The organism is Faecalicatena contorta, assembly GCF_003149105.1.
GTDB lineage: Bacteria > Bacillota > Clostridia > Lachnospirales > Lachnospiraceae > Muricomes > Muricomes contortus_C.
The window spans coordinates 1-57,671 of sequence record NZ_QGDS01000018.1; the positions used below are offsets into that span (position 1 = coordinate 1).

55 protein-coding genes, 1 tRNA gene and 1 pseudogene (1 of these 57 running past the window's edge) are annotated in these 57,671 nt (G+C 42.3%); 51 read left to right on the forward strand and 6 right to left on the reverse strand.

What is annotated here, in order from left to right:
- The 3 genes and pseudogenes from A8805_RS23045 to A8805_RS19045 form a co-directional block, all read left to right on the forward strand.
- Window positions 1–130 (forward strand): annotated as a pseudogene (locus A8805_RS23045) (glycine reductase); the annotation flags it as partial.
- 163 nt (window positions 131–293) lie between these two features.
- The gene (locus A8805_RS19040) at window positions 294–860 is read left to right on the forward strand and encodes a DUF3841 domain-containing protein (RefSeq protein ID WP_109714120.1); all 567 of its coding nucleotides are present in this window, start codon (window positions 294–296) and stop codon (window positions 858–860) included.
- Entirely contained in the window at window positions 850–1,413 is a 564-nt protein-coding gene (locus A8805_RS19045) for a DUF3841 domain-containing protein (protein WP_109714122.1), read from the forward strand. The genes A8805_RS19040 and A8805_RS19045 overlap by 11 nt, the downstream gene beginning before the upstream one ends.
- A gap of 100 nt (window positions 1,414–1,513) precedes the next feature.
- On the opposite strand, the gene A8805_RS19050 is transcribed toward A8805_RS19045, so the two are convergent.
- Together A8805_RS19050 and A8805_RS19055 are read right to left on the reverse strand one after the other, a co-directional pair.
- Entirely contained in the window at window positions 1,514–2,305 is a 792-nt protein-coding gene (locus A8805_RS19050) for a triose-phosphate isomerase (protein ID WP_109714124.1), read from the reverse strand.
- 85 nt (window positions 2,306–2,390) lie between these two features.
- A complete protein-coding gene (locus A8805_RS19055; RefSeq protein WP_109714126.1) occupies window positions 2,391–2,864 on the reverse strand; it encodes a glutathione peroxidase in 474 nt (157 codons plus the stop codon).
- A 263-nt stretch (window positions 2,865–3,127) separates the two neighbouring features.
- On the opposite strand from A8805_RS19055, the gene A8805_RS19060 reads away from it, so the two are divergent.
- The 12 genes from A8805_RS19060 to A8805_RS19115 all read left to right on the forward strand — a co-directional run bounded on the left by A8805_RS19060 (window position 3,128) and on the right by A8805_RS19115 (window position 13,070).
- A complete protein-coding gene (locus tag A8805_RS19060; protein ID WP_109714128.1) occupies window positions 3,128–3,790 on the forward strand; it encodes a ribulose-phosphate 3-epimerase in 663 nt (220 codons plus the stop codon).
- A 29-nt stretch (window positions 3,791–3,819) separates the two neighbouring features.
- The gene (locus tag A8805_RS19065) at window positions 3,820–4,836 is read left to right on the forward strand and encodes a LacI family DNA-binding transcriptional regulator (protein WP_109714130.1); all 1,017 of its coding nucleotides are present in this window, start codon (window positions 3,820–3,822) and stop codon (window positions 4,834–4,836) included.
- 97 nt (window positions 4,837–4,933) lie between these two features.
- Entirely contained in the window at window positions 4,934–5,875 is a 942-nt protein-coding gene (locus A8805_RS19070) for a ribokinase (RefSeq protein WP_109714132.1), read from the forward strand.
- Between the two features lie 65 nt (window positions 5,876–5,940).
- Window positions 5,941–6,585: a 3-hexulose-6-phosphate synthase gene (gene hxlA, locus A8805_RS19075; protein ID WP_109714134.1), complete on the forward strand. Its 645-nt coding sequence runs from the start codon at window positions 5,941–5,943 to the stop codon at window positions 6,583–6,585.
- Window positions 6,586–6,645: 60 nt separating this feature from the next.
- Window positions 6,646–7,206, forward strand: coding sequence for a 6-phospho-3-hexuloisomerase (hxlB, locus tag A8805_RS19080; RefSeq protein ID WP_109714239.1), 561 nt, complete (start codon window positions 6,646–6,648; stop codon window positions 7,204–7,206).
- Window positions 7,207–7,244: 38 nt separating this feature from the next.
- Complete coding sequence (locus A8805_RS19085) at window positions 7,245–7,595, forward strand: RidA family protein (protein WP_207657732.1); 351 nt, start codon at window positions 7,245–7,247, stop codon at window positions 7,593–7,595.
- Between the two features lie 198 nt (window positions 7,596–7,793).
- Window positions 7,794–8,285, forward strand: a complete 492-nt coding sequence (locus A8805_RS19090) for a C-GCAxxG-C-C family protein (protein WP_109714135.1) — start codon at window positions 7,794–7,796, stop codon at window positions 8,283–8,285.
- Between the two features lie 16 nt (window positions 8,286–8,301).
- A complete protein-coding gene (locus tag A8805_RS19095) occupies window positions 8,302–9,219 on the forward strand; it encodes a TDT family transporter (protein WP_109714137.1) in 918 nt (305 codons plus the stop codon).
- A 374-nt stretch (window positions 9,220–9,593) separates the two neighbouring features.
- Window positions 9,594–10,559 (forward strand): aldo/keto reductase, encoded by a 966-nt coding sequence (locus A8805_RS19100; protein ID WP_109714139.1) that lies wholly within the window; start codon window positions 9,594–9,596, stop codon window positions 10,557–10,559.
- 14 nt (window positions 10,560–10,573) lie between these two features.
- Window positions 10,574–11,023, forward strand: a complete 450-nt coding sequence (gene rpiB, locus A8805_RS19105; RefSeq protein WP_109714141.1) for a ribose 5-phosphate isomerase B — start codon at window positions 10,574–10,576, stop codon at window positions 11,021–11,023.
- Between the two features lie 49 nt (window positions 11,024–11,072).
- Window positions 11,073–12,137: an S-methyl-5-thioribose-1-phosphate isomerase gene (gene mtnA / locus A8805_RS19110; RefSeq protein ID WP_109714143.1), complete on the forward strand. Its 1,065-nt coding sequence runs from the start codon at window positions 11,073–11,075 to the stop codon at window positions 12,135–12,137.
- A gap of 171 nt (window positions 12,138–12,308) precedes the next feature.
- Entirely contained in the window at window positions 12,309–13,070 is a 762-nt protein-coding gene (locus tag A8805_RS19115; protein WP_109714145.1) for a DeoR/GlpR family DNA-binding transcription regulator, read from the forward strand.
- An 81-nt stretch (window positions 13,071–13,151) separates the two neighbouring features.
- On the opposite strand, the gene A8805_RS19120 is transcribed toward A8805_RS19115, so the two are convergent.
- Complete coding sequence (locus A8805_RS19120) at window positions 13,152–13,949, reverse strand: HAD family hydrolase (RefSeq protein WP_109714147.1); 798 nt, start codon at window positions 13,947–13,949, stop codon at window positions 13,152–13,154.
- Window positions 13,950–14,281: 332 nt separating this feature from the next.
- Between A8805_RS19120 and A8805_RS19125 the strand changes: the two genes are divergently transcribed.
- Complete coding sequence (locus A8805_RS19125; protein ID WP_109714149.1) at window positions 14,282–15,679, forward strand: NAD(P)/FAD-dependent oxidoreductase; 1,398 nt, start codon at window positions 14,282–14,284, stop codon at window positions 15,677–15,679.
- Between the two features lie 249 nt (window positions 15,680–15,928).
- The gene (gene glmM, locus A8805_RS19130; RefSeq protein WP_109714151.1) at window positions 15,929–17,278 is read left to right on the forward strand and encodes a phosphoglucosamine mutase; all 1,350 of its coding nucleotides are present in this window, start codon (window positions 15,929–15,931) and stop codon (window positions 17,276–17,278) included.
- Between the two features lie 95 nt (window positions 17,279–17,373).
- Here the strand turns inward: glmM and A8805_RS19135 are convergent, their stop codons facing one another.
- Both A8805_RS19135 and A8805_RS19140 read right to left on the reverse strand, forming a co-directional pair.
- Window positions 17,374–19,968: a PEP/pyruvate-binding domain-containing protein gene (locus A8805_RS19135; protein WP_109714153.1), complete on the reverse strand. Its 2,595-nt coding sequence runs from the start codon at window positions 19,966–19,968 to the stop codon at window positions 17,374–17,376.
- A 102-nt stretch (window positions 19,969–20,070) separates the two neighbouring features.
- Entirely contained in the window at window positions 20,071–20,835 is a 765-nt protein-coding gene (locus tag A8805_RS19140; RefSeq protein WP_109714155.1) for an N-acetylmuramoyl-L-alanine amidase, read from the reverse strand.
- A 169-nt stretch (window positions 20,836–21,004) separates the two neighbouring features.
- Between A8805_RS19140 and dapB the strand changes: the two genes are divergently transcribed.
- Window positions 21,005–21,802 carry a 4-hydroxy-tetrahydrodipicolinate reductase gene (gene dapB / locus A8805_RS19145; protein ID WP_109714157.1) on the forward strand — a complete coding sequence of 266 codons (798 nt, stop codon included), beginning with the start codon at window positions 21,005–21,007 and terminating at the stop codon, window positions 21,800–21,802.
- Between the two features lie 83 nt (window positions 21,803–21,885).
- Here dapB and A8805_RS19150 read toward each other — a convergent pair whose 3' ends face one another.
- A complete protein-coding gene (locus A8805_RS19150; RefSeq protein WP_109714159.1) occupies window positions 21,886–23,211 on the reverse strand; it encodes an HlyC/CorC family transporter in 1,326 nt (441 codons plus the stop codon).
- Window positions 23,212–23,397: 186 nt separating this feature from the next.
- Here A8805_RS19150 and murB point away from each other — a divergent pair, with 186 nt between their 5' ends.
- The 33 genes from murB to A8805_RS19315 all read left to right on the forward strand — a co-directional run.
- Window positions 23,398–24,303, forward strand: a complete 906-nt coding sequence (murB, locus tag A8805_RS19155) for a UDP-N-acetylmuramate dehydrogenase (protein ID WP_109714161.1) — start codon at window positions 23,398–23,400, stop codon at window positions 24,301–24,303.
- 1 nt (window position 24,304) lies between these two features.
- Window positions 24,305–25,183 carry an RNase adapter RapZ gene (gene rapZ, locus A8805_RS19160; protein WP_109714163.1) on the forward strand — a complete coding sequence of 293 codons (879 nt, stop codon included), beginning with the start codon at window positions 24,305–24,307 and terminating at the stop codon, window positions 25,181–25,183.
- Window positions 25,184–25,192: 9 nt separating this feature from the next.
- On the forward strand, window positions 25,193–26,152 hold the full coding sequence (whiA, locus tag A8805_RS19165) for a DNA-binding protein WhiA (RefSeq protein WP_109714165.1): 960 nt from the start codon (window positions 25,193–25,195) through the stop codon (window positions 26,150–26,152).
- A complete protein-coding gene (locus tag A8805_RS19170; RefSeq protein WP_109714167.1) occupies window positions 26,149–26,406 on the forward strand; it encodes an HPr family phosphocarrier protein in 258 nt (85 codons plus the stop codon). Before whiA ends, A8805_RS19170 begins: the two co-directional genes overlap by 4 nt.
- 248 nt (window positions 26,407–26,654) lie before the next feature.
- The gene (locus A8805_RS19175; RefSeq protein ID WP_109714169.1) at window positions 26,655–27,599 is read left to right on the forward strand and encodes a diacylglycerol/lipid kinase family protein; all 945 of its coding nucleotides are present in this window, start codon (window positions 26,655–26,657) and stop codon (window positions 27,597–27,599) included.
- 135 nt (window positions 27,600–27,734) lie between these two features.
- Window positions 27,735–27,806: transfer RNA gene (locus A8805_RS19180), tRNA-Glu, on the forward strand.
- 388 nt (window positions 27,807–28,194) lie between these two features.
- Window positions 28,195–29,019, forward strand: a complete 825-nt coding sequence (nifH, locus tag A8805_RS19185; RefSeq protein ID WP_420319482.1) for a nitrogenase iron protein — start codon at window positions 28,195–28,197, stop codon at window positions 29,017–29,019.
- A gap of 18 nt (window positions 29,020–29,037) precedes the next feature.
- Window positions 29,038–29,361 (forward strand): P-II family nitrogen regulator, encoded by a 324-nt coding sequence (locus tag A8805_RS19190; RefSeq protein WP_109714172.1) that lies wholly within the window; start codon window positions 29,038–29,040, stop codon window positions 29,359–29,361.
- A 20-nt stretch (window positions 29,362–29,381) separates the two neighbouring features.
- Window positions 29,382–29,765 (forward strand): P-II family nitrogen regulator, encoded by a 384-nt coding sequence (locus A8805_RS19195; RefSeq protein WP_109714174.1) that lies wholly within the window; start codon window positions 29,382–29,384, stop codon window positions 29,763–29,765.
- Window positions 29,766–29,779: 14 nt separating this feature from the next.
- A complete protein-coding gene (locus tag A8805_RS19200) occupies window positions 29,780–31,372 on the forward strand; it encodes a nitrogenase component I subunit alpha (RefSeq protein ID WP_109714176.1) in 1,593 nt (530 codons plus the stop codon).
- Window positions 31,372–32,745 (forward strand): nitrogenase component 1, encoded by a 1,374-nt coding sequence (locus A8805_RS19205; RefSeq protein WP_109714178.1) that lies wholly within the window; start codon window positions 31,372–31,374, stop codon window positions 32,743–32,745. Before A8805_RS19200 ends, A8805_RS19205 begins: the two co-directional genes overlap by 1 nt.
- Window positions 32,746–32,815: 70 nt before the next feature.
- Entirely contained in the window at window positions 32,816–34,222 is a 1,407-nt protein-coding gene (nifE, locus tag A8805_RS19210) for a nitrogenase iron-molybdenum cofactor biosynthesis protein NifE (protein ID WP_109714180.1), read from the forward strand.
- Window positions 34,173–36,803, forward strand: a complete 2,631-nt coding sequence (locus tag A8805_RS19215; RefSeq protein ID WP_109714182.1) for a nitrogenase component 1 — start codon at window positions 34,173–34,175, stop codon at window positions 36,801–36,803. Before nifE ends, A8805_RS19215 begins: the two co-directional genes overlap by 50 nt.
- A gap of 14 nt (window positions 36,804–36,817) precedes the next feature.
- On the forward strand, window positions 36,818–37,126 hold the full coding sequence (locus A8805_RS19220) for a 2Fe-2S ferredoxin (protein ID WP_109714184.1): 309 nt from the start codon (window positions 36,818–36,820) through the stop codon (window positions 37,124–37,126).
- Window positions 37,127–37,150: 24 nt separating this feature from the next.
- Window positions 37,151–38,140, forward strand: a complete 990-nt coding sequence (locus tag A8805_RS19225; RefSeq protein ID WP_109714187.1) for a hypothetical protein — start codon at window positions 37,151–37,153, stop codon at window positions 38,138–38,140.
- Window positions 38,124–38,942 carry a homocitrate synthase gene (locus tag A8805_RS19230; protein ID WP_109714189.1) on the forward strand — a complete coding sequence of 273 codons (819 nt, stop codon included), beginning with the start codon at window positions 38,124–38,126 and terminating at the stop codon, window positions 38,940–38,942. Before A8805_RS19225 ends, A8805_RS19230 begins: the two co-directional genes overlap by 17 nt.
- 9 nt (window positions 38,943–38,951) lie before the next feature.
- Complete coding sequence (locus A8805_RS19235; protein ID WP_109714191.1) at window positions 38,952–39,242, forward strand: PqqD family protein; 291 nt, start codon at window positions 38,952–38,954, stop codon at window positions 39,240–39,242.
- A gap of 13 nt (window positions 39,243–39,255) precedes the next feature.
- Window positions 39,256–39,885: a Fe-only nitrogenase accessory AnfO family protein gene (locus tag A8805_RS19240; protein WP_109714193.1), complete on the forward strand. Its 630-nt coding sequence runs from the start codon at window positions 39,256–39,258 to the stop codon at window positions 39,883–39,885.
- Window positions 39,882–40,877: a hypothetical protein gene (locus tag A8805_RS19245; protein ID WP_109714195.1), complete on the forward strand. Its 996-nt coding sequence runs from the start codon at window positions 39,882–39,884 to the stop codon at window positions 40,875–40,877. Before A8805_RS19240 ends, A8805_RS19245 begins: the two co-directional genes overlap by 4 nt.
- Before the next feature lie 32 nt (window positions 40,878–40,909).
- A complete protein-coding gene (gene modA / locus A8805_RS19250) occupies window positions 40,910–41,815 on the forward strand; it encodes a molybdate ABC transporter substrate-binding protein (protein ID WP_109714197.1) in 906 nt (301 codons plus the stop codon).
- A 38-nt stretch (window positions 41,816–41,853) separates the two neighbouring features.
- Complete coding sequence (gene modB / locus A8805_RS19255; protein ID WP_109714199.1) at window positions 41,854–42,525, forward strand: molybdate ABC transporter permease subunit; 672 nt, start codon at window positions 41,854–41,856, stop codon at window positions 42,523–42,525.
- A 44-nt stretch (window positions 42,526–42,569) separates the two neighbouring features.
- A complete protein-coding gene (locus A8805_RS19260; protein WP_207657733.1) occupies window positions 42,570–43,565 on the forward strand; it encodes a sulfate/molybdate ABC transporter ATP-binding protein in 996 nt (331 codons plus the stop codon).
- A 244-nt stretch (window positions 43,566–43,809) separates the two neighbouring features.
- On the forward strand, window positions 43,810–44,676 hold the full coding sequence (fba, locus tag A8805_RS19265) for a class II fructose-1,6-bisphosphate aldolase (RefSeq protein ID WP_109714203.1): 867 nt from the start codon (window positions 43,810–43,812) through the stop codon (window positions 44,674–44,676).
- Window positions 44,677–44,924: 248 nt separating this feature from the next.
- Window positions 44,925–47,039 (forward strand): glutamine synthetase III, encoded by a 2,115-nt coding sequence (locus tag A8805_RS19270; RefSeq protein ID WP_109714205.1) that lies wholly within the window; start codon window positions 44,925–44,927, stop codon window positions 47,037–47,039.
- A gap of 70 nt (window positions 47,040–47,109) precedes the next feature.
- Window positions 47,110–47,616: an HD domain-containing protein gene (locus A8805_RS19275; RefSeq protein WP_109714207.1), complete on the forward strand. Its 507-nt coding sequence runs from the start codon at window positions 47,110–47,112 to the stop codon at window positions 47,614–47,616.
- A 125-nt stretch (window positions 47,617–47,741) separates the two neighbouring features.
- Window positions 47,742–48,632 carry a DUF2935 domain-containing protein gene (locus tag A8805_RS19280; protein WP_109714209.1) on the forward strand — a complete coding sequence of 297 codons (891 nt, stop codon included), beginning with the start codon at window positions 47,742–47,744 and terminating at the stop codon, window positions 48,630–48,632.
- 148 nt (window positions 48,633–48,780) lie between these two features.
- Window positions 48,781–50,484: an ABC-ATPase domain-containing protein gene (locus tag A8805_RS19285; RefSeq protein ID WP_109714211.1), complete on the forward strand. Its 1,704-nt coding sequence runs from the start codon at window positions 48,781–48,783 to the stop codon at window positions 50,482–50,484.
- Window positions 50,485–50,497: 13 nt separating this feature from the next.
- The gene (locus tag A8805_RS19290; protein ID WP_109714213.1) at window positions 50,498–51,658 is read left to right on the forward strand and encodes an exonuclease SbcCD subunit D; all 1,161 of its coding nucleotides are present in this window, start codon (window positions 50,498–50,500) and stop codon (window positions 51,656–51,658) included.
- On the forward strand, window positions 51,655–54,291 hold the full coding sequence (locus A8805_RS19295) for an AAA family ATPase (protein WP_109714215.1): 2,637 nt from the start codon (window positions 51,655–51,657) through the stop codon (window positions 54,289–54,291). Before A8805_RS19290 ends, A8805_RS19295 begins: the two co-directional genes overlap by 4 nt.
- 21 nt (window positions 54,292–54,312) lie before the next feature.
- On the forward strand, window positions 54,313–55,368 hold the full coding sequence (locus tag A8805_RS19300; protein WP_242992492.1) for an SGNH/GDSL hydrolase family protein: 1,056 nt from the start codon (window positions 54,313–54,315) through the stop codon (window positions 55,366–55,368).
- Between the two features lie 174 nt (window positions 55,369–55,542).
- A complete protein-coding gene (locus A8805_RS19305; RefSeq protein ID WP_109714217.1) occupies window positions 55,543–56,535 on the forward strand; it encodes an ABC transporter ATP-binding protein in 993 nt (330 codons plus the stop codon).
- Entirely contained in the window at window positions 56,519–57,385 is an 867-nt protein-coding gene (locus A8805_RS19310; RefSeq protein ID WP_109714219.1) for an ABC-2 transporter permease, read from the forward strand. The genes A8805_RS19305 and A8805_RS19310 overlap by 17 nt, the downstream gene beginning before the upstream one ends.
- A gap of 12 nt (window positions 57,386–57,397) precedes the next feature.
- A protein-coding gene (locus tag A8805_RS19315; RefSeq protein ID WP_109714221.1) for a GldG family protein crosses the window boundary here: on the forward strand, window positions 57,398–57,671 show its 5' portion. It continues 1,121 nt past the right edge of the window; the window shows 274 of its 1,395 coding nt (coding positions 1–274); the start codon lies at window positions 57,398–57,400; its stop codon lies beyond the right edge, outside the window.

The window sequence follows — 57,671 nt, forward strand, 5'->3', positions numbered from 1 at the left end:
GAAGGCGCTCTGGAAGACTGGAATTTACGCAGAGAGCGGGATGGGGTGTACCGGACCGATTATTCTTGTGTCTGAGGCAAACTGTGAAAAGGCAGCAGAGAACTTGAAAAAAGCCGGGTATATTCAATAAGGCATTTTGGGTAAGGAAACATCCATGTCACTAAGGAAACAACCATGCTGCTAAGTTCGGAAAAACCTCACTAAGTAGTATAAGCAAGTCGACAGGATGTACTTTGTTGCTAAGGCTTGAAAAGACCAGGCCCAAGTAGCATAAGTAAAAGGAGGGCAGATCATTGATTGGATGGACACGTCAGGTCCCCCAGGTATGGGAAGAAATAGAGCAGACTGGGAACTATAAGGTGAAAGAGGAATATATCAGAATTAAAAATGATACGATTGCCGATTTTTATTTAAAACTGTATGAATGGTATACCCAGAAGAGCAGAGCCTATGTTGAAATTCCAGAAGATGCCCGGTATCCAATCTGGTTTTCCCTTTCAGAAGATTTCAGGCTGCAAAAAGTCCCTGGTACAGTGACTATGAGGGTGGAAATTCCTGAAGAAAATGTACTGGTTATTGATATGGAAAAGTGGGATTACCGAGGAAATCTTATGTATGTTGCTATAGACCAAAAAGACAGGGATGATTTTGAAAGAGAATTGGCCCGGTATGGAATTGGTGATGAGACAGCGTTGGCTGAATCCCCAAAAGGAAATTATTATCCTTTACTGAAAAAGAAGGTTATAGACAGTTGGGAGCGCGTGTTTACAATGCCTCCGGCTCTCCTGGAAAAAGGGTTTGCTACAACCTGGGAGATAAAAAAGGAATGGGTAAAGGAGGTAGTGTCCAATGACGAGTGAAGGGAATATCATGATGTGGACCGGGCAGACAGAGATTGTAATGCAGACTTTGAATGAGACTGGACGATATGTGGTAAAACGAAGCTATGTAGAGCAAAAATATAAGGAAACTGCATGGGTTTTTCAAGAAGCATATCAGTATCTTTCACAATGTGCAGAAGGACTGATTCCAAGACCCGAAGATGCAGAAAGCCCTATTTGGGTTTATAAATCCGTGCACCATATTTATGGCGGTGAAGGAATGAACTATTTGGAGCTGGAAGTTCCTAAAAATCAGCTTATTACCTTTGACACCCGAAAATGGAACCGGATTCTGAATCTGAATTATGTCGGAAAGACCGTACATGAAGAGGAAGAATTCCAAAAGTGGCTGGAGAAAAGAGGAATTCGGGATAATTTTTCAATTTTTTCCACGCCATTCTATCCAGTAGAAAAACAGGAAATCAAAAAAAGCTGGAGTAACCTGCTGCAAATACCCGTCGAGGATGATGAGTATACGCAGGGGATGATATGGGAATTAAAGAAAGAATGGATAAAAAGAGAGTGCAAATGACTGCACTCTCTTTTCATATAATAGGAAACCCCTCCGGGGGGCTGCACTACGCGCATAAGAAAATGGCCGCTAAAGCAACCGTGCTTTGGCACTTTATTTCTTAATTTCCGGCCTTTTCTTCATATGTAGCTTTTGCATCCCGGATCAGTGTATTGAATTTATCTGCCTGCCATGCGGATCTTCCGGTAAACAAGCCATCAATAGAAGGTTGTACAATTAATTCGTTTGCATTTCCCGGATTTACACTTCCGCCGTATAATACAGGAATATCTTTTCCTGCATCTCCAAAGATTTCCAGGAGGGTCTCCTTGATTACTTTATGCATTTTTTCAGCATAATCTGCAGAGGCAGGGGTTCCGTTTACGCCGATGGACCACACTGGTTCATAAGCAACCCATATCTTTTCAGTTTGCGACACTGGCACATCATGGAATCCTATCTTTAACTGCATACGCAAAATTTCAGCACTTATGCCAAAATTCTTTTCATCTGCAGTCTCACCAATGCACAGAAGTGCAGTAAAGCCGTGATTCAAAGCGGCCTTTACCTTCTTGTTTTCTTCCACATCAGTTTCACCAAATACATGCCTTCTCTCGGAATGACCAATCATAACAAGGTCAATCCCCATCTCCTTCAGCATGGGAGGAGAAATCTCTCCGGTAAACTGTCCTTCGTCTTCCCAGCACATATTTTGTGCACCGATTTTAACGTAGTCCCGGTCCACACCTTTGGCAGCGCTCTCTAATGTAGTATAGGAAGGGATAATAAATAATTCTATCTCTTCACGGCTGATATCTTTTGTGTATGATACCAGGTCCTGGAGATATGTTACAGTGTCCTGAATATTCTTATACATTTTCAGATTACTTCCAAAATATAACTTCTTCTGCATAACGGCCTCCTTTTATATAGTCCTTGGTAGAATCTGTTTCTATTATAAAGGGAGAGCCATAAAAACGCAACGGAAACACAATGTGTTATAAAATATCAGATATCTTTTTATCTAAAATATTAGGAGTCTCGGTTGGGGCATAACGGCCTACAACGTTACCATTACGGTCTACTAAAAATTTTGTAAAGTTCCATTTTATTTTTTCCCCGATAAGTCCCCCCTTTTGTCTTTTTAAAAAAGAATATAACGGAGATTCATTCGTGCCGTTTACATCAATTTTTGCAAAACGGGGAAAAGTAGTACCGTAGCGTAAAGTGCAGAATGAATGAATTTCATCAATATTGCCGGGTGCCTGTCCGGCAAATTGGTTGCAGGGAAAATCCAGGATTTCAAAGCCCTGGTCTTTGTATTTTTCATATAAGCTCTGCAAGCCTTTATATTGCGGAGTAAAGCCGCAGCCTGTGGCGGTATTTACAATTAAGAGTACTTTACCTTTATATTCACCCAAAGATGTTTCCTGACCGTTCATTGTTTTTACTTTAATTTCATAAATTGACATAGTTGTTCTCCTTTTTGTGGAATAGAACTTTCTTAGTTAGTATTGTTATACTATGTAAAAGGGCATCTGTCAATGATTTTGAACAATTTAATTTTGCAAAATCTAATAAATGATTATTGTGATTTAGAAATAGAAAATAATAAGTCGTATGTATTTTAAGCCTTGACAAGGAGAATGAGAAAAGAGTATATTTATGTTATGGTGTAACCGGTTACATAAAGCTTTCCGGTGTAAAAGAATTAGAAAGGATAAGGAGGAAAAAAATGAAGAAGATATCCCCATCAATGATGTGTGTTGAAATTGACAAACTAAATGAGTATCTGAAGGTATTTGAGGAGGAGGGCATAGAGTATTTGCACATTGACATTATGGACGGTGAATATGTCCCAAACTATACGCTGGGTACGGATTATGTAAAGCAGCTCCGTAAATTAACGAACATTCCGTTGGATGTGCATTTGATGATTAATAATCCAGAAAGAAAAATCGAGTGGTTTGATTTTCAGGAGGGTGAGTATGTGGCTGTTCATCCGGAGAGTACCCAGCATCTGCAAAAGGCTTTGCAGGCTATAAAAGCAACGGGTGCTAAGACAATGGTTGCAATCAATCCCGCTACAACGGTGGAGAGCCTCAGATATGTTCTGGATGATATGGATGGTTTGCTTGTTATGACCGTGAATCCGGGATTTGCCGGACAGAAGGCAATTCCCCAGGCAATCCAGAAAATAGAGGATTGCAGGAATTATTTGGATGCGGAAGGATATTCTAATATTGAAATTGCAGTGGACGGCAATGTCAGTTATGAACTGGCAGGCGAAATGTCGGAGAAATACGCAGATATCTTTGTAGCGGGAACCTCAAGCTTTTTGAACGGATTAGATGGAATACAGGAGGGCATCCGTAAAATGAGAGATATTATTGGATAGAATGTTCCATTCAACGGAGGAAACGGAAAATGCCTAAGGAGTTTACGATTAATGATATTGCAAGGGAAGCGGGCGTTTCAAAGGCGACAGTGTCGCGGGTGTTGAATGAATCAGCTTCCGTTAAGCCGGAGACAAAAGAGCGGATCCTGAATATTATGAAGGAGCGGAATTTCTCCCCGTCAGCAGCAGCGCGAGATTTATCAAGGCAGCAATCCAATACCATTGGTGTGATTGTGCCGGAAGTTGACAATCCCTTTTTCGGGGAGATACTCAGAGGTATTACCGAGATTGCGGACCAGAACAACTATATGCTTGTATGCTGTAATTCAGATGATAGTGCGGAGAAGGATAAAAAAGCACTTTTGATGCTGAAAGAGCATAGAGTGAGGGGGCTGATTTACACTCCGGCAGTTGATTATACAACGAAGGAACAGCAGATAACCATTAATAAGCTTTTGAAAGATTTGAACGCACCTATTGTCATTATGGACCGTCCAACGGACAGTTTGGAGCAATATGACGGAGTATTCTTTGACGATGAGAAAGCCATGTATGAAGCGACAAAAGCGTTAATACAGGCGGGCCATACGAAAATAGGACTTTTGAATGCGACAATGGACAGAGTACTGGCAAGGGGCCGTTATAAGGGCTATGAGCGGGCAATGAATGAAGCCGGAATCCTTATGGAAAGACGGTATATATTTGAAGGCGATTACCGGATGACAAAAGCATATCACTTTTCGAAAAAGCTGCTTTCTATGGAGGACAGGCCCACGGCAGTGCTGGCTTGCAATAACAGAACCAGTCTTGGCTTTTTGAAGGCATTGTATGAGAGAGGCGAGCGTTTATCTAAGGATATCGCCTGTATAGGACTGGACAGGATAGAAGCGTTTGAGATTATAAATAATAAATTTAACTATATTGAAAGGGATGCCAATCAAATGGGGCGCCATGCAATCCGGCTGCTGAATGACAGAATCGCATGTCCGCAGAAACCGCTGGAACAGGTCGTTCTGACACCGGTTCTTAAGATTCATAATTTATAGGCTGGGTTCTGGAGGCGTCAGAAAAGTAATTAGATTGTAACGGTTCTGAACAGATACATTAGAATTTCATATAACAGAATGATATAGGAGGCTATTTATGGAAAAACCTAAGATATTAGTAGTGGGCAGTATGAATATGGATCTTTTTGTGGAAGGAGCAAATACAATTCCTAAATTTGGAGAATCTATTTTGTGTGGAAACTATGGCTATGCCACAGGAGGAAAAGGTTCCAATCAGGCGATTGCAGCGGCTTTGCAGGGAGCAGACGTAACAATGGTGGGACGTCTGGGAGATGATACAAATGGGGAGTCTCTTAGAAAAGAGCTGAAAAAAGCCGGGGTGCATACAGAGTATATTGTAACGGATCCCGACAGGCAGACAGGCCTTGCCCTGATGCTGCTTCACGAGGATGGACGATATGTTTCCTATGTGGCCCTGGGGGCAAACGGAGGCATCTGCGGAGCGGATGTTAAGGCAGCGCTGGACGCCTGCCAGTTTGACATGGTAATTATGCAGTTGGAAATGCCCCTGGAAACGGTGTACCAGACATATGAGCTGGCGAAGGAAAGAAAAATCCCGGTATTTCTGGATGCAGGGCCTGCAATGAATATTCCCCTGAAACGCTTGGAAGGGCTTTTTATTCTCTCACCAAATGAAGCCGAGACAGAAGCTCTGACAGGGATTAACCCTGATACAGAAGAGAAGGCAATTCAGGCGGCAAAGATGTTATATGAAGAAGCAAAGCCGGAATATGTCATTTTAAAGCTAGGTTCCAGGGGAGCGATGCTTTATGATGGAAATAACACAGAACTGATTCCATGCTTTAAGGTGAAAGCAGTGGATTCAACCGCCGCAGGTGATACGTTTGGAGCAGCACTTGCAATCCGCCTTTGCAAAGGAGATGACATGCGGGATGCAATCCGGTTCGCACATGCGGCAGCAGGAATCTGTGTTTCCAGAATGGGAGCCCAGGTGTCAATTCCCAGGGAGGAAGAAGTGGCAGAATTTCTATCACAATCCATCCAGGTAAATTCATAATGATACATCAGGGAAAGCCAAACTTATAAATGAACTGTAACGGACTTTTAAAGAAGGAGACAGATATGAAATTACAATTAGCACTGGATGACTTAACTTTAGAGAAAGCACTTGAATTGACAGAAAAGGTGCAGGATTACATTGACATCATTGAAATCGGAACTCCCTTTGTATACCAGGAGGGAATGCGTGCGGTGGAAGCATTCAGAGAACGTTTTCCCAAAAAGGAGATACTGGCAGATATGAAAATCATGGATGCCGGTTATTATGAGGCAGAAGAGGCTCTGCAAGTGGGGGCAGATTATGTAACGGTTCTGGGAGTGACGGACAACCTGACAATAAAGGGCTGTATTGAAGCAGCAGAAAAATACGGAAAAGAGATTGTTGTAGACATGATTTGTGTGCCTGATTTGCCGAAACGTATCCATGAGCTGGAAGATTTAGGGGCTCATGGTCTGGCGGTGCATGTAGGTACCGACCAGCAGGCGGCAGGACGCAAGCCGATAGACGACCTGCGGGTGATGGCAGAACATTGTAAAAAAGCTAAGATTTCAGTGGCAGGCGGAATCAGTGCGGATACAACAGCAGAATATGCCGCTTTGAAACCGGAAGTGCTGATTGTGGGAAGCGGAATCACGCATGCAGAGAATCCGGCGGAGGCAGCCAAAGCAATAAAAGACAGCATGATTTCAGCAGAAGAACAGTTGTAAGGTTGGAGAACAAAGGGAGGCGGACTCCAAATGTCCGCTTTTGAAAGGAGAATAGGCAGAATGGCGGAAGCAATCATATTAAAAAAAATATTAGAAGAATTGACAGAGAATGCGAAACAGATTCGTCAGGAGGAGCTGGAGCAGTTTGCAGATAACATACAAGCCGCAAAACGTATTTTTGTAGCTGGAGCAGGCCGTTCCGGGTTTGTAGCAAGAGCATTTTCTAACCGGCTGATGCATCTGGGCCTGACCGTTTATTTTGTGGGCGAGCCGACGACTCCTTCCATACAAGAAGGGGATTTGCTGATTATTGCGTCTGGTTCCGGCGAAACCGGCAGCTTGAAAGTTATGGCGGAGAAGGCAAAAAAACAACAGGCTGCGGTGGCTGCTATTACAATATTCCCCGAAGCGTCAATCGGAAGTATGGCAGATGCAGTGATACAGGTTCCGGGAGTGACGCCCAAGAGTGAACTGGAAAATAAAGTGATATCCATACAGCCTATGGGAAATGTCTTTGAGCAGACTGCCTGGCTGATCTTCGATAATATTGTTATGATACTCATGGAAAGACTGGGAAAGACGGAAGAAGAAATGTTCAAGTTACATGCAAATCTTGAGTAAATCGGATAGTTCAATTAGAGAAAGGAGATGATGTCAAATTGGAAATCAAAAGGTTTGGTGTAAAGCAGAGAATGAGTGCAGTCAATGAACATAATGGTGTACTGTATTTTGCCGGCAAAGTGGCGCCTGATACGAGCGTTTCGGCGGCAGAGCAAACGAAGCTGATTCTTGATGCATTGGAAAGGCTTCTAAATGAGCATGGGTCGGATAAAAATCATGTTTTATCCGCGTTAATTCATTTGCATGATTTTTCGGATTTTGATGCCATGAACTCGGTTTGGGATGAATGGATTGACAATGGTAATGCCCCTGCAAGAACATGCGTTGGCGGGGTAATGATGGATGGGAATCCACTTGTTGAAATTACGATCACAGCGGCTAAAAAGTAGAAGAATCCAATTTCTTTAACGCCGCTGAACTTCTGTAATGAGCCGGCTAACTACATAAATAAAGTTCACAATACTAGCGTGGAGAACAGAGAGATAGTTTATTTCTATAAGTGGAGTTTTTTATAGAAATTATCGATAGGACAATTAGAAATATACCTGTTATTATTAATAATAGAAATAAAATAGCAGGAGGAAGAAATGAATATTAAACAAGAGATTAGTCTTAAAAAGGTACAGACAGATGCGGAGGAAAATTTTAGAGAGGGTTATTTTTGCTGTGAAGCACTGATGGCTGCCATTAGAGATAATTTTGATCTGGATGTTCCTGAGGAAGTGGTTGCCATGGCTTCTGGAATGGCAGTTGGAGCGGGGCGTTCCGGGTGCATGTGCGGAGCTTTGAATGGGGGGATTCTTGCTTTGGGAATGTTTTTTGGAAGAACTGAAAAGACAGGACCTCAAGATCCAAAAGTTGTGAAGTGTATGGCGCTTACGAACGAGCTGCATGACTGGTTTAAGAAGGCAAGCGAAAAAAATAGTGTCTGTTGCCGGGTACTGACAAAGGAATTCGACATGAGCAAGGGCGAACATAAAGAACAGTGTATTCATTTTACCGGGCTTTGTGCATGGAAAGTGGCAGATATTATCGTTCGAGAACTGGGACTTGCTAATTTGGATGAAAAGACAGCGTAGGGCGGGGGCAGAGGAAATGAGAGACATAATTAAAAAAATACCGATCCCCCTTTCCGGTGTAATGCTCGGTACGGCAGCTCTTGGAAATCTGCTGCAAAGCTATTCAGAAGGTATCCGCTATGTGTGCGGAATTGTGGCGGGAATTCTTCTGATTTTGCTTCTCCTGAAACTGATTCTGTTTCCGGGAATGATAAAAGAAGATATGAACAATCCGATTATGGCAAGTGTATCCGGGACATTTCCTATGGCATTAATGCTGCTCAGTGTATATGTGAAACCATTTATTGGACAGGCAGCATTTTATATCTGGATTTTGGCAATTCTGCTTCACATTGTTTTAATTATTTATTTTACGGTGAAATTCATTTTTAAGTTACAGATGCCGAAAGTATTTGCCAGTTATTACATTGTGTATGTAGGAATAGTAGTCGCGTCTGTCACGGCCCCGGCTTATGAGAAATTTCAGATTGGAACGGCGGCGTTCTGGTTTGGTTTTATAGCGCTCATTGTACTTTTCATTTTAGTTACAATACGCTATGTCAAATATAAGGAAATTCCGGAACCGGCAAAGCCGCTGATCTGTATTTATGCCGCACCGGTGAGTCTTTGTGTTGCAGGATATGTACAGTCTGTAACGCCCAAGTCATACGGACTTCTGATGGGAATGTTTGCAGCATCCTGCGTTTTATACATATGGGTTCTAATAAAAGCAGCTGAATGTTTGAAACTACCCTTTTATCCGAGTTACGCATCCTTTACCTTTCCATTTGTAATCAGTGCTATTGCTTCAAAACAGACGATGGTATGCCTGATGAATATGGGACATCCGATGCCTGTATTGCAGTATGTAGTACTGTTTGAGACGGCAGCAGCAGTTATACTGGTAGTATATACACTTGTGCGGTTTGGGAAGTTTATTTTCCGGAAGGCGTAAATTTATGTTGATAGAGGGGTGCCTGATATTGCGAAAGTAAGTTATACATGCTATGCTGTAGACATAAAAGAACAACGGTTACGAGAGTGGAAACCTCTAAAACTAAGTAATTGCCTTATGGCAGCCGCCTATCCTGCATTTCAAGACAGGATAGGCATTTTTTGTTTTCGCTTATTCTGGTGGTAGTATGGCATCCCGCTGTGTTTGGTTCAGTTAACTGTTGCCACTTTATAAATTTTTGTATATTATTACATATAGAAAGACAATCACTATCAATAAATAGCGGGATTCTTACTTTGGGAATGTTTTTCGGACATTGATAGCATCATGATATTGTGATAAAATCTAATATAAATATAGGAAGGAGAACCTGTATGAAAAAAATCAGGATACCCGGCACCGAACTTGAATTATCTCCATTGGGAATGGGATGTGAAAATGCAGGTCTGAAGTGGGAAGGGAAGGATGCAGAGTATCTTTTTGATGCCTTTTTGGACATAGGAGGAAATGTCTATGATACGGCGCGGGTATATTCTGACTGGATTCCCCCGGAGACAGGAAGAAGTGAACGTGTTCTGGGAGAATGGATAGCCGCAGGCAAAAAGAGAGATCAGATGGTTTTGATTACAAAAGGCGGACATCCCGATATTACAGGTCTCAGGCCTGACATCCATAAGAGCCGCATGAGTGAAGAAGATATGCGCCATGATTTGGAATTATCCTTAAAAACCTTGCGGACAGATTATATTGATTTGTATTTTTATCATAGGGATGATAAAACAATACCAGTGGAGACGTTAATTGAAACAATGCAGCAGTTTGTGAAGGAAGGAAAAATTCGTTACTACGCCTGTTCCAACTGGTCTTCGGACAGAATAAGGGAGGCAGATACGTACTGCCGGAAACAGGGCTATCGGAGTTTTGTTGCAAACCAGGTACTTTATAACCTTGGCTCCCAGTTTATGAAGCCTCTGGCAGATGATACCCTTGCATACATGGATGAGGAAATGAAGGAATACCATAGGGGAAATCCGCCAAACCTGGCAATGCCATATATGGGAATCTGCAATGGATTCTTCCATAATTTTGTGGAAAAGGGAGCCCATGCAGTGGAGGAGTCCCCCTATTATACAGAAGGCAATATCAGGCTGGCAAATCAGGTGAAAATATTGATGGAAAAGTACAATGCTACGGTAATGCAGGTAGTTCTTGGATTTTTTACATGTCAGGACTTTCAGTGCCTTCCTCTGTATGGGCCCCGGAATGTAGAAAATTTGAAAGAAGCAATGAGAACATTTGATATACCATTTGAAAAAACAGATTACAAAGCAGAAGTATAGAGAGGAGAGAGAAGATGAAAATAGGTATTGGAAACGATCATTCAGCGTTAGAGATGAAAGCTGAAATTATTGAACTTTTGAAGGCAAGAGGTCATGAAGTTGTAGATTATGGGACCAATTGTACGGATAGCTGTGATTATCCCACGTACGGTGAGATTGTGGGACGAGCAGTTGTCAATCACGAAATTGATCAAGGAATTTTGATTTGCGGAACAGGGCTTGGCATTTCCCTGGCGGCAAATAAGGTAAAGGGTGTCCGGGCTGCAGTGTGCAGTGAACCATTTACGGCACACATGGCAAGAATGCACAATAACTGTAATGTACTGGCTTTCGGGGCCAGGGTAATTGGACCGGAGCTTGCCAAGATGATTGTTGAGGTGTGGCTGGATACAGATTTTGAAGAAGGCGGACGTCATCAAAGAAGAGTAGATATGATTGGTGAGATTGAAGATAGATGGGAGTAGAGATTCACGGCCGTGATAAGCTTGTGATAAAATAGAGAGGAATTGATTTATGGCAAAAACAATTCTTGAATGTGATACAGTTTCTTTGGATGAAGAAAATAGTGCGCTGGTGATTGTGGATCAGACGCAGCTCCCCGGCAGGATTAAGCAGCTTTGCCTGACAGAGATTGAAGAAATCTGGGAGGCAATTTACCTTCTGAAGGTCAGAGGGGCACCTGCAATTGGTGTCACCGCCGCAATCGGAGTATATTTGGCTGTAAAGAACATTGAAGCTGTCAATATGGCTGTGTTTTATAAAAGGTTCCAAAAGGCAAAGGCGTATTTAGCCACCTCACGCCCTACAGCCGTAAATCTCTTCTGGGCGCTGGACCGTATGGAAGGGGTAGTTGTAAAGCATATGGACTGTGAAATAAATACAGTAAAAGAATTACTTCGTCAGGAGGCTGTCAATATTCGTAATGAAGACATAGAGGTGTGCCGCAGAATCGGGGAGAATGCCCTTGAACTGGTTAAACCGGGATACGGGCTGCTGACCCACTGCAATGCCGGGCGGCTGGCCGCGGTAAAGTATGGAACAGCAACTGCCCCCATGTATTTAGGACATGAAAAAGGATATAAATTCCGTATTTATGTGGATGAGACCAGGCCGCTTCTGCAGGGAGCACGTCTGACCGCTTTCGAACTTCAGGAGGCGGGGATGGATGTAACGCTGATTTGTGATAATATGTCAGGCACAATTATGCAAAAAGACATGGTAGATGCAGTGTTTGTAGGATGTGACAGGGTTGCTGCAAATGGAGACACGGCAAATAAAATTGGAACATCTGTTGTGGCGGCAGTGGCAAAACATTACGGAGTTCCATTTTATGTGTGTGCGCCTACATCTACGATTGATATGTCATTGGCCGCAGGGAGTGAAATTCCTATAGAGGAACGCTCTCCTGAGGAAATTACAGAAATGTGGTATGAACAAAGAATGGCGCCAAAAGGGGTCAAAGTATATAATCCATGTTTTGATGTGACCAGTCATGAGCTGATTACAGGGATAGTAACGGAATATGGAATAATGCGGGCACCATATGAAGAATCGCTTAAAAAATTAAAAAATATATAAGAATGAAAAATGTGTTTCTTCTGTACTCCAAGTGTGTTAGAATATTAACATACAAAAAAGTTATACCTCTTGAACTGCTAATGTTCTGGAAGGTACGCTGTTTTTTACTTAAAATGTGGTGTTGGACGGTTTAGGAATACTTTTCTGAGATTACGTAGGGGGTGGAACGGTATGGAGGAACGCAGAAGAAAAATATTGCAGGAATTGGATGAGAGGGGAAAGGTTCGCGTAAATGAATTAAGTGCTGAGCTTGATTGCTCCGAAGTGACGATTAGAAATGACATTAAGTGTATGGAACGCGCAGGGCTTCTGGTCCGTACTCATGGCGGAGCTTTAAAAATAGAAGAAAACCCGCTGAAAAAGTATTCATCAGAAAGCGTTTACCGTAATACAGACAGAAAGAGATCGATTGCGGCATGTGCTTATGAGTTTATCGAAGACAGAGATACGATTATTATTGATGATGCATCTACCAGCTTTTATCTGGCATTGCATATTAAACAGCACCCTGGGAAGCGGATTGCTGTTGTGACGAATTCCCTAATGTCCGGCAATGAACTTGCAGGCTTGAAGCATGTTGAGCTCTATATGGTCGGAGGGCCGGTTGGCGGACATTTAGCCGCGACGATGGGGGATGAGGCCGTTACAGATATTTCCAGGTTCCATGTGGATAAAGCTTTCATTGGTGTACATAGTATTAACTTTGATGTGGGAATTACCTCCATAGCAACACCTCAGATGCAGGTGAAACAAGCAATTCTAAAAACAACGGATAAGGTATATGTGCTGGCTGACAGCAGCAAGTTCGGAGGAGGGTATTTGTCGGTGATATCCCCGCTCAAGGGAATTTATAAGATTATCACCGATAATCAGGTAAATAAGGAATATATCAGGCGGGCGGAGAAAGAACAGGTACCGTTGGTGATAGCATAGAAGTACACCTTATTGAACGTTAGCAGTCCAATAAGCAGGAAATGCTGCCGGATGGTCCGGCAGCATTTGGGGGATTATTTTCTATTCTTCAATTTCAGAAAGCAGGTCTTCCAACACTTCCTCTACAGATTTTGTTACGTAAGTAGAATAGTAGGATATTCCTGGCGCCGCATTGGACATTGCATAGCTGGTACCGGCAAGCTGAAGCATCTCCACGTCATTGTACTGATCCCCGAAAACCATACATTCCTCTGGTTTTACACCCAGGAGGTTTATCAGGCTTTCCAGTGCCGTTCCCTTATTAGATCCCGGAGCGAGGAAATCAATCCATGTATTTCCAGAGGTTACGGTTTTAATCTCACTGCCAAACATATCCTGCAGGTATTTGAGGTATTTATCTACGATGTGGGGCCCGTCTTCCATGCTGCATATGGCAATTTTCAGAATAGGCCCTTCTACTTTCGAAAGGTCTTCCACAATTTTTACGGTATTCTGCATAATATTTACAATATGATTGACAAATACCGGGTCATTATTTTCCAAAAAACAGGCATCTTCCTTTGACAACATAATTTCAAAATGCTTTTGGCGTTTAAGTTCTGTAATAATTTTGGCTGCAAGGTCATCCTGAATCGTGGCACGGGAAATGATTTTTCCCTTATGTATACAGAGAGCGCCGTTTTCTGCAATATAAGAGATTTCATCTTTAATCTCTTCGAACATTCTTCTTTGATTATCATACTGCCTTCCGCTGGCTGCTACAAAATATATGCCTTTTTGTGTAAGCTGATGAATCAGTTCAATGGCACGAGGCGTGGGTTTTTGTGCACTGCCCTGAAGAAGCGTGCCGTCCAGATCACTTGCTACTAATTTGATCATATAAACCTCCATGTTTGTATCTTATGTATATTTCGTATTACAAAATACCAGATAAGGTATACTAAATTGGATATTAGAAGTCCAATCAGTATATTCTAATATAAAGTTATACTTCTTATATATTACCTTAAAAACGAAGGATTGTATAGCCTTGTTCTTGGAATAATTGTGTGATACTATCCTATTGTAACAATGGTCCTGAAATTGCAGAGGGGAGAAACTGCCCTTTTGTAATGAGAATATGCCTTCTTGAACATTAGGAGTTCAAGAAGTATACCATATTGAATTTTAGCAGTTCAATAAGTATAGTTTAAAGAAAGCTGAGGGATAAAATGAATCAGTATGATGTAGTGATAATAGGTGCCGGGCCATCCGGTATATTTTGTGCATATGAGCTGAAGCGGCAGAAGCCGGATATGAAGGTGCTGATGATTGAGAAGGGCCGTTCTATCGAGGCAAGGCAATGTCCTAAGAGAAAGACAAGAACATGTGTAGGATGTCAGCCCTGTTCTATTACAACAGGATTTGCAGGGGCAGGAGCCTTTTCAGATGGTAAATTGTCCTTGTCACCCGATGTAGGAGGAACTCTTCCGGAAATTCTTGGATATGAGAAAGCCACGGAATTGATCAATGAGGCTGACAGTATCTATTTACAGTTTGGTGCGGATGATAAAGTGTATGGTGTAGAAGACCAGCAGGCAATTACCGACATACGTACAAAGGCAATACAGGCAAACTTAAAGTTGATTGAATGTCCAATCCGGCATCTGGGAACCGAGGAGGGCTATAAAATTTATACCCGCCTGCAGCATCATCTTTTGGATGCTGGTGTAGAAATTATGTTTAAAACTATGGTGACGGATATTTTGATTGAGGATGGAGTTGCCAAAGGGGTCGTAACAGACAAAGGCGAGACTTATTATGCGCCGGAAATTGTGTCCGGAGTAGGACGGGAAGGCTCGGAATGGTTTTCACATGTGTGTCAGGGGCATAACATTGAGACGAAAAACGGCACAGTGGATGTGGGTGTCCGTGTGGAAGTCCGGGACGAAATCATGAAAGAGCTGAATGACAAGCTGTATGAAGCGAAACTGGTATACTACACACCGACTTTCGATGATAAGGTGAGAGTATTCTGCACCAACCCATCGGGTGAGGTGGCCACGGAATACTATGAAAATGGACTGGCAGTTGTGAACGGTCATGCATACAAGTCAAAAGAAATGAAGACGAATAATACGAACTTTGCCCTTTTGGTGTCAAAGAACTTTACGGAGCCATTTAAATCTCCGATTGAATATGGAAAACAAATTGCCCAGCTGGGAAATATGCTGAGCGGAGGAAGGATTCTGCTGCAGAGATACGGAGATTTCCGAAGAGGCAGAAGAACTACGGAGGAGAGGCTGGTCCGCAATAATATTACACCGACGCTGAAAGATGCAGTGCCGGGAGATTTATCACTTGTATTTCCTCACCGGATTATGGTAGCTATTGATGAAATGATCAAGGCTCTGGATAAGGTTACTCCGGGTATTGCCAGTGACGAAACACTTTTATACGGAGTAGAAGTTAAGTTTTATTCTAATAAGGTTCTTGTAGATGAAAAGTTTGAGACAAATATAAAAGGACTGCGTGCTATGGGTGACGGCGCATCCATTACAAGAGGACTGCAGCAGGCATCAGCCAACGGATTATGCGTGGCAAGGGCGATCTTGGAAAAAGAGCAGTAAGCAATTGGTTATAGTTCAGCTATAAGCTCGATTTAGCCTTGCTGCATCTGGCTTAGGCGGAGCGCCAAATAAAATTCACAGCGAGGTATGCAAAAGAAAGTTTGCTTTCGTAAGCATACCTCGTTGTAAGTTTTTATGTCCAAATTGTAAAAAAAAGTTGTATCTTGCGATAAATACAAATATAATGTTAATGGATGCTGCCTGAGTGGGAGCAGCAGAAAACAAGCAAAATGATAAGAGGAAAATTATATGGGCAAATATTTTGGAACAGATGGATTTAGAGGAGAAGCAAATGTAGTTCTGACTGTGGAGCATGCTTTTAAAGTAGGACGTTACCTGGGATGGTATTTTGGGCGTGAACATAAGGCAAGAGTTGTCATTGGAAAGGATACAAGAAGAAGCAGCTATATGTATGAGTATGCGTTGGCATCAGGTCTGACGGCATCCGGCGCAGATGCATATCTGCTCCACGTAACGACAACCCCCAGTGTATCCTATGTTGTACGCACGGAAGATTTTGACTGTGGAATTATGATTTCCGCAAGTCACAATCCATTTTATGATAATGGCATAAAGCTCATCAATGGGCAAGGACATAAGATGGAAGCAGATGTGGAAGAGGAGATTGAAGCATATATTGACGGGAAAATCCCGGAACTTCCTCTGGCAACAAAAGAAGATATCGGACGTACTATTGACTATGCTGCTGGAAGAAACCGGTATATCGGACATTTGATTTCTCTTGCAACCCGCTCTTTCAAAGATATGAAGATTGGGCTTGACTGCTCCAACGGAAGTGCTTTCAGTATTGCCAAGAGCGTTTATGATGCCTTGGGAGCGAAGACCTATGTGATAAACAATGAACCGGATGGAGTCAATATTAATACAAATTGCGGTTCTACTCATATAGAAGTGCTGCAGCAGTATGTAAAAGAGAAAAACCTGGATGTAGGATTTGCTTTTGACGGTGATGCAGACCGGTGTATTGCAGTGGACGGAAATGGGAATGTAGTAGACGGAGACCTGATTCTCTATGTCTGTGGAAAATACCTTATGGAGCAGGGACGTCTGGAGGGAAATACAATTGTTACTACCATTATGTCAAACCTTGGACTTTACAAAGCCTGTGATAAAGCCGGAATAAATTATGAGCAGACTGCTGTAGGTGATAAATATGTATATGAGAACATGCAGCAAAATGGGTATACCCTTGGCGGCGAGCAGTCCGGGCATATTATTTTCAGCAAACATGCAAGAACCGGTGATGGTATCCTGACTTCTCTGATGTTGATGGAGGTTATCATGGAGAAGAAACAGACACTGGCGAAGTTGTGTGAAGAAGTAAAAATATATCCGCAGCTTTTGAAAAATGTCCGTGTAACCGATAAGAAGACTGCAAGAGAAAACCCGGCAGTACAAAAATCAGTGGAAGAGGTGGCAGCAGCCCTGGGAAGCGATGGGAGAATTTTGGTCCGGGAAAGCGGCACAGAACCGGTTATCCGTGTTATGGTGGAAGCATCTACTGATGAAATTTGTGAGAAATATGTAGGCCAGGTTGTAAAAGTGCTGGAAGCTGAAAAACTGGTAGACGGAATGTAATAGTAAATTGCTGGAATTTTAGCAAGATTATAGGGGCTGATACAAGTCAGACAGACGGTCTGGTTTATATCAGCCCTTTCTATAGATTTACTTATTTATTGATATTTGTCGGTACAGATTAGTTTCTGTTTTATAATATCAGAATAGATTTCACTTCCATCTTCTTTTGTATCTATCACGTGTATCACGTCAGAGTATATGATTTCCTCTTTACTCTCTGCCAAAAGGCTGTCCAGTATATTTTCCTTCCTAAGAATTTTTTCCTCATTAAAATATACATTCGGGTCACTTTGAAATAGTGCAGCGTAGAAGATATTAGATTCTATAATATCCTGGAAAAAATGACTTCCGCAGGACAATTCCGGCATCAGTCCCAGATTTTCATAAGAAACTTCACATATTACATCCATGTTGCAGAGATCTGTAAAACGGACCGGTACGCCAAGAGCGGCGGTGGTGGTGCCCCAACGCCCGGGTCCAATCAGAATGGCGTGTTTGTTTTTTAATATCCGGTTTAGTGTACCTATTTGGTTGGCAATGGCATACTTTTGTTGTTCATTCAATTCCAGATAAGGCCCTATCTTTACAAAAATAATATAATGCACCGGAAGTCTTACATTTCCGCCCATAAAGTTTCCGGTGGAGGTAAAATAGCACTGGGACTTGTCCAGCTTTTCCGGGAGTTCGATGGTTTTGCCCAGACCTCTTGTCTGCAAAGGGCGGCATTGAAGGAGATTGACGCGGTAGTCCTCCTGTTTATTAAAATTACAGGTGAATTCAATATCCACCGGATAATCATAAATACCAGACAAAACAGTTAAAATATGATCCATTGTCTTTGCAAAGTCCGTGTGGCGAAGCAGGCGGGCGAAGTTAGCAATGTCCGGAATTTTGCGGCCCCGCTGGCCTGTCTCTCTGAAATAACGGGCAAGCTCCGAATCCGGTTCCAGAAAAAGCCGGGTGTTCGTTTTCAAAGGAAGCCCGGCGGCCTCTTCCAGAGGGATGGTCTGGAATTTATTTTCCTCCAGATTAATGACATCTACATAATGTTGCGAGAACTTTCTCTCGTCCCCATAAGCAAGCAGCGGAGGACGTTCCGGCTTATCGAGAGTGACAATACGCGGATAATCTGTGTTCACTCTGTCCACAGCACGGGTACCCATACCGAATACAAGACGCAGCATCCCTTTGGAGGGGTCTGTAGTTTTGTCCCAGACAAACAGGTTTGAAGAATTTCCTACTCCTGCGCAGTGAGGGAAAAAATAGTTTCCGTGATAATCTCCGGAGACTCTCTGCACCAGCAGAGCCATCTGTTCATCCTTCTGGGCAAGCCCCCGGTTCTGCCGGTACTCCAGAGCTTCCCGGCTCATGGTACTGGCATATACTTTGCGGACAGCTTCCATAAAAACATGATAACGCTCTTCCGGGGTTCCCTGATTAGGGCAGAAAACGCTGTCATATTTTCCAGCAAAAGCATTCCCGAAGTTATCCTCCAACAGAGAGCTTGAGCGGACAATAATAGGGGATTGTCCAAAGTATTCCAGCATGACCATAATCTGTTCTTTAATGCTGGTTGGAAAGTGCCCGCTCAGTAATTTTTCGCGGAGCTTGGGGGCAGCCGAGAAATATTCTTCCTCTGTTTTTTGCTTCATGCGGAGACGCCAGCAGCCGTTCTGTACGATGTAAGTATAGAAGACATCGGAGCCTATATAGTAGGAGTCGTGCATTTCCAGATGCTCCGTACAGATACCGGGGCTTTGTGTTTCCAGTATTTTCCGCGCAAGGAGCATACCGACTGATTTTCCTCCTATATATCCGGTTCCGATTTCCCGGGATTCAATCTGTATCAGGTCATTCAAAGTGAAATATTCCCGGCTCAGGGAAGTAATCCGTGATCTCTTCCCAATCAACAAGTTCAGGAGGTTTTCCTTAATATATGCCTGCTCTGAGACAGGCGCGTTCAAATAAGGCTTTGCTTCCTCAAAGCTGATATCCCAATAGTCCAGCTTTTTCGTCTGGATCTGCAGCCTGGAAAATAGTTCGGCGGTACTGGTACTGTCAGTAATGCATTCTGCCGTACCCTTCGTCAGCAAATGGGGCAGAAACATAACTGGAGAATAACGCTCCCATACTTTTAATGGGTGCAGATAATATTGCTGGTCAATTGTATATAGGTTCAGAAGAAGCTGTGTAACTTCCCGTATCCGTGCAACTGTATCCTGGGCATGGGCATTTCTGTAAAGCCCAAAATATGCAATTGTATCCAGCTCGAACAGATAAGGGCATGTAACCTGAAAAAAGTTCCCTGTCATCAGATCGGAGCACCAATACTGCAGGAGTTCACTGAGACAGTCAAACACATAAAAGGCATACCGCCCCTCAGTTGTAATAATCTGATGGACTGTACTGGTAAATGATTCGAAACCCATACTTGCATCAATCGGGTATACCTGAAAGTCAGCACCTGCATTTTTGAGGGCGGACTCATCAAGCAGCCGCGGATGGCTTCCAAAGTGTATATATAGAAGCCGCCTTCCCTCACTTACAGCCTGACGTGCGAACTCGTCCACCGCGAAAGAATAAGCCTCTAAAGAGTCTACCTGCCAGACTACATTATCACCAAGCCGGAGAAAGTCGATGACAGTATCTGCGCCCTGCAATCCTGTACTTACACGTTCTATACTTTTCATAGTACCCCCATTTCACTCACAAACAACTGGTATTGGTATCAGTTTATCATAAATGGAGAAAAAAGGGGTACTGTTTTGTCGTATCAGAAATAAAATATTGAATTACTGGCTGACAATAATCGTGGGATATCCGGCATTTTTCAGGCGCCGTTCCATTTCAGTGGCATCTTCCAGTGTGCTGAAGTTACCTACCTGTACCCGGAAGAATCCATCAGAATCTATGATTGCTGCGGGGAAATCCTGTTCCAGTAATTCATTTAAAAGGCGGTTTGCATAAGTTGGGTTACGGAATGCACCGACCTGGATTCTGTATCCAGGATTCTCTACGGGGTTATTCATATCCAAGGTTTCAAAAATGCCATCCGCAATTGCCTGGGCAATTTCATTAAAGTGTTCGTCAAATATCCGATTATCTTCATTTGAGTTAACAAATCCTACTTCCACCATTACCGCAGGCATCTGGGTGCGGCGAAGGACAACAAGATTCGGGCGGGCTGTCACGCCCAGGTTTTTAAACCCTACAGCCTCCAGGTGCTTATTGATATTCTCCGCCAGTTCAAGTTTGATTCCATCTTTGCTATAAACAAGGGATTCCACTCCTGATACTACATTATCAGTGGGAAATGAATTACGATGTAAAGAGATGAAAAAATCTGCTCCTGCATTGTTGGCTTTCATAGCTTTCTCGTAAGGGGATTCGTAGACATCCGTAGTTCTTGTGTATTCCACGTCTATGCCATCATTTTCGAGGATTTCACCGAGTGCTAACGCGAGGCGCATATTATCAACTTTTTCCTGGCGTCCATTGTGTACTGCTCCCGGGTCACGGCCGCCGTGTCCTGGATCTAGCATGATTAAATAAGGCATAAGTAAAGCGTCCTTTCACATTGTTCTATTTTATAATATGTGAAAGTGCGGAAGAGGTTACCTTATTCATTATTTTATATTGCTTTGTCTGTTGTTCGTATTATAATGTTTATCAGGGAAGCTATAAAATTGGCTGTACAAAAACAGGTATGTGAAAGGAGTTTATAACATGAAATTAATTGTAGTAGGTCCCAGAGGAAAAATGGGGAAATTAATTACGCAGATTGCCGCGAGTAGGGATGATATAGAATTAGTTGCAGGTGTGGCACCGAAAGGGAGGGATTATATCGGAAAAGACCTTGGACAGGCAGCAATGACTGGATCTGATCTTGGAGTCCCCGTGGTGGATGATCTTAGTTCTGTGATTGATGACTGTGATGTTATTATTGATTTCTCAACAAAAGAAATGGCAATGGAGGTTCTTGCACTTGCTCTCGAACATAAAAAGGCCCTTGTATGCGGAACGACTGGATTTACTCCTGACGAAATGCAGAGATTCAGAGATGCAGGGAAGGAAATTCCCATGCTTTATGCAGCTAATACCTCTAAGCTGGTGAATGTCATAAACAAACTACTGGAAGTTGCAGCTGCGGTTATCGGTGAGGAGGCAGATATCGAAATTCTGGAAATGCATGACCAGTGGAAGAAGGATGCTCCCAGCGGTACATCCAAAGAAATGGGAGAGATCATGGCTCATGCTATGGGAAAAGAGCTGGCTGATGTTGCAGTCTACGGACGGCAGGGCGTTTCACCGAGGGAAAAGGGAACCATCGGATATCACTCTCTCAGGGCAGGAAATATTCCAAGCAGCCATACAGTTTATTTCGGATTTATGGGGGAACGTATGGAAATTACCCATCATTCCTACAACTGGGAATGTTTTGCCCGCGGGGCCTGTGATTGTGCAGTATTCCTGGCAGGAAAAGAAGCCGGATTTTATACGATTAAGGATGTTCTTCACCTTTAAACCGCCTATCGTAAAAACTGCCGCTGTGAAGCATAAGCTTACTTCACGGCGGCGGCTTTAAAATAACTCTTTAATTTGCAATTCTATTCTTCATCAGAATCTGTATCGTCGGATTTCTCATCCTCCTCTGTATCCGTCTGCATGTCTTCCGGCAGGTATACATGGACGCTTTCAATCCGGTTCTTATCTAAAGCTTCAACAACCAGCGTAATTCCATTTTCCGTTATAACCTGATCACCCACTTCGGGAAGTCTATCCAGATATTCAATAATGAGCCCTCCCAGGGAATCATAATCTGCAGACTCCAGCTCCAGTTCCAGGTCCAGATCCAACCGGTCATTTACATCATCAAGGCTCATGGAGCCCTCTACAATATATTCGTTTTCGCCAAGTTGTTTTACGAACTCTTCTTCATGGTCATCATATTCATCACGAATTTCACCGACAATTTCTTCCAGTATATCCTCTAAGGTAATCAAACCGGCAGTTTCGCCATATTCATCAAGCACGATTGCAATGTTAAATGAAGCATTTCTCATCTCAACGAGAAGTTCTGAGATGTTTTTGTATTCATAAGTAAAATAAGCATCGCGGAGTATATCGCGTACACTGAAATTCTTTTTGTTTTCAAATAACAGCAGGTCTTTCATATTGATGGTACCAATCACATTATCTGTGGTATCCTCGTATACAGGAAGACGCGTGAACTTATCCTCTTTGAAAATATTAATCAGTTCTGTATAGGTACTGTTTACATCTGCAAATGATACATGTACACGGGGAACCATAACATCTTTGGCACGTACATCTCCCAGGTCGAATACATTGTAAATCATTTCCTTTTCTTCGGATTCAAGGAGCCCGTCCTCATGGCTTACATCTACGATAGTACGCAGTTCATCCTCAGTCATGGTACTATTTTTCGCATTTGGGTCAATCCGGAATAAGAATAAAATGCCCCGTGAAAAAATATTAATGATAAAAATAAGAGGTGTCATTAATACCATGAAGGCTTTTATCAGGTGTATATAGGACAGAGAAAACTTTTCCGAATTTATTGCAGCTATATTTTTAGGAGTAATCTCGCTAAATACAAGAATTACAATCGTTAAAACAGCAGCAGCAGCGCTAACCATGTAACCGCCGAAACCGTAGGCCAGTATGGCTGTGAGAAAAGCGGCGGAAATATTTACAATGTTGTTACCGATTAAGATTGCGGTCAGCATTTTCTGGGAATGGTTTTCGGTTACATCTAACACTATCTTAGCCTTCTTGTTCCCATCATCTGCAAGGGAACGCATACGGGTTTTATTTACAGCAGTAAGTGCCGTCTCCGCGGACGAAAAAAATGCAGACAGTATTAATAATACGATTAATATGACAAAATGCATGGCGTCACTCGAGTCCAATTGTCTGTTCACTCCTTCATTATCTTTATTCATGTTTGCTTAAAGCATGTGTACGCAATAAATATACATCATTTAGGCTGTTTTTGCAAGCATGAGGTACCGGTAGGCCGCCAAAAGCAGTTGAATTTGATTCTGGTTTGTTGTATGATTGGAAAAAGAATAGTTCAAAAGAAATGGAGAACGTCTATGGCTTTATATGAAGAGTTATGTGATTTACTGGGAGAAGACAAGGTACTTATAGATGAACCAATGAGCAGGCATACCACATTCAGGGTGGGAGGACCTGCTGATTATTTTGTAATACCTGAAGGCCCGGAAGAAATAAAAGAAGTGATTACCCTTTTAAAGCGTGAGGATATTCCATATTATATCCTTGGGAATGGAAGCAATCTGCTGGTGGGAGATAAAGGGTACAGAGGTGTCATCATACAAATGTATAAAAATCTGAACCGGATAGATACGAAAGGGAACCAGATTTATGCTCAGGCAGGTGCGCTGCTTTCAAAAATTGCAGCAGAAGCACAGGCTCAAAGTCTGACAGGATTTGAATTTGCCTCTGGTATACCAGGGACTATGGGCGGAGCAGTGATGATGAATGCAGGGGCTTACGGCGGAGAAATGAGCCATGTGCTGGTAAACGCCACAATTTTAACCCAGGAGGGTGTTATAAAGACATTAACTTTGGATGAACTGGAGTTGGGATACAGGACCAGCATTATTGCAAGGAATGGTTATGTAGTCCTTGAGGCTGTGATTAGCCTGGAGCCGGGAAATCCGGAAGAAATTCATGCCCGCATGGAGGAATTAAAAGAAAAGCGTGTAACGAAGCAGCCGCTGGAGTATGCAAGTGCAGGAAGTACTTTTAAGCGGCCGGAAGGTTATTTTGCCGGAAAGCTGATTGAAGATGCGGGGCTTAGAGGTTTCCGGGTGGGAAATGCACAAGTTTCAGCTAAGCACTGTGGGTTTGTGATTAACCGTGGAGGCGCTACAGCCGCGGAAATCGTTGCTTTAATGGATTATGTTGCAGATAAGGTGGAAGCCGTGTCGGGTGTAAGATTGAAGCCGGAAGTGAAGCGGATAGGAGAATTTTGACATGAAATTTGTAATTGTTACCGGTATGTCAGGGGCCGGGAAATCGACTGCCTTGAAAATGTTGGAGGATAAGGGATACTTCTGTGTGGATAATCTTCCCATACCTCTGATGACCAAGTTTGCAGAGATGTTTTCCGCTCCCGATACAGAGGTTGACAAGGTTGCCCTGGGTATAGATATCCGGGGCGGTCAGGCTTTTAAGGGCCTGGAAGAGAAGCTTAGGCAAATTGATGGTATGGGAATACAGTATAAGATTCTTTTTCTGGATGCCGGAGATGATGTACTTGTAAAGAGGTACAAGGAGACAAGACGCCAGCACCCTTTGGGTGGTTCAGGACGCGTCGATGTGGGAATTGCAAAGGAGAGAGAGAAGATTGCGTTCTTAAAAATGCGGGCCACGTATATACTTGATACAAGTAAAATGCTGACAAGAGAACTGCGGCAGACGCTTGAAAAAATTTTTATGGAAGGAAAGAATTTTAAAAACCTGTATATAACAGTGATGTCCTTTGGTTTTAAGTATGGGATTCCTCAAGATGCCGACTTGGTATTTGATGTCCGCTTTTTGCCCAATCCATATTATATTGAAGAACTGCGCCCTAAAACTGGAAATGATTCCCAGGTGCGGGACTATGTGATGGACAATGATAAGGCCAGGGAATTTTTGGATAAGCTGACAGAGATGATGGATTTTTTAATTCCAAATTACATTCTGGAAGGGAAGAATCAACTGGTGGTGGCAGTCGGATGTACTGGCGGCAGGCATCGTTCGGTAACTCTTTCAAATGCCTTATACCAGTTTTTGGAATCAAAGGAGAATTATGGGGTGCGTATCGAACACCGTGATATTGGGAAGGATGTAATAACGAAGGCGGAATAGGAGAGAGAGATGTCATTTTCAGGAAATGTAAAAGAAGAACTTTCAAGGCAATGGAACACTGCAAGGCATTGCCAGATTGCGGAACTGGCAGCTTTAATCAGCATATGCGGTTCTATTGTTATTGACAGCTACGGGCATTACAGTGTGAAGATTCATTCAGAAAATCTCGCTGTTGCAAGAAAATGCTTTACATTAATAGGAAAAACATTTAATATAGAAGCTGATATCTCTATCCGGAGAAATATTTTGAAGCAAAGTGTTTCTTATGCTGTGGTTGTGAAGCAGCATGATAATGCGCTTCGTATCCTTCAGGCAGCAAAGCTGATAGACGAGTACAAGGCTGGATTCGAAGAGGTTCATATTGTGAATCCGTTGGTGGTACAGCAGACCTGCTGCAGACGTTCCTTTATCAGAGGCACTTTTCTTGCCGCGGGCTCAATGAGTGATCCAAACAAGTCATATCATTTTGAGATTGTCTGTGCTTCTGAAAAGATGGCACACCAGATTCAGGAATTAATATGCGGGTTTTCTATGGATGCCAAGATTGTCCAAAGGAAAAAGTCATATGTTGTATACCTGAAAGAAGGCTCCCAGATAGTAGATATTCTGAATATTATGGAGGCGCATGTTTCACTGATGGAATTGGAGAATGTCAGAATTCTGAAAGAAATGCGCAATACCGTAAATCGCAAGGTAAATTGTGAGACTGCCAATATCAACAAAACAGTATCTGCCGCTGTGAAACAAGTGGAGGATATTACATATCTGAGAGATACAATAGGTTTTGAAAGATTGTCCGGAGGTTTGGAGGAAGTAGCGCTTGCCCGCCTTTCCCATCCTGATGCGACACTAAAAGAGTTAGGGGAACTCTTATCACCGCCCGTTGGAAAGTCTGGAGTGAACCACAGGCTTCGCAAACTGAGCGAAATGGCAGAAAAGGCAAGGCAAAAGCAAGGAGGATTATTATGATTGAAACACCGGTTGTTGTAAAACATGACAAGGGACTTGACGGAAGACCAATCGCATTGTTAGTACAGGAGGCAAGCCAGTACGCAAGTACAGTATTTATCCAGGTAGATGGAAAGAGAATCAATGCAAAGAGTATTATGGGAATGATGAGTCTGAGCCTTTCAGAAGGCGAGAGGCTTACAGTAGTAACAGACGGCGAAGACGAGCAGAAAGCCGCGGAAGGAATCAAGACCTTCTTTACCAAAGGACAGTAGATGGCAGGCTTAAAAATACCTTATTGGGCATTAGCAGTTCAATAAGTATATTTCCTTGAACAACAGCAGTTCAAGAAGTATACCTCATTGAACATTGGTAGTTCAATGAGCATAGAATAGAGAAGTGGATGAAAAGAGGTTGTGCTTTTGCGCGGCCTCTTTTATAATGGTATAAATATAACATTAACATTACAACAGCGGGGAAGATTCAGGGTATCCGCTTTGACATACTGGAGGTATCAGAATTTATGAAAAAAATGCTGTTTATTTACAATCCAAATGCAGGGACAGGCCTCTTAAAGCCTAAACTTTCTGATGTACTGGACATTTTTGTAAAGGGGGGGTATGAGGTGACTGTATACCCTACCCAGCGTTATCATGATGCATATGCCAAAACAGCTTCTTACAGAGAAGATTATGACGTAGTGGTCTGCAGCGGAGGTGACGGGACTCTGGATGAGGTAGTAACGGGAATGCTGACGCGGGAGACGCAGGTACCTGTTGGTTATATTCCTACAGGGACAACGAATGATTTTGCAAACAGCCTTCATATCTCAAAGGATATACTGGAGGCAGCAAATACCGCAGCAAATGGAGTTCCGTTTTCTTGTGATGTGGGTATTTTTAATGATGACTTTTTTGTTTATATTGCGGCATTCGGGCTGTTTACAGATGTGTCATATGAGACAAAGCAGAGCATGAAAAACGTGTTGGGACACTTGGCTTACGTACTGGAGGGGACAAAGAGGATTTTTAATATACCTTCCTACCATATCCGGGTAACTCATGATGGAGAAGAGCTGGAGGGTGAGTTTGTGTTCGGTATGGTGACAAACTCAAGGTCTGTGGGAGGATTTAAGGGCATTATCGGTAAGGACGTAGTGTTTGATGACGGAGAGTTTGAAGTGACTTTGATTAAGACGCCCCAAAATCCCATAGAGCTGAATGAAATCATTGCTGCACTTGTGCTGAAACAGATTGATTCCAAGCATATGTATTCTTTTCGTTCCGGTTATATCTGTTTTGAGTCGGTGGAAGAAATACCGTGGACACTGGACGGTGAGTTCGGCGGAGGCCATGACGAGGTAGTGATAAGGAATAAGAAACAGGGGCTGAGGATTATGGTAGCAGAGAAGAGCATCAGGAGACTCTCTGTGAAAGGGCAGATTGAGAATGCTCTTGAAGTGAAGTAAATCAGAAAGAAATTTGCTACAGTTCAGCAGTAAGTTTGATTTAGTTGAACTGTAGCATAAATTTTAAAATAATACTTGCATAATGGACAAGGGTATAGTATAATGAAATTCGCTTGTGAAAGCAATGTAGACTAAGGCTCCATGGTCAAGCGGTCAAGACGCTAGCCTCTCACGCTGGAATCAGGGGTTCGATTCCCCTTGGAGTCATTCAACCTTGTACTGGACATCCCTTATATATTGGGGTTCCAGTATTTTTTTATTTAAATTATAAAAAGGGGCAATAAAGGGGCAGACTTATCTTTAGGTACCGTAAAATGTGTAAAATAATCTCTATAAATGTCTGTGAACTGTGAGAGGTGTATTGTTAATAGAGTTGGGATGCTATAAAATTCACAAAAAATAGGCATGATAGCTGATGTTTTTGTATAATTACCTGTATTGTGTTGTTGAGAAATATCACGTATTATTAATTTAACATTTAAGATGTCTTTGTGTTAATGTTAGTAGTAACTGGGAATTCATTCACAATGGAGTGGCTTTTTAATCTTTATCGAAAGATGGATTAAAAAGCCTTTTTATTTTAGAAAAGGAGGTAATGAGTATGAGACAGGTGGCTATTTATGGAAAAGGTGGCATCGGAAAATCCACAACAACACAAAATCTGACAGCCGGTCTTGCAGACCTGGGCAAGAATATCATGATTGTAGGCTGTGACCCAAAAGCAGATTCTACCAGACTTGTGCTAGGTGGTCTTGCACAGAAGACGGTGCTGGACACATTAAGAGATGAAGGCGATGATATTGAGTTGGATGCGGTTTTGAAAACAGGATTTAAAGGGATCAGGGGTGTGGAATCCGGTGGACCGGAACCGGGAGTTGGCTGTGCAGGACGTGGTATTATTACTTCCATTAACCTGTTGGAGCAGCTGGGTGCCTATACCGATGACCTTGACTATGTATTTTATGACGTTTTGGGAGACGTAGTATGTGGTGGTTTTGCAATGCCGATTCGTGAAGGTAAGGCACAGGAAATCTACATTGTATGTTCAGGTGAGATGATGGCTCTTTATGCAGCTAACAATATTTCAAAGGGTATTGCAAAATATGGAAAAACAGGTACGGTTCGTCTCGGAGGCCTGATCTGTAACTCCCGTAAGGTAGACCGTGAGGCAGAGCTGGTGGAAGCGGTTGCCAAAAGGCTTGGAACTCAAATGATTCATTTTGTTCCCCGTGATAATGCAGTACAGCGGGCAGAAATACATAAAAAGACAGTTATTGATTATAGTCCGGAAGAGCAGCAGGCAGAGGAATACCGGAATCTGGCCAGAAAAATTGAAGAAAATGAGATGTTTGTTGTTCCAAAACCAATGGCAATCGATGAACTAGAGGAAATTCTCATGGAGTATGGTGTAAGCGAGTAGGAGAGGAGGCTTTTCATTATGTTGATGGTAAGAGCAATTTTAAGACCGGAAAAAGTAGGAACAGTCATGACAGAACTGGCAGAAGCAGGGTTTCCGGCTATTACGAAAATGGATGTATTTGGACGGGGTAAGCAAAGAGGTATTCGTGTAGATGATTTTTACTATGATGAAATACCGAAGGAAATGCTGCTTATCTTCTGTAGCGATGAAGATAAGGATACACTGGTGAAAATTATTCTTCGTACCGCAAGAACAGGTGAGGGAAACTTTGGAGACGGACGTGTGTTTATATCTCCTGTGGAAGAAGCATATACGGTGAGTACCGGAAAATCAGGATTATAATAGAAAGGCGGTAATTTAATATGAAAGAAATTATGGCTTTTATCCGTCCTAATAAAGTAAATGTGACAAAAGCAGCCTTGGCAGAAGGCGGTTTTCCTGCTTTTAGCTGCCGTAAATGTCTGGGAAGAGGTAAAAAAAGTATTGATCCGGAACTTCTGAATCTGGTAATTTCCACTGGTGAACTGCCATTGGATGCCACTGGAGAAAGTCTTACAGAGGCAATCAGGCTGGTACCAAAGCGGGTGTTTATTGTGATTGTGGATGATGATAAAGTGAAGGATGTGGTAGATATTATTGTTGAAACAAATCAGACGGGACATCAGGGAGATGGAAAAGTTTTTGTGCTTCCTATTACTGAATCATACCGTGTAAGAGATGGTGCAGCTACAATGGACGCATATTAGGGAGGTGCAGCAGAATGAAAGAAAGAGATAATCTTCTGGAAAAATACTCCTCCAGAGTATTTAAAAATAGAAAAACCCATATCACACAGCTTGAAGGGGACTCAGATACAATTGCGGCAAATACACGTGCAATTCCAGGTATTCTGACGGCAAGGGGATGCTGCTATGCAGGATGTAAGGGTGTTGTGGTAGGTCCCATAAAAGATGCGGTTACAATTACCCATGGACCAATCGGCTGTGCTTTTTATAGCTGGGGAACACGAAGAAATAAGGCAAAACCTTCTTATAAAGGGGAACAAAATTTTATACCATATTCATTTTGCACGGATATGAGGCCAACAGATATCGTATTTGGCGGAGAGAAGAAATTAGAGCAGGGAATTGATGAAATCATGGAGATGTTTAATCCAAAATGTATTTTTATCTGTTCTACTTGTCCAATTGGATTGATTGGAGATGATGTACAGGCTGTAGCAAGACGTGTGGAAAAAAAATACGGGATTACAGCAGTTGGATTTTCATGTGAAGGATACAAAGGGGTATCACAGTCAGCAGGCCATCACATTGCAAACAACGGTCTAATGAGACAGATTATCGGTTCAGGCGATATGAAACCAAAGGGGAAATATTCAGTCAATATTCTGGGTGAGTACAATATTGGCGGTGACGGGTGGGAGCAAGAGAGAATACTCAAAAAAATTGGATACGAGGTGGTGTCTGTATTTACCGGAGACGGCAGCTATGAGACGATTAAAAATGCACATCTTGCGGATTTAAATCTGGTCATGTGTCATCGTTCTATCAATTACGTTGCACAGATGATGAAAACAAAATATGGTATTGACTGGCTGAAGGTAAACTTTATCGGGATTGGTGCTACATGCAAATCACTCAGGATGATGGCTGAGTACTTTAATGATCCGGAACTCACGAAAAGAACAGAAGAAGTAATAGCAGAGGAATTGGAAGCTATATCAGATGACGTTGAGTATTATAAATCCATGCTGAAGGGAAAGACAGCAGGTATATTCGTAGGTGGTTCTCGTTCCCATCATTATCAGGCTCTACTTCGTGATTTTGGTATAGAGACAATTATAGCAGGATATGAGTTTGCCCATAGGGATGATTATGAAGGACGTGATATTATACCTTCGATTAAACCAGATGCAGATAGTAAGAATATTGAAGAAATTACGGTATCCCCGGATGAAGAATTATACCATGAACGCTATAGCGCAGAACAGATTGAACAACTGAAAGAAAGGGGTGTGGAGCTTGATACCTATGATGGTATGTTCCCGGATATGAAAAAGGGATACATAGTCGTAGATGATTATAATGTGTTTGAAACAGATGAATTGATTAAAACCATGAAACCGGATATCTTTTTTTCTGGTATCAAAGATAAATATGCAATTCAAAAATCAGGAGTTGTTTCCAGGCAGATGCATTCCTACGATTACTCAGGACCTTATGCAGGGTTTAACGGTGCCGTGATATTTGGGCGTGATGTGGCAATGAGTATTTATACAAATGCATGGGCATTAATTACCCCGCCCTGGAAATCAACACCAATTCTTGAAGGGGTAGTAGGAGGTGAAAAATAATGTTGGATATGACACCAAAGGAAATTATGGAGAAACGGCACATAACCATCAATCCGTGTAAGACATGCGAGCCGGTAGGTGCAATGTTTTGTGCGCTTGGTGTAGAAAGCTGCATGCCTCACAGCCATGGCTCACAGGGATGTTGCTCCTATCACAGAACCGTATTATCTCGTCATTTTAAGGAACCGGCCATGGCATCTTCCAGTTCTTTTACGGAAGGAGCATCTGTATTCGGAGGAAGAAGTAATCTGAATACGTCAGCCAAAAATATATTTGATCTCTATGATCCGGATATTATTGCTATCCATACAACTTGTCTGTCGGAGACAATCGGAGATGATGTGGGAAGTTATATTTCTGATATGGAAATACCGGATGGAAAGACTGTGCTTTATGCAAGTACACCGTCATATGAAGGTTCACATATTCAGGGATTTTCAAATATGATGATTGGTTTCATGAAGTATATGACAAAGAATACCGATAGAAAAAGTGGTAAAATAGCTATTTTTCCCGGCTGGGTAAATCCTGGTGATGACAGGGAATTAAAACGTACAGCTGAGCTTATGGGTGTGGATTACATATATTTTCCGGATCACGAAGGAATACTCGAAACACCGATGACAGGAAAATATAAATATTTTCCCAAAGGAGCAGGTACATCTGCAAAAGATATTCAGGAGCTGGGGGCAGTAAAAAAGTTAATTGCACTTGGTCAGCTTACAAGCGTGGAATCAGCACAATATATGGAAAAACAGCATAAAGTACCATTTACACTTCTTCCTTCGCCAATTGGTGTATCGCTTACAGATAAATATGTGATGGCGCTGCGTGACATATCAAAGCAGGAGATTCCACAGTCTCTTGAATATGAGAGAGGAAGACTTGTAGATTTAATGCTGGATTCACATGCTTATACTTATAATAAAACAGCAGCAATTTATGGAGATCCTGATGTCGTATACGGTTTTACTTCACTTTGTATCGAAATGGGAATAACCCCCAAATATGTCATTACCGGTACGCCAAAAGAAGATTTTGTAAGGCAGATAAAAGCCTTGTTTGAAGAGCATGGAATGGATACTGAGAAGTCCGTGATTAAGGCAGATACCGATCTTTTTTATCTGCATCAGCTGATTAAGAATGAAAGTGTAGATATTCTGATTGGAAGTTCTTATGGAAAACAGATTGCAAAAGCAGAAGATATTCCAATGGTAAGGATGGGATTTCCGGTACTCGACCGATATGGCGATACCATTCAGGCAACAGTCGGATATGCCGGAGGAATCCGTTATGTAGAAAAGATTACGAATGTGCTTATGGATAGGCAGGATGCAGATTCAAGTGATGAGGACTTCGATGTTGTAATGTAATATGTATTTGCTGAAGAGGGTAAGGTGCAAACTTACCCTCTTTCTGTAAATGAGAAAGGAAGTGTTATCGATGGCACAAATAGAGAGGGTTCATGTTCTTGATGAAAGGGAAAAATCCATTGTTACAAAGCAGGGCGGATGCTGCAGCGGAGATGGTATGAGTTGTGATACGGATTCTGTGTCGGGTGCGGTCAGCCAGCGGGCCTGCGTTTATTGTGGAGCGAGGGTGGTATTAAATCCAATTACAGATGCGTACCATATTATTCACGGACCGATTGGATGCTCAAGCTACACATGGGATATACGAGGGAGCTTAACCAGCGGAGAAGATATTTACCGCAACAGCTTTTGCACAGATCTCAGGGAAAAGGACATTATCTTTGGAGGAGCCGGAAAACTCACAAAAGCGATAGAAGAACTTGCAGAGGTACAAAAGCCGAGGTTAATTTTTGTATATTCTACTTGTATCGTAGGTGTCATCGGTGATGATGTAGATTCTGTATGCAGGCTCATGTCCCAAAAATACAAAACCCCGGTTATTCCGGTAAAGTCACCCGGATTTTCCGGAAACAAATCAACAGGGTACCGTATGGCATGTGAGGCAATCATGCAGCTGCTCCATCCACATAAATCAGAAAAAAAGATAGAGGGAGTCAATATTCTTGGAGACTACAATCTTGCCGGAGAAATGTGGATTATAAAAAATTATTTAAAAAAAATAGGAGTTCCGGTGGTGGCCTCGTTTACCGGTGATGCGAATTATGATGAAATGATACAGTCACCTGCTGCAGCGTTGAATATAGTTCAGTGTGCGGGCTCAAGCACTTACCTTGCCAGCCGAATGGAAGAGGAATTTGGAATTCCCTACATAAAGGTGAGTTTTTTTGGAGTTGAAGATACGACAAACTCACTGCTTCGTATTGCAGAAGCATTGGGAAATGAGGAGGCCAGGGAAAAAGCTCTGAAGTTTTGTAAGGCGGAGACGAAGAAGCTGGAAGGATTTATTGAAAAGTACCGGAAAAATCTTCAGGGTAAAAAAGCGGCAATCTATGTGGGCGGCGGCTTTAAAGCCATTTCTCTGATCCGTCAGTTTGACGTTATGGGTATAAAGACGGTGCTGGTAGGTACACAGACAGGGAAAAAGGAAGACTATGAGATAATAGAAAGTCTGGTAGATGAAGATACGGTTATACTGGATGATGCGAATCCCGCGGAACTTGAGGCATTTATGAAAGAAAAGGGAGCTGACATTCTTACCGGAGGTGTTAAGGAAAGACCTTTAGCTTATAAACTCGGCATCGCTTTTTGTGATCATAATCATGAAAGAAAACATGCTTTAGCTGGTTTTGAGGGTGTATATAATTTTACGAAGGAAATCAATGAAAGCATTAACAACCCTGTATGGGAATATGTAAAGGGGAACGCGTATGAAAACAAAAATCACGTCACTTGTAAATCTGAATACCAATCCCTGTAAGATGTGTATGCCCATGGGTGCGGCAACTGCGCTCTATGGAATTCGGGACTGCATTACAATATTGCATGGTTCTCAGGGCTGTGCTACCTACATCAGGAGGCATATGGCCACTCACTATAACGAGCCGGTTGATATTGCTTCTTCTTCTCTTACGGAACAAGGAACTGTGTACGGAGGAGAAAAGAATCTAAAGCAGGGTTTAAAAAATTTAATTACATTATATCATCCGAAAGTAATCGGAATTATGACTACCTGTCTTGCTGAAACAATCGGAGAGGATGTGGAAGGAATCAAAGAAAGTTTTTATGAAGAAAATCCACAGTATCGGGATATTACAATTCTTCCGGTAAGTTCTCCCGGCTATGGCGGAACCCAGTATGAAGGGTACATGGCTGTATTAAATGCAGTTGCGGGTAAACTGGAAATGGACACCGAAAAAAATGAAAAGGTCAATGTGATTCTTCCTCCGAGCAGTCCGGCAGATATCCGTTACCTTAAATCTATATTCCGTATGTTTGAAATAGACGCGATATTTTTTCCGGATATATCGGATAATCTTGATGGCGGACACGGAGAGGAATATTCCAGACTGCCTAAAGGGGGGACCGATATTACGGAACTCAGGAAAATGGCAGGAGCAAGGTTTACTATAGAGCTTTCTGATAAGGACAGCGGTGTTTCACCGGCCCGGATACTATTTGAAAAGTATCAGGTTCCATACAAGAAGATACTATCTCCTGTGGGGTTAAAGGCCACAGATGATTTTTATGAACTCCTTTGTGAACTGTCGGGAAAAAAGATGCCTGAGGAGATAAAGACAGCCAGGAGCAGATATCTGGATGGAATGATTGATTCTCACAAGTATAATTCGGCAGGCCGTGCTGTCATATATGGAGAACCAGAATTTATTATCGCAGCAGTAAGATTTTGTGCGGAAAATGGAATTATGCCGGTGGTTGTGTCCACAGGGAGTGTCTGTCCGAATCTAAAACAGTATGTAGAAGCCGAAATTGCAGATATGGGAAAAAGATACTTTGTGGATGAATATGTCATTTCAGACGATACTGACTTTAAAGAAATAGAAGAATATGCTGTTAGATATAAGGCAAATATCATGATTGGCAATTCGGATGGCAGACGGATAGAGGAACAACTGCATATTCCGCTTGTACGGCGGGCATTTCCTGTACATGACCGTATAGGAGGGCAGCGTTTACGGATGCTGGGGTATGAAGGATCATTATCCTTTTTAGATGATATTACAAATGCACTGCTGTCTGCTACGGAAACGTCCTTCAGGGAGACGCTCTATAATACCTATTACAAAGGCACTTCCATTGACTCAGGAGAAACAAAACAGGCAGATATGATGAAAAAAACAATGGAACATCCATGTTATAACTGCGCAGGGCATAAATTTGCCAGAATTCATCTTCCGGTGGCACCGGCCTGCAATGTACAATGTAATTATTGTGTACGTAAGTTTGACTGCCCGAATGAAAGCAGGCCCGGAGTGACTAGTACAATACTGACTCCGGCAGAAGCATTGGAGCGGTATAAGGCTGTGAAAGCAAAAATGCCAAATCTTACTGTAGCAGGGATTGCGGGACCCGGAGACTCTCTGGCAGGAAACTACCCGGAGGTGAAAAAGACTCTGGAACTGATACGGGAATATGACCCGGATGTTACATTCTGTCTTTCTACCAACGGTCTGATGCTTCCGCTTTATGCGGAAGAACTTGTAAAACTTGGAGTTTCCCATGTTACGGTGACAATGAGCGCTGTGGATCCCTCAATTAGTGCTGAGATTTACAAATATATAGATTATCTGGGCAAAAGATACGAAGGAGAAGCTGCCGGTGCAATTATGGTATCCAATCAGCTTTCGGGACTTAGAATTCTGCTTGCACATGGAATTATATGCAAAGTGAATATTGTCACACTAAAAGGAATCAATGAGGGGCATATTCCTCAGGTTGTGCAGACATGTAAAGATATAGGATGCTACATTACAAATATTATGCAGCTCATACCGGTAGAGGGAAGTGTTTTCGAAAATCTGCCTATGGTGAGTAATAAAGAGATTCAGAATCTGAGAAACAACTGCAATGGAATTATGCGCCAAATGTTTCACTGTAAGCAGTGCAGGGCAGATGCTGTCGGAACCCTTGATAATGATCTTTCTGTTGATCTTGAAAAACTTTCAAAAAAAGGAAGCACGGAAGAGGAAAAGAAAGAGCAAGACAAGACACTAAAATTTGCCATTGCATCTAAAAGTGGTGTTTATGTGGATATGCATTTTGGTCATGTAGAAAAATTCTATATCTATCAGTATGAAAATGGAGATTTACGTTTTATAGAAAATCGAAATGTGGAAAAGTATTGTACCGGAGTTGAAGAGTGCGGAGATACAGAAAATAAAATCACACAAATTATATCGGTACTTCACGATTGCGACGGAGTGATAGCAATGAGAATTGGAGAAGCTCCCAAGACACGTTTAAAGGAAAAAGGAATCCAGGCAATTACCGCATTTGATAAAATAGAATCAGCAATTTGTAACGCCGCAGGCGAAATGTAGAAGGAGGTAATCATATGGTTCAACCTAAGTATCATGTTTTTATCTGCACAAGCTGCAGAATTAACGGGCAGCAGAAGGGATACTGTTTTCAGCAGGGAAGTGTGAATCTTATACAGGATTTTATGCAGGAAATTGAAGACCGTGAGCTTTCAGGAGAAGTTGTTATTAATAATACAGGGTGTTTCGGTATCTGTGACAAGGGACCGATTGTTGTAGTTTATCCGGAAGGAGTATGGTACGGAAATGTAAAACCGGAAGATGTGGAACGAATTTTTGATGAGCATTTTGAAGGAGGAATACCTGTAGAAGATTTGAGGATTTAAAATAAGGGAAATGGAGGTATATCTATGATAAGAATTATAGATGCTACACTATGCATTCTTGATAACTATAATTTAACCCGGGAACAGATATATCGTTTTGTGGAGCTTATGGGAAAAATCGGTATCAGAAATCTGCAGATTTCTGCCGGCGTGTATGAAAAACTGCAGGGAAACCTGCCGGATGGAATGACCTATTATCTTGAAGTGGATACCGTTTCCTACATGAATGAAGATTATCCAAAGGATAAAAGGATTAAATATTATTTTACCCCCAAGCAGAAAAGAGGAAAAAGAGAAATCGAAACCTATCAGATTAATGATATGGAAGAGCCGGTAAAGATAGTACCGGCTGAAGAAAATTCGCTGCTGAGGGTTACAGGATTAGATAAACTTCTGCTTGGAGGGTGCAATGTGGGGCTGGAGACATTAAAAAAGAGATTTGAATTAAAGCAGCTTATTCTATGTCCGGAGAATACTTACCACTGTGCAACGGCAATTGCAACCCTGTTCCTTCAAAATAAGGGGTATGCCGTTGTATCAACCTTGCTTGGGATTGGAAATAAGGCCGCAACAGAGCAAATTCTCATGGCACTGCATGTGATTGAACGATACATGGTGAATCATGATTTTAAAGATTTCTCAAGGTTAAAATGCTGGCTTGAGGATGTATTGAAAGAGGAGATATCTCCCATGGCACCCGTACTCGGCACCCGCATTTTTTATGTGGAATCAGGTATTCATGTCGATGGCATTTTAAAAAAGCCTGCCAATTATGAACCATATCCTGCGGAGCTGGTCGGTTTAGAAAGGGAAGTAATTCTTGGAAAGCACTCAGGAAAAGGTTGTGTTACTTTTAAATTAAAGAAACTTCATATGGAGAATACATTTCAAGATCATACAGAAGACCTGCTTCAGTTGATCAAAGAAAAAAGCAGGGCACGGGGAACCGCCATTACAGAGGAAGAATTTATAGAAATGGTCGGGAGGTATGAGACTTATGATGAAAAAACTTAGTATAGTGGATACAACATTGCGTGACGGGGAACAGTGCCCGGGAGTTGTTTTTTTCCCGGAAGATAAGGTGAAATTGGCACGGGCACTGGATGAAATAGGTGTATCCGAGATAGAAGTCGGAATATTTGACCGGAAGACAGAGGGGAGGGAATATCTGTCTAAAATCATGCACCAGAAAAAACATGCCAAAATATCACTTTGGAGCAGGCTGAACCCTGTAGATGTTATGGAAGCATGCCGTCAAAAACCGGATATCGTGCATATCGCAGTTCCGGTCAGTTATGTACAGATTTACTCCAAGCTCAATAAAAATAAAGCCTGGGTAGAAAAACAGTTCATGGAATGTATAGAAATAGCGAATAACTTCCATGTGCAGGTGACACCCGGATTTGAGGATTCTTCACGTGCCGATATAGGATTTATGATAAAATTGGCGGTTCAGGCTGAAAAAATGGGAATAAAAATTATCAGGCTGGCGGATACAGTCGGTATTTTTACACCTGTACGTGCAGGAAAGCTGGTAAAAGAAATACACAGCCATTCTTCTATAATGATTGAAGCACATGAACATAATGATTTTGGTATGGCTGTGGCCAATTCCCTGGAAATGGCCAACATGGGGGCAGGTTTGATTGATTGTACGATACTGGGTATTGGCGAACGATCTGGGAACTGCAATATGTATGATTTTATTCATGCCTGTGAAGTCCACTTTGACACAGGAATTGACAAACGCAGTGTACTTAAGATTGAAGAACTGTTATCGGGGATGATTAAGCCGGATAGAAGAAAATTCCTATAGGAGGACAATGTGAATATTAAATCAGCAAAATTAAAAGAAGGTTATATTTTAAGAGAGCTTGGAGGAGAGTTTTGCATCTTTTACGAAAAAGACAGTGATAACGGTTCACTGACAGGACTTCCGTCTGTCAATGAAGCCTGTATCTTTTTATGGAGCAGGCTGGAAAAGGGTGCGGATACCGAAGAGCTGATTAGCACAGTTACTGATAAATTTGAAGTCAGCAGAGAGGATGCTGAATATGAGGTGGGCGAATTTCTTGCAAAGCTGATTCATGGAAATGTGGTAGAAATTGAACAGTGAAAGGGGGAACATTATGGAAAGAATTGCTGTATTTACAGATCAGAACGGAAACATGGTTAATTTTTATGATTGCGTCTGTTTTCAGATATTTCTAAAAATAAAAAGAGAATTTATACTTGAGAAAACCATCTATTATGATCCGATTCCGCAGTCAACTGTGTCAGAGGTAAGAAAGTCAGTAAAGTATTTGACAGAACTTCTGGAGAATTGCAAAATAGCAGCATTTAGAGATATCAGCGGGATTCCCTATACCATTTTGGACAGGGAAGGGTTCTTGATTTTTCTGGTTCCGGATTATATAAAAGAAACGCTGAATGGAATTGTATTGGATTTGGAAGAAATGAAGAAGGAAAAACGGATGAAATGGGAATTGGCAGAGAACATAAAACCGCTGGAATCTGATATCCCCGGCATTTATTTTTTTAATCTGCTTCAAATTGAAAAAGAACATCCGGAACTTTCTTCAAAGCAGATTCTTATGGAATTTTTACAAACAACCTCATTCTTGGAACTGAAGCTGCGCTGTTCACATGTTCCGCCCTGGATTACACGTGATGGGGCATGGAATGTACAGGTTCAGGACACAGAACAGGGAATACTTGCACGGATTACAGCCCGTCAATGTCAGGAGGGAAGTCTATGATGAATTATCTTGTAATCGACAAAGCGCATATACAGATGGAATTTGGGATTCTTGGAGATGTATCCTCTTTTCAGACTTATCCCAGCGGAGAGCTTGAAAGTGTAAATTTGACAGGGAAAAATATGGTTGTAACGCATGTGGGAGAACTGGTCCCCTCTTACACAGAATCACAAAGGCGGAAAAAGAAAGCATCAGTGGAATTTTATAAAAATGGAATCATAAAAGCCGTCATGCTGGAGGAACAGTCTGAAATTGAAAGTCCAATCGGAATCTTGCCGGCAGAGTATGTAACATTTTATCCGACAGGAGAGCTGCATAAGGCTTTTGTATCGAATGGGCAGATAAACGGATTCTGGTCAGAGGAGGATGAACGGGAAAATAATATCCCGCTTTCTTTTGAATTGGATGCTGCCTCCTTCTGCGCATATACAAATGGTATCTGTTTTTATAAAAGCGGAAATATAAAAAGCATCACGCTGTATCCAAAAGAGAGCATTACAGTACACTCTCCGGCAGGTGAGATTGAGACGGCAATAGGCTTCTCCCTCTATGAGAGTGGAGAATTAAAGTCGGTAGAACCAAAAACAGCATTGTTACTGCAAACTCCAATCGGAATCTTTTCGGCTTTTGATCCGGATGCAGTGGGAGTTCACGCGGACAGCAATTCGGTTATGTTTGATGAGAAAGGGAGGCTTACTGCGTTTTCTACTGTAGAAGATAAAGTTATGGTTCAAACAGGAGGTGAGGAGTTTCTGGTTCTCGAACCTGCGGAAAAGCAACACCCGCTTTATGACGATATAAAGGTACGGAGTGCCATGAAAGTAATTTTCGATTTTGAGGAGGATACAGTGAACTTTGAAAACGGCAGTACGTATACTTTTCCGATGGAACATACTGGATTTACCATTCAAAAACTGCCTGCGGATACATTGGGATGTACACCTGACGACTGTGCAAACTGCTCACTGTGCCACAGCAGCAATTATACCTAAGTGAAGAGAAAGGAATAGGAATGTGAGTTAATATGAAAAATGTAAAAAAATCATGTATTTGTTTCGTGGCAGCGATGCTGCTGTTATTCGGATGTGGGAATGCTGGACCTAATGTTCCATCTGCAAAAGCTAAGACGGATCCGCCGGCAGTGGCTGATAATGAGGCGGCAGAAAGTACATCAAAAACAGAGGCGGAAATGGAAAAAACGGTCAAAATTACTGGTTTTAAAGATGTCAATACAGACGCAGTAACTTTGATTGCACTAGGGAATTCGGGTGTGCCAGTGGGGCAGTATTCGGAAGAGATTTTTCGTAATCTGGGTTTCTGGGATAGTATCCAGGGTAAAATATCTTATGGCACGAATGTAAAAGAAGTTCTGTCTCAGGTAGAAGAGGGCACGGTAGACTGCGGTGTTGTATATGCAACGGATGCAGCAACGGCAGAGGGGATTAAGGTTGTGTGTACAGCTCCAGAGGATGCATTGAATACACCAGTTCTTTATCCGGCAGCGGTTTTGAAGAATTCGGAGAATCCAACGGCAGCAAAGGCATTTTTAAATTTTCTTCTTTCCGATGGAGCAGTCCATGAGTTTGAAAAAGTCGGATTCGAGATGGCAACAGATGAAAAACCGGCTGAAGTAGCATCTGACAAGGCCTGTACATTAAATGTTTTTGCAGCGGCAAGTCTGATGGAATCTCTTACATCGATTCAAAAGCTTTTTAACGAACAGTATCCTGATATTACGCTGGTATATAATTTTGATTCCAGCGGAACCTTGCAGACCCAGATTGAACAGGGAGCTTCGGCGGATATATTTTTTTCAGCAGCACAAAAGCAGATGGATACACTGCAGGAAGAAGGATATATAAACGGGGATACTGTAACAAATCTTCTGAATAATAAAATTGTTCTGATTGTTTCTGGGGAAAAGGAATAGAACAAGAATCTTATAATAGGACAAAAGGAGGTACATTTATGAATCTGTTTCCCTTGTGGAATTCCTTGAGGATTTCTTTTCTGGCAACCTGTATTACTTTTTTCCTAGGTATTATCCTGGCTTATTATGTAATCAGGCTCCCTGGGATACTTAAGGGGATTTTAGACGCGATATTTACGATTCCCATGGTGCTGCCTCCTACCGTTGTCGGTTTCCTGCTGTTAAAAACGCTTTCGCCAAAAAGCGTTCCCGGCATTTTAGTGAAAGAATATTTTCATACTACTATTACCATGAAATGGTATGCAGCGATTGCGGCAGTCGTTGTGGTAACTTTCCCACTGATGTACCGAACTGCAAGAAGTTCATTTGAAGCATTCGATCAAAATATCATTGCGAGTGGAAAGACACTCTGTCTTTCTAACACTTACATATTTTGGAGAATCCTGCTTCCAAACTGTAAGGCAGGAATTGTAGCAGGTATGGTGCTTGCATTTGCAAGAGGACTCGGAGAATACGGCGCCACAAGCATGGTTGCAGGATACATTGCAGACAGAACGGCCACCATATCTACAACCGTTGCCTATTTTTGGCAGACAAATCAAGATACGGAAGCAATGGGATGGGTGCTGATTAATCTGATTATATCTTTTGTAGTCATGCTGGTAGTCAATATATTTGATAAACGGGTATCATTTGGAAGGGGGGGCTGAGATTGTCTCTATATTGTGAAATAAGAAAAAAATTGAAAAATTTCGTGCTGGATATTAAATTCGAGGCAGAGGATGAGACTATTGCTCTGATGGGCGCTTCTGGATGCGGAAAAAGCATGACATTGCGGTGTATTGCCGGAATCGAGGAGCCGGACAGTGGAAAAATCGTAATCAATGGGAAAACAGTGTTTGATTCAAATAAGAAAATTTCTCTTCCTCCACAGAAAAGAAAAACGGGATATCTGTTTCAGGATTATGCTCTTTTTCCAAATATGACAGTCCGGAAAAATATTTGCACGGTTCTTACTAAAAAGAGGAGAGGAGAACTGGATGCCATAATGAACGCTTTTCATCTGGAAGGATTGGAAGACCAATATCCGGCACAGTTGTCTGGCGGGCAGAAGCAGCGCTGTGCGTTAGCACGCATGATGGTCTCCAAACCGGAAATTATTATGCTGGATGAGCCGTTTTCTGCACTTGACAGTTATCTGCGCTGGAAAATGGAACAAGAAGTAGTTACGGCAATTGAGAAATTTGGAAAGACAGTATTGTTTGTATCCCATGACCGTGATGAGGTATACCGCATCAGTAACCGGGTGGTCGTGATGGAGGACGGAAGGAATGAGCCAATTGCATGTAGGAGGAAACTATATCATCATCCCGAAACTTATGCGGACGCACTGCTTACGGGATGTAAAAATATCTGTCCGGTAGTAGTGGATGCCGGCAGGGTTATAGCACCGGAGTTTGGACTGGAATTTAAACAGGAATCTGCTGAGAAAGAAATTGCTTTTGTGGGTATCCGTGCAAAGCTGATTCAGCCTGCACATCGAATAGTGGAAAAGAATGATGTATTGTTTTTAAATTACGAAATCATAAGTGTAACAGAAGGTGTTTTTAGTATAATATTGATGGTAAAACCAGAGTGTTCCAAAGGAATGCTTCGATGGGAGATGCCCAAAAACATGTTTGAAGAACTGCATCTTTATCCAAGCATATTGGCAATTCCAAAAGAGGACATTTTGCTGCTTACGGGATAATCCATTAAAGTGATATCCGATGGGACAGCTCAACTGTTGTCAACTAAAGTATTACGTTATAATATCGATTAGGACAAGTCCCTGTTTATTGTTATGCTTATAATCTATTCCAATTCCATACATTATATTGTAACAATTACTAATTGTCTTTTTTTCTCTGATAAGCTATAATGAAAAAAGAATTTGACAACAAACATGCTTAACGGATCGTATCCGATAAGTCAGAAAAGTGGAGGATGGTAATATGTTAGTATCAGCAACAGAAATGCTTCAAAAGGCAAAGGCAGGACACTACGCGGTAGGACAGTTTAACATCAACAATCTGGAATGGACAAAGGCTGTTTTAGCAGCAGCGCAGGAATGTAACTCTCCAGTAATTTTGGGTGTATCCGAAGGTGCCGGAAAATATATGGCAGGGTACAAAACAGTTGTAGGCATGGTGAATGGTATGCTGGAGGAGATGAATATTACGGTTCCGGTAGCCCTTCATTTGGACCACGGCAGCTATGAAGGATGTATGAAGTGTGTAGAAGCAGGTTTCTCTTCTATTATGTTTGACGGTTCCCACTACCCGATTGAAGAGAACATTGCTAAGACAAAAGAGCTTGTTGGAGTTGTAAAAGAGCATGGAATGTCTTTGGAAGCAGAAGTTGGTTCTATCGGCGGCGAGGAAGACGGCGTTATCGGAAAAGGTGAGTGCGCTGACCCTCAGGAATGTAAGATGATCGCAGACTTGGGGATTGATTTTCTTGCAGCAGGAATTGGTAATATCCACGGAAAATATCCGGAAAACTGGGAAGGATTAAGTTTTGAGACTCTTGATGCAATCCAGAAACTGACAGGAGATATGCCTTTGGTACTTCACGGTGGTACAGGTATTCCTGAAGATATGATTAAAAAGGCAATTGACTTGGGCGTTGCTAAAATTAATGTAAATACCGAATGCCAGTTATCTTTCGCAGCTGCAACACGCAAATATGTGGAGGCCGGAAAAGACTTAGAAGGAAAAGGCTTTGACCCGCGTAAACTGTTGAAACCAGGCTCAGATGCAATCATTGCAACTGTAAAGGAAAAGATGGAGCTATTCGGATCAATCGGAAAAGCTGAATAAAAATTTAAAATTTTGCTTGCCTTTTTTGGACGATTGAGGTATACTGACGTACGTAGATATGAACGAAGGCGTTCCAAGATAGCTTGGAGTGCCTTTTTGTTTTATGGGAATACTATATTGAACATTAGTAGTTCAATAAGTATAGAATTTTGGTTTTGACACTGCCTGTAAAACGACTCTGTTTGAAACGGGGATTCGCATGACACCCGGTTCTACAAATATGGAAAGCGAAGAGAAAGGAAAGAATTATGAGTGCAGAACTAGTCAAAGTTGCAGATATTTTTGGGGAAAATGTGTTTAATGATACTGCTATGCAGGAACGTTTACCGAAAAAGGTCTACAAAAACCTGAAGAAAACGATTGAGGAAGGAAATGAACTGGACCTTGAGACTGCTGATGTAATTGCACATGAGATGAAGGAGTGGGCCATTGAAAAAGGAGCAACACATTATACTCACTGGTTTCAGCCTCTGACAGGAGTGACCGCTGAAAAGCATGACTCTTTCATTTCGGCTCCGCTTCCAAGCGGTAAAGTACTGATGAGTTTTTCAGGAAAAGAATTGATAAAAGGGGAACCGGATGCGTCTTCATTTCCGTCGGGGGGCCTCCGCGCAACATTTGAAGCAAGAGGATATACGGCATGGGATTGTACTTCACCTGCATTTATAAGGCAGGATGCAGCAGGCGCAACACTTTGTATCCCCACAGCATTTTGTTCCTATAAAGGAGAAGCACTGGATCAGAAAACGCCTCTTCTGAGATCTATGGAGGCAATTTGCATTCAATCTATGAGACTGCTCCGTCTGTTTGGAAATACTACATCAAGAAAAGTAACACCTTCTGTGGGACCAGAGCAGGAATATTTCCTCGTAGACGCAAACAAGTTTTTGCAGAGAAAAGATTTGATATATGCAGGGCGCACATTATTTGGAGCAATGCCTCCGAAGGGACAGGAGATGGATGACCATTATTTTGGTACTATCCGCCAGAGAGTTGCCGCTTTTATGAAGGATTTGAATGAGGAACTGTGGAAGGTCGGCGTTTCTGCGAAGACTCAGCATAATGAAGTGGCTCCGGCACAGCATGAGCTTGCTCCTATTTATGCACCGGCGAATATTGCTGTAGACCACAACCAGCTCATTATGCAGACGATGAAGAGGATTGCCTGCCGTCATGGAATGAAATGCCTGCTTCATGAAAAGCCGTTTGCGGGCGTGAATGGTTCTGGTAAGCACAATAACTGGTCTCTGGTTACAGATGATGGAATCAACATGCTGGAACCTGGAAAGACACCTCATGAAAATATGCAGTTTTTGCTGGTTTTGACCTGTATTTTAAAGGCAGTCAATAAACATGCGGATTTATTACGTGAATCTGCTGCGGATCCAGGAAATGACCACAGGCTGGGAGCAAATGAGGCTCCTCCGGCTATCATCTCTGTTTTCCTGGGAGAACAGCTTGGAGATGTAATGGAACAGCTTATCAGTACAGGGGAAGCAACCCACAGTCTCAAGGGCGGCAAGCTGGAAACAGGAGTTAAGACATTGCCCGATCTTGCCAAGGATGCGACAGATAGGAACAGAACTTCACCCTTTGCGTTTACAGGAAATAAATTTGAATTCCGTATGGTTGGCTCAAGAGATTCCATCGCGGCACCCAATGTTGTTTTAAATACCATTGTAGCCGAAGCGTTTGCAGAGGCATGTGATGTGCTGGAAGAAACAGATGACTTTGATAAAGCAGTCCATGATCTGATTAAGGAATATGCAATAGAAAATCAGAGAATCGTATTTAACGGTGACGGATATTCAGAGGCATGGGTTGCAGAGGCGGAAAGACGGGGGCTTCCAAACATTAAATCTATGGTAGAGGCAATCCCTGCAATGACAACAGATAAAGCAGTAGAGCTGTTTGAGAAGTTTTGTGTATTTACAAAGGTAGAGCTGGAATCACGGGCAGAGATTCAATATGAGGCATATGCAAAGGCAATCAATATTGAAGCCCGGACTATGATTGATATGGCAAGCAAACAGATTATTCCTGCAATTATGAAGTATACAAAAACACTGGCTGACACAGTCCTTTCAGTGAAAGAGGCAGGAGCAGATGTTTCTGTACAGTCAGGACTTCTAAGCGAGGTTTCCGGGCTGCTGGTAGAGACAAAGACTGCTTTGGAAGCGCTGATTAAAGTGACGGACGAAGCTGCAGAAAAAGAAGAGGGTGCTGTTCAGGCAAACTTCTACCATGATGAGGTCTTTCCAGCTATGGAAGCACTTCGTGCACCGGTTGACAGGCTGGAGATGATTGTTGATAAAGATGTATGGCCTATGCCATCCTATGGAGATCTGATTTTTGAAGTATAGATACATAGGAGGAATGCCCTAAGTTCACTGGAAATTAAAATTTGATTTGTGAAAAGGCAAGGAGGGTGTTATGAAAAGCAGCGCAGCAGCAGAAAAAATGATAGAATTTCTAAACGGCAATTTGCGGGATATTAATCATTTTTTGAAGGTATATACCTATGCCAAGATAATTGGAGAGCTGGAAAAGTTAGATGTGAAAACCCAGGAAACCCTTGAAGTGGCAGCGGTAATACATGATATTGCGTGCCCTCTCTGCCGTGAAAAGTATGGTGATGCAGATGGAAAACACCAGGAGATAGAAAGTGCTGCTTTGGTAATGCCATTTTTGCAGGAATTAGAGTGTGAGAAAGAGATGGCAGAAAGAATTTGTTATTTAGTATCTCACCATCATACATACACAGGAGTAGACGGATTGGACTATCAGATACTGCTGGAAGCAGATTTCCTTGTAAATGCAGATGAATCTGCAATGTCAGAAGAGTCAATTATTAAAATGAAGAAACGGGTATTTAAGACAGAAACAGGGATACACCTGTTGGAATCAACTTTTAGGCTGTCCGGGGATAAAGCAGAGTAAAGTTGATTTTGAAATACATCTGATATTAAAATTTCTCATGCTATATTTTTATAATGAAGCCGCAGGGTCAAACCTGCGGCTTTATGCATATATTATAAGGAATAAAGCGGTGAGTTTGTGTTAAGATGAAAAATTATATAGGCTTATCTATCGATTTACATTTGTTTTTTATGAGAATTATGAAAGAACATGCAATCTTTTTGAAGGCAGGATTTCAGGAGAGAGATGCATCGGCTATCAGAATGGCAGAGCTCTATAAAGAGCGGTTTGAAGAAGTGCTGGAAGAATGTGTAAGGCTGGGAGAAGGCCGGGTCAGTAAGTCTGTTTTGAAATCCGGAGAAATTGTGACTTCGTTTACAATGTCTGCGGAGAAAAAAACACAGCAGCTGACAGGAATATCGATCAACAGTGGAATTACACGTATGGAACAGCAGATGCGGTGTGGGGATGCAGCTGATACGGATGAAATAAAGATGAAAATCCATAGATTGAACCATAAGACACTAGGCATACTAAATGGATTGATACAATTTAAAGAGGACTTATTACAAGAGGTAAAACACTGCAGGATGTTTACCGCCAATTATCCTCTTTTAATTGAACACATTTTGAGGGAAGCAAAATTATATCGTTCATTTTTAATGGAGCTAGAGAGAACCGGTACGATTTGCAGCCGTAATATGAAAGAAAGCGAATTGTTTTGGAACAGAATTATGATGGAGCATGCACTGTTCATCCGAGGTCTGCTGGACCCGACGGAAGGTGAACTGATTAAGACTGCGGATGAGTTTGCAGAAGAGTATAAGGAGCTGTTGAAACAGGCGCGAGAGAAAAATGACTGTATGATGAAAGAAATGACATTGAAGAGTAAGAAACTGACAGTCAAATACCGTGATTTTAAAGCGACAGGAACGAAGGGAATTATGGATTGCGGGATATCCTCAATTATTCTTCCGCTGCTTGGCGATCATGTATTACGAGAGGCAAATCATTATCTGCGGATATTGGAAGAATAATAAAGCTAACTTATCAGCTCCGAAATCATTACGCTATCGAGATTCTTTTTCATAGTAAAAGAGAAGATGGTGTGGTAAAATAAGCATACCATTTTATTCTCTTGGAGCAAAGAATTCCACGACAGAAAGAAAAGAGGAATATACAACGATGCAGACATCTGATGATTTAAAGAATCTATTGAATAGGATTGACCGCAAGAGTTATCCTGCATATAAAGATACAAAGGGAGTTTACCGGTTTCCCGGATATCAGCTCTCGATTGACCATGTACAGGGAGACCCTTTTGCGTCTCCCTCAAAGCTGAGTATCCATATTGAGGGTAAGGCTGCCGGCTTTCCCAGAGAGTTATTTGAAACGAAGCACCGCAGGATTGCTCTTGAAGATTACCTGACGAGGCAGTTTGGACGTGCTGTGGAGCGGCATGCATTTCAGGCAAAAGGCTCCGGCAAGAGCGGACTGATTGCAGTGAGCCGCTGCGGGCAGGAAGTATTGGAGCGTACAGCATGTACAATAGAGACGGGGAGCGGCAACGTGATTCTCCGGCTTGAAGCAGGGTTCCCTGCGAATGGGAGAACCATCAATGCAAGAGAATTGATGAAGATATTATTTGATTTTCTGCCGGAAAGTGTGGAAAACTCTCTTTATTATAAGAATAGCGATAAGAAACGAATTCAGCAGACGGTATTTCTTGCAGATGATCAGCAGTATATCCGGGAGCAGCTTCCCAAAATGGGATTGGCAGCTTTTGTGGCTGACGCCGCAGTTTTACCAAGGGAATCTGGGATTTCCTCAAGTCCTATGAGAGGGGCTGTTACATTTACTTCACCGGAGGACCTGAAGGTAACTCTGGAGCTGCCCCACAAAGGGAAGATAACCGGAATGGGAATCCGCCGGGGTATCACATTGATTGTGGGCGGAGGTTATCATGGCAAGTCCACGCTTTTGAAAGCATTGGAACTGGGTGTTTACAATCATATTTCAGGTGATGGCAGGGAATATGTGATTACAGATGACACCGCCATGAAAATCCGTGCGGAGGATGGCAGGAGTATTAAGAGAACAGACATTTCCATGTTTATTAATGACCTTCCCAATGGAAAAGATACTAAAGGATTTTATACAGAGGATGCCAGCGGAAGTACGTCCCAGGCTGCAAATGTGATTGAAGGTATGGAAGCGGGTGCGAAACTTCTGCTGATAGATGAAGATACCAGCGCGACTAACTTTATGATCCGGGATGAACTGATGCAGCGGGTAATCCACAGAGATATGGAGCCGATTACGCCGTTCATTGAGCGGATACAGGAATTGTATGAAGAGTATGGTATTTCTACTGTAATTGTGGCAGGAAGTTCAGGGGCATATTTCCATATTGCAGATTGTATTATTCAGATGGACAAGTATGTGCCCAAAGATATCACATCCATTGCAAAAAAAGAAGCGGAAGCCTTCCCGATGCTTGAACTTCCGGAAGTGAAGGCAGACAGTCCTTTATTTTCCAGATGTCCGGGGGCAAATAATTCTTTTCGCGGGAATGACCGGATTAAAATGAAGACGATGGGAAAAGATGCAGTTCAGATGAACAGGGAGACGATTGATTTGCGCTATGTAGAACAGGTTGTAGACAGTGAACAGGTATCGGCTCTTGGGAACTGTGTGAGATATGCAGAAAAGTATCTTTTGGATGGAAGGAAGAATTTGCAGAAGGTTGTAGAGGAGCTGGAGCAGAAAATAGAGAAAGATGGATTAGCAGGGTTATGTGAAAGCCGTTCAAACATAGCTTGCCTTGCAATGCCGAGAAAACAGGAAATCCATGCGTGCCTGAACCGTTATCGTGGATTGAAGTTGTAGAAAGGGGAAGTTTATGCGTTTTTTTCATTTGTCAGATTTGCATATAGGCAGGCAGCTGCATCATTATAGTTTGTTGGAAGATCAGCGGCATATACTGAATGAAGTGATTGGTTATGTAGAGCAGATGCACCCCGATGCAGTTGTGATTGCGGGAGATATTTATGACAAACCGGTTCCCTCTGGAGAGGCTGTTACCCTGTTTGATGATTTTCTCACCAGGCTGGCAAAGATAGAACCTTCTGTTGCAGTGCTGATTATTAGCGGAAACCATGATTCTGCACAGAGACTGGATTATGCCAGCCGGATTCTGGGGAGACAGAATATTTACATTGCGGGGGAAGTGCCTGGGAAGAAAGAGGAATATCTGAAAAAAGTAACTCTGTTAGATGACCAGGGAGAAGTAGATTTTTATTTGCTTCCATTTTTAAAGCCAGGGTATGTGCGGAATTTATTTGAAGAAGGCAGGCCGGAAAGTTATAGTGAGGCGGTGGCGCAGATTTTAGCCAGGGAGAAAATAGACAGGAAGCGGCGAAATGTTTTGGTGTCCCATCAGTTCTATACTGGAAATGGATATGCTCCTGACACCTGTGACTCGGAGATGTTTTCTGTGGGAGGAATTGATAATGTGGATATTCAGCCCCTGCTGGATTTTGATTATGCGGCTCTGGGGCATCTGCACAGAGCGCAGCAGGTGGGAGAAACCTCTATTCGTTATTGCGGTACACTTTTAAAATATTCTGTGAGTGAGGCGGAACACAAGAAAAACCTTTATATGATAGACTTGAAGGGAAAAGGCGAAGGTTTCCATATGAAATTGCTGCCTCTGCATCCATTAAGAGATGTGCGCAGGGTAAGGGGGAATTTGGCTGAAATTCTTGAAAACGCCAGCCCGGATAACAGGGAGGATTATATCAGCATTACATTGACGGATGAGACAGACCCATACAAGCCGAAGGAACAGTTAGAAAAGGTATACTCTCATATTCTGGAAATTCGTATGGATAATATGAGGACAAGAAAACGGCTGGAGGAATTTGGCGGCGAGGTGGAGATTAAGGACCCTTTGAGTGTATTTGATGATTTTTATAAGGAGATTCAGGGCCGGGCAATGTCTGCGGAGGAACGGGATATTTTAGAACAGGTATTGGACAGGGCGAAAGGAGAACAGGTATGAGGCCGGTAAAGCTGACAATGTCTGCCTTTGGCTCCTATGCGGGAGTTGAGGAGATTGATTTTACAAAAGTACAACATGGTCTTTTTCTCATTACCGGGGATACAGGTGCGGGGAAAACGACCATTTTTGATGCCGTGACCTATGCCCTGTATGATAAGACAAGCGGGGGCAGGCGGGACGGAAATATGATGCGCAGCCAGTATGCTTCAGAGGATACAGATACTTATGTGGAGTATACCTTTTCTTATCGGGATAAGGAGTATACAGTCCGAAGAAACCCCGAATATATGCGGATAGGAAAGCGAAAGATGGCTGATGGCTCTCCCAGGTATGTAAAAGAGACGGCGAAGGTAAGCTTGTTTTTGCCGGACGGCAGGGAGTATCAGGGAAAGAAAAAAGATGTCGATCATAAAATAGAAGAGATTATAGGCTTGGATGTGAACCAGTTTACGCAGATTGCAATGATTGCACAGGGAGATTTCCTAAAGCTGCTTCATGCAGAATCAAAAGAGCGGAAGCTGATATTTTCCAGGATATTTCAGACAAGACTGTATTGGAAGGTTCAGGAGGAGCTTAAGGAACAATCCAGGCAGCTCTATATCCGTCTGGAGGATAATACGAAGGATTGTCTGCGCGAGATGGAGCGCGTGGAGCCTTTCCCGGACAGTGAAGAAAAAACGGTTTGGGATAGCCTGTTGGCTTTGAAAATGCCTCCGGCTCAGGATGTATTAAGTACGCTGGAAGAAATATGCGGACAGGGTAAGGAAATGGAGAGAGGTGCACAGCAGCAGGCAGAAGTGTATCAGAAGATGGTGGAAGAGTTGAATTCCATTATTAGAAGCCGGGAAGAAGTGAATCGCCTTTTTATGCTGAAGAAGCAGGCCGGGGACTTGCTGGCAGAATTAAAAGCACAGAAGCCAAAGATGGAAGAGCTTCGGCAGCAGCTTGAAGAAGGTGCAAGAGCAGAAAAGGTTTTTATAAAAGAAGAACAGTATAAGAGGACCAGAGCGGAGAGGCTGCGTCTGGAGCAATTAATATTGGAAACGAAAGGGTGGCTTGCCAAGCAGGAGAAAAAGGCAGTGACAGAAGAGGCGGAATTAAAACGGCAGAGGGAAGAGCTTTTGGAAAGAGAACCTGTACTGCAGCAGCAGATTATCCGCCTGCAAGATATTCTGCCCAAATATGGACGGATACGCCGGTTAGAAGGTTCATACAAGGAACAGGTAAAAAAGATGGAATTGGTTTTGGAGGAATGTAGTACAGCTTCTGCAGCCTACGAGGAAAAGTACCAGCGCTTTTTGGGGGAACAGGCGGGAATTTTGGCGAAGGAGCTGTATGACGGACAGCCGTGCCCTGTATGTGGTTCTACCAAACATCCCCGGAAAGCGGAAGTGCTTGCGGGTGCTCCAAGCCAGGAAGAGGTGCAGCAGGCAAAGGAGAAAAGAGAGCAGAAGGAGCAGGAGCGTTTTCATGTCCAGGAAAAGTTCCAGGAATGTAAAAGTGCCCTGGAATCTGAAAAGAGACTTTTGGTAGAAGCGGTTGGAGACATCCAGGAGGAGCAGGTAAAAGAAAAGCTGCAGCAGCTTGAATTCGAATTAAAACAAAAAAAGGAAAATTACCAGAAAAAGGAGAAAAATTTCCAGGAATTAGTGGAGACATTAAAACACAAGGGCGGACTTTTAGAAAGTCAGGAAAAACAGCTTCAGGAATTGAATATGAAACAGGAAGAAGAGGCAGAATATTTTCAGGAAGAATTAAAAGTACAGAAATTCATATCCTATGAAAGTTATGCTCAGGCAAAGTCCTGGATGAAGGGTCGTGAAGAACGTGAGAAGAGTCTCATCCAATATGATTCCAGGTGCCTTGAAATAAAAACCCGGTATGAAACGTTTTCTCAGCAATGCGAGGGAAAAGAGCCGTCAGAGTTATCAGGGGAAAAAGAAAAATTGGAAGCCCTGCTTCTTTCCCAGAAGGAACAAAGAGAAAAGTGGCTCTCTCTGCATAATCAGAATCAGAAAAACCACGAGGCCCAGACGAAATTGAAACAGTATTTTGGCGCAAAGAAAAGTCTGACAATGCAATATGAAATGATAAATAATCTAAGCCGCACAGCCAATGGAACTTTGAGCGGCAGTGTAAAACTGGATTTTGAGACTTACGTGCAGCGAAAATATTTCAAACAGATTATTCATGCAGCAAACAGGAGACTTAGTAAAATGACCTCTAATGAATTTATTTTGCAATGCCGTGAGATAAAGGATTTGAGCAGTCAGGGTCAGGCCGGGCTGGATCTGGATGTATATCACCTTGTGAACAATTCAGTGAGGGATGTAAAAACCTTATCTGGCGGGGAATCTTTTATGGCTTCTTTATCTATGGCACTGGGACTGGCAGATATTGTACAAAATACTGCTGGTGCAATCAGCCTGGAAACTATGTTTGTGGATGAAGGCTTTGGCTCACTTGATGATGCCGCAAGGGAAAGGGCAATCCAGATTTTACAGGAGCTTGCCGGGGAAAAGGGACTGGTGGGAATTATTTCCCATGTAAATGAACTAAAAGAACAGATAGAATGGAAACTTGCGATTAAGAAAACAGAGCAGGGAAGCCATGCACAGTGGGTACTAGAATAAATAGAAATGGAAGTGAGATGCATGAAGAAATACCTGAAAGTGACAGCGGCTGTTGTACTGGCAGTTTTGCTGAGCCTGCAGCAGGCATTGCCTGCAAAGGCGTGGGAGGAAACGATATCCTGTACAGTTCTGGGGGACAGCATTTCAAAAGGGTATTCTTCAGATAAGGAAAATAAAATAAAATGTTACGGTCAGATTCTGACAGAGCAGATATCAACAGAAAACGAGATTTCTTATGACTACCATAATTATGCTAAAAATGGTCTGGACACACGGAGTCTGAATGAGAAAACACTGGCAAAAGACAGTGTTTTAAGAAGTCTGAACAAAGCAGACCTTATATTAATCACTATGGGATCCAACGATTTACTCAATCAATTTAAGAAGGAGACCCAGGAAATTTTAAATTCTGATACGAAAATGAAAAGTGTTGGGCAGGCTATGGAACAGCTCCAGGCGGAGGTAAAGAAAAACCCCCTTCTTGTCCTGAAAGTTGTAGATGCTCTGAGCAACTGGGATTATGGTACATTTGAAACTCAATGGGCAGAGGCAATGGAAACCATTACACAGCAAAAGAAAGACGGAGCTCAAATCATAGTAACGAATATCTATAATCCGGTATATAACATGGAGCTTCCCGGAACGATGAACAAGGTGGTAGAAGGTATTATCCAAAATATGAACGGCATTATAGAGAAACGTGCTGAAGAATTCGACTATCAGGTAATAGACCTTTTTCACTCCGGTATAGTGGAATATGTTCAGGATGACGGCCTTCATCCCAGTCAGGAAGGCCAGCAGCTAATAGCGGAAATGATTTATCCTGAAATCAAAACTTACCAATCTGGGAAGGATACTGCTCAGTCTGTAGATGGAGCAGCCTCAAAAGGGGAGGATGAGGCTTCAGAAGAATCGCCAGAACCACCTTCAGAGCAGGAACAAAGCAGCCAAAACAACCAAAATGACATCAAGGATGTCAAGGATGAAGAAACCTTACAGTTCAATACGATTCTGGCTGCCGCAGCGTTCATAATATTCATATTGGCTGTGGCGGGTATCATAAAAAACCGAAAATGATTTTATCGTAAACTTACAGTTCAGCCACAAGCCCGCTTCCGTTTTGCATGGCTGAACTGTTACTAAAAAATTCCACATTTCTAACACAAATATTTCACAATATTCTGCTAACCTTACAGGGACGGCTCTTTTTGGCTGCCCGACTCAAATTTATATAATCAGGGAGGTAAGGACTTGATAGAAGTAAAGAATTTAGTGAAAAAATATGGTAACCATCTAGCCATAGATAACCTGAGTTTCAAGATTGAAAAAGGGAAAATCTATGGCTTTTTGGGGCCAAACGGCGCAGGGAAATCGACCACAATGAACATCATGACGGGATACCTGGGAGCTACAAGAGGAGAAGTGCTGATTAACGGGCATGATATACTGAAGGAACCCAGGGAGGCAAAAAAGCACATTGGATATCTTCCCGAACTACCGCCGCTTTACATGGAAATGACGGTTTTGGAGTATCTGGATTTTGCGGCAGAATTAAAAGAAATCCCTAAGGAGCAGAGAAAATCATCAGTAGAGGATGTTCTAGAGCTTGTAAAGCTAACGGATGTCCGTGGCAGACTAATCCGTAACCTGTCTAAGGGTTACCGTCAGAGGGCCGGTCTGGCACAGGCCATACTGGGATTTCCGGATATTATTATTTTGGATGAGCCCACAGTAGGGCTGGACCCGAAACAGATTATCGAAATCAGAGAATTGATTCGTAAACTGGCAAAAGACCACACTGTTATTTTGAGTTCTCATATTTTAGCAGAGGTAAAAGAAGTTTGCGATTACATTATGATTATTGCAAAAGGCAGGCTTGTTGCAAGCGATACACCGGACAATCTGGAACATTTAATGGACGATGCTAAATTCATAGAAATCCAGGCAAAGGCCGAACCATCCCGGATCAAAGAGATACTGGAGCCGATCCAAGAGATTTCATCTGTGAAGATGGAAGAGAGAGAAGATGGGACTACATTTGCCACACTGGAAATAAAGGAAAACGCAGATATCAGGGAAAAGGTATTTTTTGCATTTGCCGGCCAGAAGTGTCCCCTTCTTCTGCTGAATACAAACAGTGTAAGCCTGGAAGAAATTTTCCTCGAACTGACTCAGGGAGACGGAGAATCTAAATTGCTGCTTTCAAAAAGGGAGGGGGATGAGACAGATGCTGGCGATTTATAAGAGAGAACTCAAGTCTTACTTCCAGTCCATGATTGGTTGTGTATTTGTTGCATTTTTAGTGGCTTTTACGGGAATTTATTTTATGGCATATAACCTGAATGCCGGATATCCGTATTTTTCGTATACCCTGTCAGGTTCGCTGCTTGTATTTATAGTAGGAATACCGCTGCTTACCATGAGAAGTTTTTCAGAAGAAAGGAAAAATAAAACGGACCAGTTACTTTTAACTGCACCGGTAGGCCTTCCCAAAGTAGTGCTGGGGAAATATCTGGCTATGGTTTCCGTTCTGGCAGCTCCTAATATTATCTTTTGTCTGTTTCCGCTGATTATCAAGCTGCAGGGAATATCCTATTTGAAGGTAGACTACATATCCATTGGTGTGTTTTTCCTTTTAGGCTGTGTGTACATTGCCATTGGGATGTTTTTATCTTCCTTGACGGAAAGCCAGATTATTGCTTTTATCACTTCGTTTGGTGTTCTGCTGGTCCTTTATCTTTGGGATGGGATTTTGTCATTTCTGCCAAGTTCAGCTTCCAGCGGGGTTATAGGAATTATAATCCTTTTGACAATCGCAGTTGCTTATATACAGCAGATGACCGGCAACTGGTTAATAAGCGGCGGAATTGAGCTGATTGGTTTTGCTGCCTGTGTTATTACATATGTTATGAAGTCCGGCTTGTTTGAAAATATACTGACGAAGATTCTGGGAAAGCTTGCACTTGCAAATGTTTTTATGAATATTACGTCCAACAGTATTGTAGATATCAGCGGAATTATCCTGTATTTGTCTATTATCGCGGTATTCATTTTCCTTACGGTACAGACGATACAGAGAAGACGGTGGAGTTAGGGGGGCTGGAAGTTGCAGAAAATTAAAAATTTATTTAAAACAGCGGGGACCAGGAACGGGACCTTCAGTGTAGGATTAACCATCATGGTGGTCGCTATCGTAGCGGTGATAAACCTGATTTTTGGTCAGATACCTGAAAAGTACAGAAACATTGATGTCAGCAGCACAAGAATATATGAAATAACAGATACAAGCCGTGAGCTTTTGAAAAATCTGGACTCTAAGATTACGTTTACGGTACTTGCGGAAAAACAGAGTACGGATGACAGAATAAAAACATTTTTAA

Coding starts and splice junctions, on each gene's coding strand:
- A8805_RS19045 (WP_109714122.1), top strand. CDS start 850: ATGACGAGTGAAGGGAATATCATGATGTGGACCGGGCAGACAGAGATT.
- A8805_RS19050 (WP_109714124.1), bottom strand. CDS start 2,305: ATGCAGAAGAAGTTATATTTTGGAAGTAATCTGAAAATGTATAAGAAT.
- A8805_RS19055 (WP_109714126.1), bottom strand. CDS start 2,864: ATGTCAATTTATGAAATTAAAGTAAAAACAATGAACGGTCAGGAAACA.
- A8805_RS19060 (WP_109714128.1), top strand. CDS start 3,128: ATGAAGAAGATATCCCCATCAATGATGTGTGTTGAAATTGACAAACTA.
- A8805_RS19065 (WP_109714130.1), top strand. CDS start 3,820: ATGCCTAAGGAGTTTACGATTAATGATATTGCAAGGGAAGCGGGCGTT.
- A8805_RS19070 (WP_109714132.1), top strand. CDS start 4,934: ATGGAAAAACCTAAGATATTAGTAGTGGGCAGTATGAATATGGATCTT.
- hxlA (WP_109714134.1), top strand. CDS start 5,941: ATGAAATTACAATTAGCACTGGATGACTTAACTTTAGAGAAAGCACTT.
- hxlB (WP_109714239.1), top strand. CDS start 6,646: ATGGCGGAAGCAATCATATTAAAAAAAATATTAGAAGAATTGACAGAG.
- A8805_RS19090 (WP_109714135.1), top strand. CDS start 7,794: ATGAATATTAAACAAGAGATTAGTCTTAAAAAGGTACAGACAGATGCG.
- A8805_RS19095 (WP_109714137.1), top strand. CDS start 8,302: ATGAGAGACATAATTAAAAAAATACCGATCCCCCTTTCCGGTGTAATG.
- A8805_RS19100 (WP_109714139.1), top strand. CDS start 9,594: ATGAAAAAAATCAGGATACCCGGCACCGAACTTGAATTATCTCCATTG.
- rpiB (WP_109714141.1), top strand. CDS start 10,574: ATGAAAATAGGTATTGGAAACGATCATTCAGCGTTAGAGATGAAAGCT.
- mtnA (WP_109714143.1), top strand. CDS start 11,073: ATGGCAAAAACAATTCTTGAATGTGATACAGTTTCTTTGGATGAAGAA.
- A8805_RS19115 (WP_109714145.1), top strand. CDS start 12,309: ATGGAGGAACGCAGAAGAAAAATATTGCAGGAATTGGATGAGAGGGGA.
- A8805_RS19120 (WP_109714147.1), bottom strand. CDS start 13,949: ATGATCAAATTAGTAGCAAGTGATCTGGACGGCACGCTTCTTCAGGGC.
- A8805_RS19125 (WP_109714149.1), top strand. CDS start 14,282: ATGAATCAGTATGATGTAGTGATAATAGGTGCCGGGCCATCCGGTATA.
- glmM (WP_109714151.1), top strand. CDS start 15,929: ATGGGCAAATATTTTGGAACAGATGGATTTAGAGGAGAAGCAAATGTA.
- A8805_RS19135 (WP_109714153.1), bottom strand. CDS start 19,968: ATGAAAAGTATAGAACGTGTAAGTACAGGATTGCAGGGCGCAGATACT.
- A8805_RS19140 (WP_109714155.1), bottom strand. CDS start 20,835: ATGCCTTATTTAATCATGCTAGATCCAGGACACGGCGGCCGTGACCCG.
- dapB (WP_109714157.1), top strand. CDS start 21,005: ATGAAATTAATTGTAGTAGGTCCCAGAGGAAAAATGGGGAAATTAATT.
- murB (WP_109714161.1), top strand. CDS start 23,398: ATGGCTTTATATGAAGAGTTATGTGATTTACTGGGAGAAGACAAGGTA.
- rapZ (WP_109714163.1), top strand. CDS start 24,305: ATGAAATTTGTAATTGTTACCGGTATGTCAGGGGCCGGGAAATCGACT.
- whiA (WP_109714165.1), top strand. CDS start 25,193: ATGTCATTTTCAGGAAATGTAAAAGAAGAACTTTCAAGGCAATGGAAC.
- A8805_RS19170 (WP_109714167.1), top strand. CDS start 26,149: ATGATTGAAACACCGGTTGTTGTAAAACATGACAAGGGACTTGACGGA.
- A8805_RS19175 (WP_109714169.1), top strand. CDS start 26,655: ATGAAAAAAATGCTGTTTATTTACAATCCAAATGCAGGGACAGGCCTC.
- nifH (WP_420319482.1), top strand. CDS start 28,195: ATGAGTATGAGACAGGTGGCTATTTATGGAAAAGGTGGCATCGGAAAA.
- A8805_RS19190 (WP_109714172.1), top strand. CDS start 29,038: ATGTTGATGGTAAGAGCAATTTTAAGACCGGAAAAAGTAGGAACAGTC.
- A8805_RS19195 (WP_109714174.1), top strand. CDS start 29,382: ATGAAAGAAATTATGGCTTTTATCCGTCCTAATAAAGTAAATGTGACA.
- A8805_RS19200 (WP_109714176.1), top strand. CDS start 29,780: ATGAAAGAAAGAGATAATCTTCTGGAAAAATACTCCTCCAGAGTATTT.
- A8805_RS19205 (WP_109714178.1), top strand. CDS start 31,372: ATGTTGGATATGACACCAAAGGAAATTATGGAGAAACGGCACATAACC.
- nifE (WP_109714180.1), top strand. CDS start 32,816: ATGGCACAAATAGAGAGGGTTCATGTTCTTGATGAAAGGGAAAAATCC.
- A8805_RS19215 (WP_109714182.1), top strand. CDS start 34,173: ATGAAAACAAAAATCACGTCACTTGTAAATCTGAATACCAATCCCTGT.
- A8805_RS19220 (WP_109714184.1), top strand. CDS start 36,818: ATGGTTCAACCTAAGTATCATGTTTTTATCTGCACAAGCTGCAGAATT.
- A8805_RS19225 (WP_109714187.1), top strand. CDS start 37,151: ATGATAAGAATTATAGATGCTACACTATGCATTCTTGATAACTATAAT.
- A8805_RS19230 (WP_109714189.1), top strand. CDS start 38,124: ATGATGAAAAAACTTAGTATAGTGGATACAACATTGCGTGACGGGGAA.
- A8805_RS19240 (WP_109714193.1), top strand. CDS start 39,256: ATGGAAAGAATTGCTGTATTTACAGATCAGAACGGAAACATGGTTAAT.
- A8805_RS19245 (WP_109714195.1), top strand. CDS start 39,882: ATGATGAATTATCTTGTAATCGACAAAGCGCATATACAGATGGAATTT.
- modA (WP_109714197.1), top strand. CDS start 40,910: ATGAAAAATGTAAAAAAATCATGTATTTGTTTCGTGGCAGCGATGCTG.
- modB (WP_109714199.1), top strand. CDS start 41,854: ATGAATCTGTTTCCCTTGTGGAATTCCTTGAGGATTTCTTTTCTGGCA.
- fba (WP_109714203.1), top strand. CDS start 43,810: ATGTTAGTATCAGCAACAGAAATGCTTCAAAAGGCAAAGGCAGGACAC.
- A8805_RS19270 (WP_109714205.1), top strand. CDS start 44,925: ATGAGTGCAGAACTAGTCAAAGTTGCAGATATTTTTGGGGAAAATGTG.
- A8805_RS19275 (WP_109714207.1), top strand. CDS start 47,110: ATGAAAAGCAGCGCAGCAGCAGAAAAAATGATAGAATTTCTAAACGGC.
- A8805_RS19280 (WP_109714209.1), top strand. CDS start 47,742: ATGAAAAATTATATAGGCTTATCTATCGATTTACATTTGTTTTTTATG.
- A8805_RS19285 (WP_109714211.1), top strand. CDS start 48,781: ATGCAGACATCTGATGATTTAAAGAATCTATTGAATAGGATTGACCGC.
- A8805_RS19290 (WP_109714213.1), top strand. CDS start 50,498: ATGCGTTTTTTTCATTTGTCAGATTTGCATATAGGCAGGCAGCTGCAT.
- A8805_RS19295 (WP_109714215.1), top strand. CDS start 51,655: ATGAGGCCGGTAAAGCTGACAATGTCTGCCTTTGGCTCCTATGCGGGA.
- A8805_RS19300 (WP_242992492.1), top strand. CDS start 54,313: ATGAAGAAATACCTGAAAGTGACAGCGGCTGTTGTACTGGCAGTTTTG.
- A8805_RS19310 (WP_109714219.1), top strand. CDS start 56,519: ATGCTGGCGATTTATAAGAGAGAACTCAAGTCTTACTTCCAGTCCATG.